General features: G+C 60.0%; 46 protein-coding genes and 1 riboswitch. Of the genes, 12 read left to right on the top strand and 34 right to left on the bottom strand.

Annotated features, from left to right (window positions below; translation table 11 throughout):
• The first annotated feature begins 157 nt into the window (after positions 1-157).
• The 3 genes from PHI30_RS07260 to metA all read left to right on the top strand — a co-directional run bounded on the left by PHI30_RS07260 (position 158) and on the right by metA (position 3,639).
• Complete coding sequence (locus PHI30_RS07260) at positions 158-604, top strand: hypothetical protein (protein ID WP_300025933.1); 447 nt, start codon at positions 158-160, stop codon at positions 602-604.
• Positions 605-1,407: 803 nt separating this feature from the next.
• Positions 1,408-2,691 (top strand): O-acetylhomoserine aminocarboxypropyltransferase/cysteine synthase family protein, encoded by a 1,284-nt coding sequence (locus tag PHI30_RS07255; RefSeq protein WP_300025931.1) that lies wholly within the window; start codon positions 1,408-1,410, stop codon positions 2,689-2,691.
• Positions 2,692-3,639, top strand: coding sequence for a homoserine O-succinyltransferase (metA, locus tag PHI30_RS07250; RefSeq protein WP_300025929.1), 948 nt, complete (start codon positions 2,692-2,694; stop codon positions 3,637-3,639).
• A gap of 51 nt (positions 3,640-3,690) precedes the next feature.
• Here metA and udp read toward each other — a convergent pair whose 3' ends face one another.
• The 13 genes from udp to PHI30_RS07185 all read right to left on the bottom strand — a co-directional run bounded on the left by udp (position 3,691) and on the right by PHI30_RS07185 (position 19,124).
• Complete coding sequence (gene udp / locus PHI30_RS07245; protein WP_300025927.1) at positions 3,691-4,464, bottom strand: uridine phosphorylase; 774 nt, start codon at positions 4,462-4,464, stop codon at positions 3,691-3,693.
• A gap of 135 nt (positions 4,465-4,599) precedes the next feature.
• Positions 4,600-6,987 (bottom strand): endonuclease MutS2, encoded by a 2,388-nt coding sequence (locus PHI30_RS07240; RefSeq protein ID WP_300025925.1) that lies wholly within the window; start codon positions 6,985-6,987, stop codon positions 4,600-4,602.
• A gap of 47 nt (positions 6,988-7,034) precedes the next feature.
• Entirely contained in the window at positions 7,035-7,817 is a 783-nt protein-coding gene (recO, locus tag PHI30_RS07235) for a DNA repair protein RecO (RefSeq protein ID WP_300025924.1), read from the bottom strand.
• A 221-nt stretch (positions 7,818-8,038) separates the two neighbouring features.
• A complete protein-coding gene (era, locus tag PHI30_RS07230; RefSeq protein ID WP_300025921.1) occupies positions 8,039-8,938 on the bottom strand; it encodes a GTPase Era in 900 nt (299 codons plus the stop codon).
• An 89-nt stretch (positions 8,939-9,027) separates the two neighbouring features.
• The gene (gene uvrA, locus PHI30_RS07225; RefSeq protein WP_300025919.1) at positions 9,028-11,856 is read right to left on the bottom strand and encodes an excinuclease ABC subunit UvrA; all 2,829 of its coding nucleotides are present in this window, start codon (positions 11,854-11,856) and stop codon (positions 9,028-9,030) included.
• A 62-nt stretch (positions 11,857-11,918) separates the two neighbouring features.
• On the bottom strand, positions 11,919-12,314 hold the full coding sequence (locus PHI30_RS07220) for a hypothetical protein (protein ID WP_300025917.1): 396 nt from the start codon (positions 12,312-12,314) through the stop codon (positions 11,919-11,921).
• Positions 12,315-12,318: 4 nt separating this feature from the next.
• Positions 12,319-12,822, bottom strand: coding sequence for an aminoacyl-tRNA deacylase (locus PHI30_RS07215; RefSeq protein ID WP_300025915.1), 504 nt, complete (start codon positions 12,820-12,822; stop codon positions 12,319-12,321).
• Between the two features lie 6 nt (positions 12,823-12,828).
• Complete coding sequence (locus tag PHI30_RS07210; protein ID WP_300025913.1) at positions 12,829-12,999, bottom strand: EamA family transporter; 171 nt, start codon at positions 12,997-12,999, stop codon at positions 12,829-12,831.
• Positions 13,000-13,004: 5 nt separating this feature from the next.
• Positions 13,005-14,195 (bottom strand): hypothetical protein, encoded by a 1,191-nt coding sequence (locus tag PHI30_RS07205; RefSeq protein ID WP_300025911.1) that lies wholly within the window; start codon positions 14,193-14,195, stop codon positions 13,005-13,007.
• A 15-nt stretch (positions 14,196-14,210) separates the two neighbouring features.
• Positions 14,211-15,623 (bottom strand): MBOAT family protein, encoded by a 1,413-nt coding sequence (locus PHI30_RS07200; RefSeq protein ID WP_300025909.1) that lies wholly within the window; start codon positions 15,621-15,623, stop codon positions 14,211-14,213.
• Between the two features lie 24 nt (positions 15,624-15,647).
• Positions 15,648-16,385 carry a hypothetical protein gene (locus PHI30_RS07195; RefSeq protein ID WP_300025906.1) on the bottom strand — a complete coding sequence of 246 codons (738 nt, stop codon included), beginning with the start codon at positions 16,383-16,385 and terminating at the stop codon, positions 15,648-15,650.
• Position 16,386: 1 nt separating this feature from the next.
• Entirely contained in the window at positions 16,387-18,357 is a 1,971-nt protein-coding gene (uvrB, locus tag PHI30_RS07190; protein ID WP_300025903.1) for an excinuclease ABC subunit UvrB, read from the bottom strand.
• A gap of 92 nt (positions 18,358-18,449) precedes the next feature.
• Positions 18,450-19,124: a RadC family protein gene (locus PHI30_RS07185; RefSeq protein WP_300025901.1), complete on the bottom strand. Its 675-nt coding sequence runs from the start codon at positions 19,122-19,124 to the stop codon at positions 18,450-18,452.
• 230 nt (positions 19,125-19,354) lie between these two features.
• Positions 19,355-19,517, top strand: a riboswitch (M-box (ykoK) riboswitch).
• A 113-nt stretch (positions 19,518-19,630) separates the two neighbouring features.
• On the opposite strand from PHI30_RS07185, the gene mgtE reads away from it, so the two are divergent.
• From mgtE to PHI30_RS07165, 4 genes are all read left to right on the top strand, one after another.
• Positions 19,631-21,007, top strand: a complete 1,377-nt coding sequence (mgtE, locus tag PHI30_RS07180; protein ID WP_300025899.1) for a magnesium transporter — start codon at positions 19,631-19,633, stop codon at positions 21,005-21,007.
• 167 nt (positions 21,008-21,174) lie between these two features.
• Positions 21,175-21,366, top strand: coding sequence for a DUF1540 domain-containing protein (locus PHI30_RS07175; protein ID WP_300025896.1), 192 nt, complete (start codon positions 21,175-21,177; stop codon positions 21,364-21,366).
• A gap of 67 nt (positions 21,367-21,433) precedes the next feature.
• Entirely contained in the window at positions 21,434-21,787 is a 354-nt protein-coding gene (locus PHI30_RS07170) for a TSUP family transporter (RefSeq protein ID WP_300025893.1), read from the top strand.
• Positions 21,784-22,155, top strand: coding sequence for a sulfite exporter TauE/SafE family protein (locus tag PHI30_RS07165; protein WP_300025890.1), 372 nt, complete (start codon positions 21,784-21,786; stop codon positions 22,153-22,155). The genes PHI30_RS07170 and PHI30_RS07165 overlap by 4 nt, the downstream gene beginning before the upstream one ends.
• A 41-nt stretch (positions 22,156-22,196) precedes the next feature.
• Here the strand turns inward: PHI30_RS07165 and PHI30_RS07160 are convergent, their stop codons facing one another.
• From PHI30_RS07160 to spoIID, 5 genes are all read right to left on the bottom strand, one after another.
• Positions 22,197-23,447, bottom strand: coding sequence for a trypsin-like peptidase domain-containing protein (locus PHI30_RS07160; RefSeq protein ID WP_300025887.1), 1,251 nt, complete (start codon positions 23,445-23,447; stop codon positions 22,197-22,199).
• Positions 23,448-23,453: 6 nt separating this feature from the next.
• Positions 23,454-24,908, bottom strand: coding sequence for a HAMP domain-containing sensor histidine kinase (locus PHI30_RS07155; protein ID WP_300025884.1), 1,455 nt, complete (start codon positions 24,906-24,908; stop codon positions 23,454-23,456).
• Positions 24,905-25,618 carry a response regulator transcription factor gene (locus PHI30_RS07150; protein WP_300025881.1) on the bottom strand — a complete coding sequence of 238 codons (714 nt, stop codon included), beginning with the start codon at positions 25,616-25,618 and terminating at the stop codon, positions 24,905-24,907. Before PHI30_RS07150 ends, PHI30_RS07155 begins: the two co-directional genes overlap by 4 nt.
• A gap of 81 nt (positions 25,619-25,699) precedes the next feature.
• On the bottom strand, positions 25,700-26,836 hold the full coding sequence (locus tag PHI30_RS07145) for a polysaccharide deacetylase family protein (protein WP_300025879.1): 1,137 nt from the start codon (positions 26,834-26,836) through the stop codon (positions 25,700-25,702).
• A gap of 70 nt (positions 26,837-26,906) precedes the next feature.
• The gene (gene spoIID, locus PHI30_RS07140; RefSeq protein ID WP_300025876.1) at positions 26,907-27,926 is read right to left on the bottom strand and encodes a stage II sporulation protein D; all 1,020 of its coding nucleotides are present in this window, start codon (positions 27,924-27,926) and stop codon (positions 26,907-26,909) included.
• A gap of 153 nt (positions 27,927-28,079) precedes the next feature.
• Here spoIID and PHI30_RS07135 point away from each other — a divergent pair, with 153 nt between their 5' ends.
• Positions 28,080-28,925: a hypothetical protein gene (locus PHI30_RS07135; protein ID WP_300025874.1), complete on the top strand. Its 846-nt coding sequence runs from the start codon at positions 28,080-28,082 to the stop codon at positions 28,923-28,925.
• 280 nt (positions 28,926-29,205) lie between these two features.
• Here PHI30_RS07135 and PHI30_RS07130 read toward each other — a convergent pair whose 3' ends face one another.
• From PHI30_RS07130 to PHI30_RS07060, 15 genes are all read right to left on the bottom strand, one after another.
• Positions 29,206-29,994: an MBL fold metallo-hydrolase gene (locus PHI30_RS07130; RefSeq protein WP_300025871.1), complete on the bottom strand. Its 789-nt coding sequence runs from the start codon at positions 29,992-29,994 to the stop codon at positions 29,206-29,208.
• A 19-nt stretch (positions 29,995-30,013) separates the two neighbouring features.
• Positions 30,014-30,688, bottom strand: coding sequence for a deoxyribose-phosphate aldolase (deoC, locus tag PHI30_RS07125; RefSeq protein WP_300025868.1), 675 nt, complete (start codon positions 30,686-30,688; stop codon positions 30,014-30,016).
• Positions 30,685-31,608, bottom strand: a complete 924-nt coding sequence (gene rbsK, locus PHI30_RS07120; RefSeq protein WP_300025865.1) for a ribokinase — start codon at positions 31,606-31,608, stop codon at positions 30,685-30,687. Before rbsK (PHI30_RS07120) ends, deoC begins: the two co-directional genes overlap by 4 nt.
• Position 31,609: 1 nt before the next feature.
• Positions 31,610-32,050 carry a cupin domain-containing protein gene (locus tag PHI30_RS07115; protein WP_300025863.1) on the bottom strand — a complete coding sequence of 147 codons (441 nt, stop codon included), beginning with the start codon at positions 32,048-32,050 and terminating at the stop codon, positions 31,610-31,612.
• Positions 32,051-32,094: 44 nt separating this feature from the next.
• Positions 32,095-32,601, bottom strand: coding sequence for a hypothetical protein (locus PHI30_RS07110; RefSeq protein ID WP_300025861.1), 507 nt, complete (start codon positions 32,599-32,601; stop codon positions 32,095-32,097).
• A 13-nt stretch (positions 32,602-32,614) separates the two neighbouring features.
• Positions 32,615-33,544: a ribokinase gene (gene rbsK, locus PHI30_RS07105; RefSeq protein WP_300025858.1), complete on the bottom strand. Its 930-nt coding sequence runs from the start codon at positions 33,542-33,544 to the stop codon at positions 32,615-32,617.
• The gene (locus PHI30_RS07100; RefSeq protein WP_300025856.1) at positions 33,541-34,644 is read right to left on the bottom strand and encodes an aldose 1-epimerase family protein; all 1,104 of its coding nucleotides are present in this window, start codon (positions 34,642-34,644) and stop codon (positions 33,541-33,543) included. Before PHI30_RS07100 ends, rbsK (PHI30_RS07105) begins: the two co-directional genes overlap by 4 nt.
• A 13-nt stretch (positions 34,645-34,657) precedes the next feature.
• Positions 34,658-35,701: an alcohol dehydrogenase catalytic domain-containing protein gene (locus PHI30_RS07095; RefSeq protein WP_300025855.1), complete on the bottom strand. Its 1,044-nt coding sequence runs from the start codon at positions 35,699-35,701 to the stop codon at positions 34,658-34,660.
• Between the two features lie 16 nt (positions 35,702-35,717).
• Entirely contained in the window at positions 35,718-36,506 is a 789-nt protein-coding gene (locus tag PHI30_RS07090) for an SDR family NAD(P)-dependent oxidoreductase (protein ID WP_300025853.1), read from the bottom strand.
• Between the two features lie 97 nt (positions 36,507-36,603).
• Positions 36,604-37,602: an ABC transporter permease gene (locus PHI30_RS07085; protein ID WP_300025851.1), complete on the bottom strand. Its 999-nt coding sequence runs from the start codon at positions 37,600-37,602 to the stop codon at positions 36,604-36,606.
• A gap of 21 nt (positions 37,603-37,623) precedes the next feature.
• On the bottom strand, positions 37,624-38,613 hold the full coding sequence (locus PHI30_RS07080) for an ABC transporter permease (protein ID WP_300025848.1): 990 nt from the start codon (positions 38,611-38,613) through the stop codon (positions 37,624-37,626).
• A 91-nt stretch (positions 38,614-38,704) separates the two neighbouring features.
• Positions 38,705-40,288, bottom strand: a complete 1,584-nt coding sequence (locus PHI30_RS07075; RefSeq protein WP_300025845.1) for a sugar ABC transporter ATP-binding protein — start codon at positions 40,286-40,288, stop codon at positions 38,705-38,707.
• A 119-nt stretch (positions 40,289-40,407) separates the two neighbouring features.
• Positions 40,408-41,493 carry a substrate-binding domain-containing protein gene (locus PHI30_RS07070; RefSeq protein WP_300025841.1) on the bottom strand — a complete coding sequence of 362 codons (1,086 nt, stop codon included), beginning with the start codon at positions 41,491-41,493 and terminating at the stop codon, positions 40,408-40,410.
• A gap of 318 nt (positions 41,494-41,811) precedes the next feature.
• The gene (locus tag PHI30_RS07065; protein ID WP_300025839.1) at positions 41,812-42,891 is read right to left on the bottom strand and encodes a LacI family DNA-binding transcriptional regulator; all 1,080 of its coding nucleotides are present in this window, start codon (positions 42,889-42,891) and stop codon (positions 41,812-41,814) included.
• A 535-nt stretch (positions 42,892-43,426) separates the two neighbouring features.
• Positions 43,427-43,891 (bottom strand): nucleoside deaminase, encoded by a 465-nt coding sequence (locus PHI30_RS07060; protein ID WP_300025836.1) that lies wholly within the window; start codon positions 43,889-43,891, stop codon positions 43,427-43,429.
• A 78-nt stretch (positions 43,892-43,969) separates the two neighbouring features.
• On the opposite strand from PHI30_RS07060, the gene PHI30_RS07055 reads away from it, so the two are divergent.
• Positions 43,970-44,236 (top strand): DUF2508 family protein, encoded by a 267-nt coding sequence (locus PHI30_RS07055; protein WP_300025834.1) that lies wholly within the window; start codon positions 43,970-43,972, stop codon positions 44,234-44,236.
• On the top strand, positions 44,227-44,490 hold the full coding sequence (locus PHI30_RS07050; RefSeq protein ID WP_300025832.1) for a pro-sigmaK processing inhibitor BofA family protein: 264 nt from the start codon (positions 44,227-44,229) through the stop codon (positions 44,488-44,490). Before PHI30_RS07055 ends, PHI30_RS07050 begins: the two co-directional genes overlap by 10 nt.
• Before the next feature lie 6 nt (positions 44,491-44,496).
• Here PHI30_RS07050 and PHI30_RS07045 read toward each other — a convergent pair whose 3' ends face one another.
• Positions 44,497-45,057 carry a hypothetical protein gene (locus PHI30_RS07045; protein WP_300025829.1) on the bottom strand — a complete coding sequence of 187 codons (561 nt, stop codon included), beginning with the start codon at positions 45,055-45,057 and terminating at the stop codon, positions 44,497-44,499.
• A 205-nt stretch (positions 45,058-45,262) separates the two neighbouring features.
• Between PHI30_RS07045 and rplM the strand changes: the two genes are divergently transcribed.
• A complete protein-coding gene (gene rplM / locus PHI30_RS07040) occupies positions 45,263-45,694 on the top strand; it encodes a 50S ribosomal protein L13 (protein WP_300025827.1) in 432 nt (143 codons plus the stop codon).
• A 15-nt stretch (positions 45,695-45,709) separates the two neighbouring features.
• Positions 45,710-46,077 (top strand): 30S ribosomal protein S9 (gene rpsI / locus PHI30_RS07035; protein WP_300025824.1); only part of this gene is annotated, 368 nt, incomplete at its 3' end.

The following is a 46,077-nucleotide window of genomic DNA, read 5'->3' as shown; positions in this document are numbered from 1 at the left end:
AGAAAAAGTTTACGCTGGCAACGGTTAAATCCGGCGTTTTATGTGGATATTTCCTGCTGGATATGGATTGGACGCAAGAGGATCGTAATCAATTTATTAACATTGTAAACAGTATTAACAAGCTTGACGATGGTCAAGAAGAAGGGAATTAATCAACATGGCTATCAATTTTTCTACTATCAATCTTGAAGTTCTGGATCTTAGCACCAATGTAATGCCTGATCTTTTCATTAACCAGAATGGCGTTACCTTTAGCAAGCGCATCCTGGAAGATATGAATTACCCTCAGAATGTGCAGTATTGCACTGACCCTGCACATCAGATTTTTGCCATTCGCGTTTGCAAAAGTAACGAGGCAAAATCTGTGCCGTTTTCCAAGACCAGGGGCGAACAGACCAGCACGTTGAGCTGTGGCAATAAAAATCTCCACGATGTGCTTGCAACCCTCATTCCTGCGTATCAGCCGAAAACGCGTTATAAAGTGGTTGGTGCGTACGATGCAGAGAATCGCGTGATGTATTTCGATCTGTCAACAGCTGAAATTTCGGAATTCCGTGCACCCAATGCTGCCGTGATCTCCGCAACGGAGTCTACGGAATATTGATCATGTCGCTGAATCAAAATGTGGTTCAAAGCCTTACATATATAATTAAGGTCTCGTCGCGTGTTATCCTAAATTGGACGCTTCTTCCCACCGTACTTTCCTGCAAAGATTTCTAACCGCATAAACCGGATGATGACGTCACACTGATTTTTCAAAAACGATCGATAGATTTCGACGCATTTTGCATTTTGGGGAAAATTATCCAGGCAAAACCAAATTCAGATTCATTGGTCAGGGATAAGAACAAGAAAAACCAGGGTGCATACGAATGAATATCTATTTGGCAAAACAGAATGTGCCCTCCACGCCAAGCTTGAGAGAAATGCAAAACAAAATCTATACCATTCTTTTGATTAGCTTAAAACAGGCATCAATATCTCCACAAAATAAAATAAAAGCCTCTAACCATTGGTACCAAAGCGATACCATGGGTTAAAGGCTTACTGTATGTTCTTTTTAGATATTGACAAACGGTTGCGCTCTTTTTATAATAAGCCAAAGCGATGATGGAGAGGGACGAGGACAGACGCCTTCAGAGAGCCGGCGGGTGGTGGAAGCCGGTGGCGGAAATTTTCAGGTCCTATGGCTCCTGAGCTGGACGTTCGAGGGCGGAAAGCCGGTAGGGCGTCCCGTGTGCGCTGCGTGAAGGCGACGGGGTTGTTGGACCCTATGAGTGGCGGACGGTCTTGGGACCGCCGCAATTTGAGTGGTACCGCGGAAGCTTTACGGCTTTCGTCTCAAAGAAACTTCTTTGGGACGAAAGCCGTTTTTTTCGTTCCAGACAATTGAAAGGAGCGCTTATCATGAGTAACTACCGTCCGGAAACCATTTGCGTGCAGGGGGGCTACACCCCCGGCAGCGGCGAGCCCCGTCAAATCCCCATCATCCAGTCCACCACCTTTAAATACGCCACCAGCGAGGAGATGGGCAAGCTCTTCGATCTGGAGGCGAGCGGGTACTTTTACACCCGGCTGCAAAACCCCACCAACGATTACGTGGCGGCAAAAATTGCCCAGCTGGAGGGCGGCACGGCGGGTATGCTGACCTCCTCCGGTCAGGCGGCCAACTTCTTTGCCCTGTTCAACATTGCCTCCTGCGGGGACCACATCGTAGCCTCCTCCAGCATTTACGGCGGCACCTTCAACCTGATTTCCGTCACCATGGCGAAGATGGGCGTGGCGTGCACCTTCGTCGGCCCCACCTGCACGGACGAGGAACTGGAGCGTGCCTTCCGTCCCAACACAAAGCTGGTGTTCGGCGAGACCATTGCAAACCCTGCCCTGACTGTGTTTGACATCGAGCGCTTTGCCAAGGCCGCCCACCGTCACGGCGTTCCCCTGATCGTGGACAACACCTTTGCCACCCCCGTGGGCTGCCGCCCCTTCCAGTGGGGCGCGGATATTGTGACCCACTCCACCACAAAATATATGGACGGACACGGCGCGGCCGTGGGCGGCGCCGTTGTGGACAGCGGCAAATTCGACTGGCTGGCCCACGCCGAGAAGTTCCCCGGTCTGTGCACCCCGGACGATAGCTACCACGGCGTCACCTACGCGGAGAAGTTCGGCAGAGAGGGCGCGTTCATCACGAAATGCACCGCCCAGCTAATGCGGGACTTCGGCTCCATTCAGGCCCCCCAGCACGCCTTTTTGTTGAATCTGGGACTGGAGAGTCTCCACGTCCGCATGGCCCGCCACTGCGAAAACGGGCAGGCCGTGGCGGAATTTCTATCCCGGCATCCCAAGGTGGAGACCGTCCATTACTGCGGTCTGCCCGGCGACCCCTATTACGCGCTGGGTCAAAAGTACCTGCCCCACGGCTCCTGCGGCGTGGTGTCCTTTGAGCTGAAAGGCGGCCGCGCCGCGGCGGAGGTTTTTATGAGCAATCTTAAGCTTGCCGCCATTGAGACCCACGTGGCAGACGCCCGCACCTGCTGCCTGAATCCCGCCACCTCCACCCACCGCCAGATGACCGATGCGCAGCTGCAAGAGGCCGGCATCCCCGCGGGGCTTGTCCGGATGTCCTGCGGACTGGAGCATCAGGACGATCTGATCGAGGACATTTCACAAGCACTGGAGGCTATTTAAATGCCCATCAAGATTCCCAATCAGCTGCCCGCCACCAGCACGCTCACCCAGGAGAACATCTTCGTCATGACGGAGACCCGGGCCATCACGCAGGATATCCGTCCGCTCCAGATCCTGCTGCTCAATCTGATGCCCACCAAGGTGGACACGGAGACGCAGCTGGCCCGCGTGCTGGGCAACACGCCCCTGCAAATCGAGCTGGAGCTGATTGCGCCCAGCGGTCACGTGTCCAAAAACACCTCCCAGGCCCACATGCTGGCCTTTTACAAGACCTTTGACGAGGTGCGCCAGCGCACCTTCGACGGCTTGGTCATCACCGGCGCGCCGGTGGAGCTGCTGGCGTTTGAAGAGGTGGATTACTGGCCGGAGCTGTGCGAGATCATGGAGTGGTCCAAGACCCACGTCCACTCCACCCTGCATATCTGCTGGGGCGCGCAGGCGGGGCTGTACTATCATTACGGCATTCCCAAGCGCCCTTTGCCGCAAAAGCTTTTCGGCGTGTTTGAGCACACCGTGGAGGACCCCAATTTCATCCTCTTCCGGGGCTTTGATGACACCTTCTGGGTCCCTCATTCCCGCAACACCACCGTGGACCGGGCGGACATCGAGGCCGTGCCGGAACTGAAGATCCTTGCCGCCTCGGAGGAGGCCGGGGTCTACGCGGTCAAGACGGCCCAATGCCGTCAGGTATTTTTGATGGGTCACGCGGAGTACGACCGGGACACCCTGCGCAAGGAATATATGCGGGACCTCAATGCCGGGGTGGATGTTCCGCTTCCCCAGCATTACTTCCCCCACGGGAATCCCAACGAAAAGCCGCTGGTCGCCTGGCGCTCCTGCGCCCACCTGCTGTATACCAACTGGCTGAACTACTGCGTCTACCAAACGTCTCCCTATCACATTCAGGACATTGAGCGGGGCGTTCGGACGGAAGAAACGGAAGCATAAAAAAGATTCCTGCCGCTTAAAGCGGCAGGAATCTTTTTTACGCTCCGGCCTTTATGTACCGGCCTTCCGGTCCTCTTCGATCAGCAGCTTCAGTCCCTCCACCGCCACGCGGACGGACGCGGAGGTATCCTCGCTCATCTTCTGGTCGAGGCCCGCCGCCTCTCGCTCCTGATTCCACACCACATGGAAGCAGGACCCGCAGCGACAGCCAAGGGCCGCCGCCACAACGAACAGCGCCGCAGACTCCATCTCGCTGGCCTTCACGCCCAGCCGCTTCCACGACTCCCATTTCTGCTTAAGCTCATAGTAGACCGGGGAAGCCTCCGGGCTGTGCTGGCCGTAAAAGCTGTCCTTGCACTGGACAATGCCGGTGTGCAGCGGCAGGCCAAGGGTCTTGGCGGCTTTGGCAAGGCAGGCCGCGATCTCAAAATCCGCCACCGCAGGAAATTCCAGCGGGGCGTACTCCCGGCTGGTGTGCTCAAAGCGGATGGCGCCGGTGGCCACCACGATATCCCCGGACTGGACATTCAAATCGATGCCGCCGCAGGTCCCGGTGCGGACAAAGGTATCCGCGCCGCACTTGTGCAGCTCCTCCATGGCGATGGCCGCAGAAGGCCCGCCGATGCCCGTGGAGCAGACAGTGACCTTCTCCCCCAGCAGCGTGCCGGTCCAGACGTTGAACTCCCGGTTATGAACAACCGGGTGCGCGTCCTCAAGCAGGGCGGCAATGGCGGCCACCCGCTCCGGGTCGCCGGGCAGAATACAGTAACGGCCCACGTCGCCGGGCACACAGTTGATGTGATATTGTCTGGAAAGCGCCTGCATACGCCTCACCTGATCCTTTCTTTTCTCCGGTATGGCAGGGAAAATCAGCCGTTGTAAAGGGACACCCAATGCCCCTGCGTCTCCTGCCGACTTGCCCTTTGGGATGGCGTTTTTCAGCGCGCCGCCCCTTTTTCCTTATTTCAGCGTCACCACGGTGACGCCGTTCTCCCCCTCGCCGTAGACGCCCAGGCGGAAGTCCTTTACAGCCTTGTTCCGCCGCAGGATCTCATGGACGGCCTTGCGCAAAGCGCCGGTGCCCTTGCCGTGAATGATGGTGACGGTCTCCAGTCGGCCCATCACGGCGGCGGAGAGGAAGTTTTCCACCACCGCCTCGGCTTCCAGTGTCTCCAGCCCCCGGATATCCAGCTCCCGGGCAGCGGACGCTCTCAGCTCACGGGGCGCACTTTGCCGACGGGCGGCGGCGGGCTTTCTGGCCGCCCTCTCATCCGCTTCGATGAGGCGGACCTCCTCGGCCCTTGCCTTCATTTTCAAAACGCCGGCCTTGAGCTGCAAGGCCCCGTCCTTTCCAACGGACGTGACCTCCGCCGGGGTGCGGACCCCGGGAATCTCCACCAGATCCCCCACCTGAATGGGGCGGCTGGGCTTCGGGATCGGCTCCTGCCGGGCGTCCTTTTGGGAAACGGCTCCCTCCGCCTCGTTCAGAGCGCGGAAGAGATTGGCCCGGGCCTCGTTGACATTTTGCGCCCGGTCGGCCTTCGCCTGCTGCTTTCGCATCTCCGAAAGCTCGGAAAACGCCTGCTCCGCCGCGGCCCGGGCGTCCCGCAAAATTCGTTTGGCCTCCGCCTCGCCCCGGCTGCGGGCGCTCTCCTTGGCCCGCTCCATCTGCTCCCGGAACTCCCGAGCCTTGCGGGCGTCCTCCTCCCGCTGGGCGTAAAGGCGGCTTGCTTCCATTTCCCGCTTTTCCAGCGCCTGCCGCTTGGTCTCCAGCTGGGCCAGTACGTCCTCAAAGCGGACGCTCTCCCCGTTCATCTGGACCTTGGCGGCTGCGATGACCTCCTCGGGAAGCCCCAGCCGCTTGGAGATGGCAAAGGCGTTGGACTTGCCGGGAATCCCGATCAAAAGCCGGTAGGTGGGGCTGAGGGTCTCCACGTCAAACTCGCAGGAAGCGTTTTCCACTCCGGCGGTGGTCATGGCAAAGGTTTTCAGCTCCGCATAGTGGGTGGTGGCCGCCGCCTTGGCGCCCACGCCCCGCACGTGCTGAATGACGGCAATGGCCAGCGCCGCGCCTTCCACCGGGTCCGTGCCCGCGCCCAGCTCGTCGAAAAGGACCAGACTGTGCCGGTCCGCCTCTTTCAAAATGTTCACGATATTGACCATATGGGCCGAAAAGGTGGACAGGTTTTGCTCGATGCTCTGCTCGTCGCCGATATCCGCCAAAACCCGCGCGTAAACGGACACCGCACTGCGCTCCGCCACGGGGATGTGCAGTCCGCACTGGGTCATCAGCGTCAAAAGGCCCAGCGTTTTGAGGCTCACCGTTTTGCCGCCGGTGTTGGGACCGGTGATGACCAGCGTGTCGAAGGTGTCCCCCAGCTCGATATCAATGGGCACCGCGCACTTGGGGTCCAGCAGGGGATGCCGGGCCCGGCGCAGGCGGATGGCCCCGTCCCGCCGGACCTCCGGCCGGACGCCGTTCATCTTGTAGGAGAGCGCCCCCCGGGCAAAGATCAGGTCCAGATGCACCAGCGCGTCGTAGTCCCACTGGATGTCCTCCCGATGGGCCGCCGCCTCGGCGGAAAGCTCCGCCAAAATCCGCTCAATCTCCTTTTGCTCCTTGGCCTCCAGCTCGATGAGCTCGTTGTTGGCCTGCACCACGCCCATAGGCTCCACAAACAGCGTCGCCCCGGAGGAGGAGATGTCGTGGACAAGACCCGGCAGGTCGCCCTTGTGCTCCGCCTTCACCGGCACCACAAAGCGGCCGTCCCGCTGGGTGATCAGATTCTCCTGCAAAACCTTCCCGTAGGTCGGCGAGGAGATGATCTTTTGCAGGATCTGGCGGCTTTTGGCCTGCGCCGCGCGCATATGGCGGCGGATGTCCCCCAGCTCCGTGGAGGCGGCGTCTGCAATGGTATCCTCGTCGGGAATGCACCGCTTGATCTTCTCCTCCAGAAACCGGTTTCCGTGGAGGGACAAAAAGAGGTGGTCGACGGCGGTCCGCTGCGCCATCGCGTCCCCCAGATATTCCCTGCCCCGGCGGGCGGCGGTGAGGAGGTCCGCAATGGTCAGCAGCTCCCGGGTGTTCAACACGCCGCTCCGGTCCGCCCGGTCCAGCGCCTCCCGCACCGGCTTCACGCCGGAGAAGGAGGGGCTGCCCCGCAGGCCGATCATCTCCCGGGCGGCGTCGGTCTGGTCCAGCAGACGCTCCACCTCCTCCGCCTCGGTCTCGGGGCGGACTGCCAGTGCCCGGGCCTTCGCCTCCCCACTGACGGCCTGCTCGCAAAGCAGGCCCAGCACCCGGGGCAGCTCCAGGGTGCGGATAGATTTGTCAAATAATTCGCTCATAACATTTCCTCTTCGTATCATTTCGCTTTAATTATACGAAACGTACTCTATTTCGACGGAATTTCCGGGGGCTGAAGGCTCTTATAAAAGTCCAGCGTGCGAAAGCTCCGCTCCAGCTGGGCGGCAAGAAACGCCTCCGCCGCCGCGGACAGGCGCGCCAAGGCCGGATTTCCCAGCGTGAAGCCATACAACCGTTTGGGGTCTCCATAGACGATATGCCGCAGCGCCGCCAAAGAGTCCGGGCACAGCGGCATGGAGAGCGCCCGCGCCCCGGCGGCGGCGCCGCAGCCGCGGCACCGCAAAACCCCCTGCACCACATCCAGCAGCGGCCCGTCCGGCTCCGGTGCGCCGCAGTAGGCGCAGCCGTCCACCAGCGGTTCATACCCCGCCAGAGCCAGCAGCCGCAGCTCAAACGCGGGTTTTACCAGCGCGGGCGGCTTTCGCAGCGTTCCAAGGGCGAACAGGCCGTTGAGCAGATGGCGCAGCAGCTCCGGCGCGGCTTCCCCCTCCGTGGTGACGGCCTCCGTCAGCTCGGCAAAGTAAAAGCCCAGCGCCATGGCGTCCAAATCCTGCCGCAGGCCGTCAAACAGCTCCAGCGAGGCGCCCTCGTTGGCATAGTACCACTCTCCCTTTTGGTAAAGTGTCCACTCCGACCAGACCAGAGACTGGGCGCAGGCGGCGTATTTGCTGTTTTTGCGCCGAGCGCCCCGGGCGATGACGGCGATCTTGCCCCGCTCCTGGGTCAAAAGGGTCAAAATCTTGTCCGACTCCTTCGTCTCGGTCTCCCGCAAAACGATGCCCCGCGTGACGATGTAGGGCGTTCCAGCCATAGAGGCCTCCTTCTACTTATGTACGGGGGCGCGCTCCCCCGACCATTACGCTTTTGGCCCGTCCTCTCCCGCCGCCGAACGGTACAGCACATAGGCCAGCGGGTCGCCGGTGAGGCAAAAGGACTCCCAATAAACCGCAGCATCCATCTTGCAGACCTCCTCTTTCAGGAATAGTCTGTGGAAAAATGTCGAATTTGATAACTGGAAAATTCAGCGTTTTTTCAATCGTCGTGATAACCGAAGGAGCGGACGTAGTTCACATTGTCCCGCCAGTTCTCCTTGACCTTCACCCACGTTTGGAGGTAGACCTTGGTGCCCATAAATTTTTCGATATCCTGCCGGGCCAGCGTGCTGATCCGCTTGAGCATCACGCCCTGCTTGCCGATGATGATGCCCTTGTGGCTGCTCTTTTCACAGTAGATGGTGGCGTCCACGTCGATCACGCCGGAATCCCGCTCGGAAAATTTCGTGATCTCCACCGCGGTGCCGTGGGGAATCTCCTTGTCAAGACACACCAGCAGCTTCTCCCGGACGATTTCCCCCACCACCTGCCGCTCCGGCTGATCGGAGGTCTGTCCGTCCGGAAACAGCTGGGGGCCTTCGGTGGCGTATTTTGCAAGCTCCGCCATCAAATCGTCCAGACCGCTGCGAGTGTGCGCGGAGATGGGGATGATGGCGTCAAAGCCGTCCCACGCCTCGTTGTAGGCCGCAATCACCGGCAGCAGCGCCGCCGGTTCCACGGTGTCGATCTTATTGATGCAGAGAATGGCGTGCAGGTGCTCTTCCCGGATGCGCTCGATCAGCGCCAGCTCCGGCGTGCCCACGTGGGCAATCGGCTCCACCAGCACCAGCGCGCAGTCCACGTCGGAGAGGCTGGAGGTGATCACCTTGACCATATAGTCCCCCAGAGCGGACTTGGGCTTGTGGAGACCCGGCGTGTCCAGCAGGATATACTGGGTGTCGTCCCGGTTCACCACGCCGTAGATCCGGTTTCTGGTGGTTTGCGCCTTGTTGGAGACGATGGCGACCTTTTCGCCCACCAACGCGTTGGTGAGACTGGATTTGCCCACATTGGGCCGTCCGCAGACGGTGACCATGGCGGTTTTTGTGATTTGATTCATAGGTAATCCTCAACTTTCTTTTTGAGCAATTTTATTGTTTGCCGCTGTCGCGGCGAAGCTCCTTTGGGATACGCGGTTCCCGCCGCGATTTATGGCGCCAGCATTTTCTTTAAATACTGGCCTGTATAGCTCTCGGGGCAGGCGGCCACCGTCTCCGGCGTGCCGGTGCAGACGATGGTTCCGCCGCCGTCGCCGCCCTCGGGGCCCAGGTCGATGAGATAGTCGGCGCATTTGATGACGTCCAGATTGTGCTCGATGACCACCACGGTGTTTCCGGTATCCACCAGCTGGTCCAGCACCTCCAGCAGCTTGCGCACATCGTCGGTATGAAGGCCGGTGGTGGGCTCGTCCAAAATATAGATGGTCTTGCCGGTGGCCTGCTTGGAAAGCTCCGTCGCCAGCTTCACCCGCTGGGCCTCGCCGCCGGAAAGCTCCGTGGAGGGCTGGCCCAGCTTCACATACCCCAGCCCCACATCCTGCAAGGTCTGGAGCTTATTGCGAATTTTCGGCAGCGCCGAGAAAAACTCCAGCGCCTCGTCCACGGTCATGTCCAGCACCTCGGCAATGTTTTTGCCCTTGTAATGGACCTCCAGCGTCTCCCGGTTATACCGTCTGCCCTTGCACACCTCGCAGGGTACGAAGATGTCCGGCAGGAAATGCATCTCGATTTTTAAAACGCCGTCGCCGGAGCAGGCCTCGCACCGTCCGCCCCGGACGTTGAAGCTGAACCGGCCCGGGCCGTAGCCCCGGCTTTTGGCCTCCTGCGTGGAGGAAAACAGGTCCCGGATGTCGTTGAACAGTCCCGTATAGGTGGCGGGGTTGGACCGGGGCGTCCGCCCGATGGGACTTTGGTCGATGTCCACCACCTTGTCCAGATGTTCGATGCCCTCGATGCCCTCGCACTTGCCGGGGTGGGTCTTCATGCGCATGAGGTCCGCGCCCAGCCGCTTGAAGAGCACCTCGTTCACAAGGGAGCTTTTGCCGCTGCCGGAGACGCCGGTGACCACGGTAAAGGTCCCCAGCGGAAATGCCGCGTCGATGTGGCGCAGGTTGTTCTCCGCCGCGCCGACGACCTTCAAAAGCTTTCCGTTTCCCGTGCGCCGGTGGGTGGGGACGGGAATTTTTATCTTTCCGGAGAGGTACTGCCCCGTCAGGGAGTTGGGGTTCGCCATGACCTCCTCCGGCGTGCCCGCCGCCACCACCTCGCCGCCGTGGACGCCGGCGCCGGGTCCGATGTCGATGAGATAGTCGGCGGCGCGCATGGTATCCTCGTCGTGCTCCACCACCAGCAGCGTATTGCCCAAATCCCGCAGATTCCGCAGCGTGGCCAGCAGCTTGTCGTTGTCCCGCTGGTGCAGACCGATGGAGGGCTCGTCCAGAATGTAGAGCACGCCCATCAGGGAAGAGCCGATCTGAGTGGCCAGCCGGATGCGCTGGCTCTCGCCGCCGGAGAGCGTTCCCGCCGCTCGGGAGAGCGTGAGGTACCCCAGCCCCACGGACTGCAAAAAGCCAAGGCGGGAGCGAATCTCCTTCAAGATCCGGTCCGCGATGAGGCGCTGCTGGTCCGTCAGGGTCAATCTGTCTGTCCACTTCAGCTCATCCACCACGGAAAGGCGGGTCAGCGCGTCGATATCCACGTCTCCCACCGTCACGGCCAGAGACTCCTTTTTCAGGCGGCGGCCCTTGCAGGTGGGGCAGGGACACTCCGCCATCAGCTCCTCCAGCTCCCGTTTGCTGGCGTCGCTCTGGGTCTCCTGATAGCGCCGCTCGATATTGTTGCAAATGCCCTCAAAGGGCTGGTACAACACGCCCTTGCCCCGGGGCTGGTCGTAGTGCAGCTCCAGCTTTTCCCCGCCGGTTCCGTAGAGGACGATTCCCTGTACCTCCTCCCCCAGCTCGTCCCAGGGTGTGGTCAGGGCAAAGTGGTACTTCTTGGAAAGCGCCTCAAAATACATGCGGGCAATGCCGTCGGAGCGGATGTTCCCCCAGCCGGAGGCCTGAATGGCCCCGTCCAGAATGGAGCGCCCCGGCTCCGGCACGATCAGCGTCGGGTCCACCTTCAGCTGACTGCCAAGGCCCGTGCAGGTGGGGCAGGCGCCAAAGGGATTGTTGAAGGAAAACATCCGGGGCGTCAGCTCCTCCATGGAGATGCCGCACTCCTCGCAGGCGTAGTTTTGGGAGAAGAGCAAATCCTTCTCCTCCCGCAAAAGGTTGATGACCGCAAGGCCCCCCGAGAGGGCGGAGGCGGTCTCCACGCTGTCCGTCAGCCGCTGCTGGATGTCGGGCCGGATGATGAGACGGTCGATGATGACCTCAATGGTGTGCTTCTTGTTTTTCTCCAGCGCAATGTCCTCATCCAGTTCGTAGAGGTTTCCGTCCACCCGGACCCGGACATAGCCGGAGCGCTTGGCGTCCTCAAAAACCTTGGTGTGCTCGCCCTTTTTTCCCCGAATGACAGGGGCCATCACCTGAATCCGGGTCCCCTCCGGCAACGAGAGCACCTGATCGATGATCTGGTCGATGGTCTGCTGCTTGATCTCTCTGCCGCATTTGGGGCAGTGGGGCGTGCCCACCCGCGCCCACAGCAGACGCAGATAGTCGTAAATCTCCGTCACGGTCCCCACGGTGGACCGGGGATTCTTACTGGTGGTCTTTTGATCGATGGAGATGGCGGGGCTGAGCCCCTCGATATAATCCACGTCCGGCTTGTCCATCTGGCCCAGGAACATCCGGGCATAGGAGGAAAGGCTCTCCACATACCGCCGCTGACCCTCCGCGTAAATGGTATCAAAGGCCAGGGAGGATTTTCCGGACCCGGACAGGCCCGTCACCACCACCAGCTTGTCCCGGGGGATGGTCACGTCGATATTTTTCAGGTTGTTGGCCCGGGCGCCCTTGACAACGATTTTATCCTGCATGTGCGTCTCTTATCTCCTTAAACTGATATCTCACAGGGCCGGTCTCCCGGCCGCTGTTCGCGTTACACGGATTCCATCAGCGTTTGAAAGCGATCGATGGCTTTTTCCGCCGTTTTTTGATGAATCAGTCCCTCTTTTGCCCAAGCAGTCACGCAGCACATCCCGTCGGTCATCACAATTTCCATGACCGCCGGATTGAGATTTGCAGCGCCGCTGCCCATCACCACCCGGATACACGCAGGGGCAGGCTCTTCCAGCAGCAGGACCGGGAGGTGATTCAGCGCCTCCAAAGCCGCCGCCAAAAATTTCTCCGGAGAGCCATCCTTCACAGGGAACGACCGGCTGACGACCTGCGCCTTCATTCTGCGGTACCCCCTGCGGGCCAACGCGTATGTCGATGTGGAAAATATCCCGTCAAAGCATTGATTGAGCACCTCGGCAGCTTCCGCGGCATCCATATTCTCACTCCTCCACGATGATATCCGCCGTTTTTCCGCCGGTCAGCGCCAGCAGCGCCCCCGGCGCGGCCTCTACCTGCGCGCCGATTCTTCCGGCGGAGATGTAAATGGTCTCGTACGCCAGCGCCGTGGCGTGGAAGATCACCGGAAACGCCTTTTTCATCCCCACCGGGGAGCAGCCGCCCCGCACGTATCCCGTGACGGCGTTGATCTGCGCCACTGCCAGCAGCTCCACGGATTTTTCTCCCGCCGCCCGGGCAGCCTTCTTCAAATCCAGTGTTTCCGCCACCGGCACTTCAAATACATAGATGCCGTCGGAAATTCCCCGGGCCACCAGCGTTTTAAAGCCCCGCTCCGTGTCCTGCCCCAGCGCCCTTAAAACGTGGACGCCGTATTCCCGGGTGCCCTCCGGCCCTTCGCTTTCCTCGTAAAAGTGGGCGGTATAGGGAATCCTCTTCTGCTCCAGAATCCGCATCACATTGGTTTTTTCTTCCTTGCTCTTCGCCATACTCTTTTACCTCAAAATCCAAACGCCTGCTAAAACGCACACGATCCCAACGATGGTCAAAGCGCCAAGCAGCTCTCCAAACGCCAGAATTCCCACCGCAGACGCCACCACCGGCTCAAAGCTCGCTAAAATGGACGCCCGCCGGGCGGCACGCCGGTTCGTTTTTTCCGTCTCCATGGGGCTTACTCCTCCCACACCGCGCCGTTTCCGGTGGTGGTGTAATAAAACGTGTCGTTTTGCACGCACAAAACGATATCCGGCTGGTAGTCGCTGATATAGTCCTTCAGGCTCTTTTCCGTGTAGTGCCGCAGGTCCAGAATCCGAGTTTCGTCAAAGGAAGCGTAGAGCAGCGTCTCCATGGCGTTGGTAAAGGAATCCCCGAAGATCAGTGCCTTGGGCAGCGTGGGACGGTTGGTTTTCAGCACCGTCTCTCCAAAATCGCCGCCCATATAGAGATTGTAGGTAGTGGGCAGGTCCGCCGTCTGTGGCAGCACGAACAGGGGCTTGTCGCTATTTTGCCCGTTATCGGTGCGGGTAAAGGCCACCGGCTGGCGCTGGACGCCGATCACTGCCCGCTCTTCATTGGGCCAGAGATTATAGAGCTTCCGGCTCCGGGAGCCGATATAGGGATTTGGCAGAATCTGAAACTCCAGATCGTCCTCTTCCAGCACGGGGAGGTCCCACCCGTCGGCGTTCAGGTCCGCCAAAATGGCGCGGTAGGCGGCATACGCGCCGTAGTAATTATAATGGTGGTCCACGGCAGAGTAAAAATTTGCAGGATGGCCCTGGGCGTCGTACACCGCGCCCATGTCCAAAAAGGGAATCCCCTGCGCCGTCAGGGCGTCCGCAAAGGCCTTGTCCGCCCCGGCAGCCTCTTTTTGATGGCTGCTCAGGTAGGACGGAAACAAGTCTTCAAAATAGACCCGCTGCTCCGGAAATCCCACAAAGTAAAAGCTGCCGCCGTTTGCCCGGATATGCGCGTCCAGCTTTTGATAATCCGCCGCGATGGTTTTCGCCGGGCCGGGATAGGACTCCGGCGCCCATTCCTCATACTCCATAAAAGGCAGCAGCACCGACTGCGTTGTGAGGATGCCGTTGACCACCGGGCGGCGAAGCACCTGCATCTGCACCGCCGTATCCGCCTTCAAAAGCGTGGTCCGGCCGGGGACATGGTCCGAATACCAGCTCTCAAACGCGGAGGCAAAGCTGCCGTCCCAAAGGCTCTCCCACGTAAGCGCGGGAAACTGGGCGAGGGCTCGATTTTCATAATAGGCGCTGGTCTCCTGATGGGACCACAGCGCAACACCCGCCGGCACCGCCAGCAGCACCGCCAGCAAACAGGAAAGGAATATCCTGTCGGTTTTTTTCGCCATGGAAAGGGTCTCCTCTCAAAACTGGAAATACAGGAAGGAACGGAAGGTGGAGCTGAGCAGCCGCACCACGGACCAGCCAAAAAGGCAAAAGGCCAGCGCCTGCGGTCCCACCGCCAGCGTCACCCCCGAAAGACGGCTCCTGCGCCCGGACAGCCATGCTTGCAGGGCGTTCTTCACGGGCAGGGCGGCAGGGATCGCCACCAGCAGTTCCCACCGGAATTGGCGGAGATAGTATGCCGTCTCGCCGCTCCACGCGCCGCCGGGGGCTGCGCCAAACAGGGCGGAGAGCATCTCCCCCACCTGCGCAAGACTTCCTGCCCGGAAAAACACCCATCCCACGATGATGAGCACCAGCGCATACCCGTGGCGCAGCGCAGCGGGCAGCTTCTCCAGCCCCCGGCCCCAGAGAAATTTTTCCCCGGCCAGCACCACCGCGTAGTAAAGGCCCCACAGCACAAAATTCCACGCGGAGCCGTGCCACAGTCCCGTCAGCATCCACACGATGAAAAGATTTACAAGCTGGCGTCCCTTGGCGCAGCGGTTGCCGCCCAAGGGGATATACACATAGTCCCGAAACCAGAAGGAGAGCGTCATGTGCCACCGACGCCAAAACTCCGAAGCGGATTTCGCGAGATAGGGGTAGTTGAAATTCTCCGGCAGGTGAAAGCCAAACACCCGCCCCAAGCCGATGGCCATATCCGTATAGCCGGAAAAATCAAAATATAATTGCAGCGTGTAGGCAATGGCGCCCAGCCACGCAAGGGACACGGTCAGCCGGTCCCCGGCGGCAAAGGCCCCGTCCGCGATCTGGCCCAGCGCGTCCGCCAGCAGGACCTTCTTGGCAAGACCGAAGCAAAACCGGGTGGCCCCCGCTTGGGCGTCGGCGGCGGTCTCCTGCCGGTCCGTCAGCGCCGGGGCAAACGCCCCGTACCGCAGGATGGGGCCTTGCAGCAGCTGGGGAAAGAAGGCCATGAACAGCGTGAAGCGGAAAAGACTCCGCTCCGGTGGGATGGTACCGCGGTACACATCCGTTAAATACGCGATGGCCTGAAAGGTGAAAAAGGAAATGCCCGCAGGCAGGACGATGGCGGGCGTCGCCACGGAAAGGCCCAGCGTTTGCAGGCTGCCCAGCAGAAACCCCGTGTACTTAAAGTACCCCAGCGCGGCAAGGTTTAGAAAAATTCCGGCAAGGAATACGCCTTTGCGCCATCTCCGCCCGGTCGACGCCAGCAGCGCCGCCGCCCAGTTGCCAACGCAGGAGGCCAGCAGCACCGGCAAAAGGCGCAAGCCGCCCCAGAGGTAAAACGCCAGACTGAACACCAGCAGCAGGAAATTCCGTCCGGTGCGAAGCCGACTGGGCGTCAGGAAATAAAACAGCAATACCGCCGGCAGGAAACCGAACAGGAAGGCCACGCTGCTAAAGGCCATGGAATCACATCTCTTTCGTAAAAGTTAGGGCAGCTGCAAAAGCGCCGCCGTATAGCCGGCAAACAGCAGAAATGGATATACCACCCAGCTCACCCGCTGCATGGAAAGATAAAAGTCCGACGGCTCCGGGTCCCGGACGTCGCAGCAGTGCTGCATGGTAAAAATCGTCATGGGAAACGCGGCGTCCAGCGCCACCAGCACAGAAAAAAGCGCCATCAAGAGGTACAGCGCCCAGCTGCCCCGGGCCGCCAATTCCGGTCCGGAGGCAAGGTAGGCCACCTGCCCCCGCGTCAACTCCCGGACCGCAGGCGCTTCGCCCGTCACGAACACAACGTCGATGTCCCACGTGCCGTCGGGCAGATACCAGCCGCTCAGGGTATCGGCGGGGTCGTAGCCCCCTTCAAAGAGCATCTGATCGTTCTTCCGAATGCGCACGCCGTCCACCATCTGCCCCCGCTCCGTTTGGATGGGCGGAAGGGGATACGCCATGGTATACGCGTCCCGGCTGCCGTCTCCCTTCTCGCAGATGACCTGCTTGGTGTTCTCCCCGGCGGAAGAGACCGCGATGCGGACGCGCTCCCCCCGCACCTTCCCGGTGTAAACCGTTTCACCGGCGGATTCCTCCACCCGCAAAAGCGTCTCCTCAAAGGCCACGCCCCGGAAAAGCAGGTGGGAGACAGCCATGAGGATGCCAAAGCCCACCAGCATCGCCGCGACGGCTATCAGCGTTATTTTTTGCAGCTTGGTGCGCGTCTCCTCCATCTCACTTCTCCCCTCGCAGCTCGATAATGCGGTCCCGCAAAACGGCGGCGTATTCGAATTCCAGCATTTTGCTGGCTTCCTTCATTTCCTTTTCCAGCTTGGCGATCTCCGCGGAGCGCTCCTGCTCGGAGAGCTTGCGCTTCTTCCTGCCCCGGATAGTATCCCCCTCCGCGGTCCTGGAAATCTCCAGCACCTCCCGCACGCCCTTGATGATGGTCCTTGGCACGATGCCGTGGGCCTGGTTGTACGCGTCCTGAATGGCGCGGCGGCGCTCCGTCTCGTCGATGGCGGCGCGCATGGAGGGCGTGATCTCGTCGGCATACATGACCACCAGTCCCTCCGCGTTTCTGGCGGCGCGGCCGATGGTTTGGATGAGGGAGGTCTCCGAGCGGAGGAAGCCCTCCTTGTCCGCGTCCAGAATTGCCACGAGAGTGACCTCCGGCAAGTCCAGACCCTCTCGCAAAAGGTTGATGCCCACCAGCACGTCGAATTCGCCCAGGCGCAGGTCCCGGATGATCTCCATGCGCTCGATGGTCTCCACGTCCGCATGCATATACCGCACGCGGATGCCCGCGTTCTTAAAGTATTCCGTCAGGTCCTCCGACATTTTCTTGGTCAGCGTGGTCACCAGCACCCGCTCGCGTCTCGCGGCGCGGGTCTGGATCTCCTCCATCAAATCGTCGATCTGGCCGGTGACGGGCCGGACCTCCACCCGGGGGTCCAGCAGTCCGGTGGGGCGGATCACCTGCTGGACGATGTTGTCCGCCCGCTCCCGCTCGTAAGGTCCGGGGGTGGCGGAGACGAACACCGCCTGAGCGATATGGGTTTCAAATTCCTCGAATTTCAGCGGGCGGTTATCGTAGGCGCAGGGCAGGCGGAAGCCGTACTGCACCAGAGAGTCCTTTCGCGCCCGGTCCCCGTTGTACATGGCCCGCACCTGCGGCAGCGTCACATGGCTCTCGTCCGCAAAGAGCAGGAAATCATCGGGGAAAAAGTCCAGCAGCGTCATGGGCGGGGAACCGGCGCTCCGGTTGGAGATGATGCGGGAATAGTTTTCGATGCCGGAGCAATATCCAAGCTCCGTCATCATCTCGATATCGTACTCCGTCCGCTGGCGAATCCGCTGGGCTTCCACCAGCTGGTTGTTGTCGGTAAAGCGCTGGACCTGCTCTTCCATCTCCCGCCGGATCTCCCCGATGGCCTTTTCCATTTTATCCTTGGTGGTGACATAATGGCTGGCGGGATAGATGGCGATATGGCCCAGCACCCGGTTCACCGCCCCGGTGAGGGGCGCAAAGTCGCTGATGCGCTCGATCTCATCCCCGAAAAACTCCACCCGGATGGCGTGGTCCTTATAATAGGCGGGATAAAGCTCCACCGTGTCGCCCCGGACACGGAACATATTCCGCTCAAAGGCGATGTCGTTGCGCTCGTACCGGATCTCCACCAGACGCCGCAACAGCTCGTCCCGGTCCCACCGGGCGCCGGTGCGCAAAGAGACCACCAGTTTGGCAAAGTCGTCCGGCTCGCCCAGTCCGTAAATACAGCTGACGGAGGACACCACGATCACATCCCGCCGCTCCAGCAGGGCGCAGGTGGCGGACAGGCGCAGCCGGTCGATCTCGTCGTTGGTGGAGGCGTCCTTTGCGATATAGGTATCCGTATGGGGAATATACGCCTCAGGCTGATAGTAGTCGTAATAGGAGACGAAATACTCCACGGCGTTATTGGGGAAAAACTCCTTGAATTCCGCGCACAGCTGGGCCGCCAGCGTCTTGTTGTGGGCCAGCACCAGCGTGGGCCGCTGCACTTTTTCGATCACCTTGGCCATGGTGAAGGTCTTGCCGGAACCGGTGACGCCCAGCAGCACCTGCTCCTTCAGGCCGTTCTCGATCCCCTCCGCCAGGGCGCGAATGGCCTGGGGCTGGTCGCCGGAGGGCTGGTATTCAGAAACAACTTCAAATTTCGGCATAACACGCTCCATGTAATCATCTGCCCGGCGGTTTTCGCCGGACGCCACAAGTCCCTCAGGGCAGCGCCACGCAAAGATTGGGCGGTGTTGCCCTAGGTGAGATAGCCGCTGTCCGCCATGGACACGAAATCCCCGTCGGCCACGATGATGTGGTCCGCCAGCTGAATACCGATGGTGGTCAGCGCGGCCTTGACGCGGGCGGTGGTGCTGTAATCCTCCGGCGAGGGCAGCGCCACGCCGCTGGGATGATTGTGGGACAAAATCACGGCGCTGGCTCCTGTCAGCAGGGCGTTTTCCACCAGTTTCCGGATATTCAGATTGGCGGAGGACACGCCGCCCTCTCCCAGCCGCTTGCAGGAAAGAAGCTTTCCCTTCCGGTCCAGGCACAGCTGGTAGATCACCTCGTTCTTCTCATCGGAAAAGCGCTCCAGCAGGTAGGCTCCCGCGCTCTCCGAAGAATTCAGCACCAGGTCCTGACTGACGTCGGCCAGACGCGCCTTCTTGCAAAGCTGCGGCACCAGATGCAGCAGCACCGCCGCCCGCTCTCCCACGCCCCTCACCCGCTCCAAATCCTCAACCGGTGCGGAGAGCACGGCTGACAAAGAGCCGTAGCGCTCCATCAGCTCGTGGGCGATGGGGTTGGTGTCCTGCCGGGGAATGGCGTAATACAACAGCAGCTCCAGCGCCTCATGGTCCGCAAAGGCATCCAGATTTCCCTGCTGAAACCGCTGGCGCATCTTTTCTCTGTGTCCGTCGTGGACCCCCATGGAGCAATTCCCCCTCCATCAGCATACCTACTTTTATTTAATATCGTATTATATCACATTTTTACAATACCTCACAAGGTATTTCTCTACCCTCCAGTCCAGTTTATCATACCACGCCGGCTTTATTCGTGCAACACATGTTCGATTTATTTTGATTTGCCGCGGGCGCAATTTGGTTCCATGGGTTGACACCGGTCGTTTTTTGGCATACTATAAACACAATAAAAGTGCATAACGTCCGGTAGGTAAGGCTACCACAGGGATATGGATCGCTGCCGCAAAATGATGGAGACATCATGCGATGGTTTGAACAGGCGATATCGAACAGGAAGGTATCATCTAATGCGATTTCACTGCCTTGTGAGGCTAAAGCTTGAACGGTTGGGAAAACTGTCCGCAGAGGCGGTTTTCCGGCAAGATGGAATTTCTCCAGTCGTACCGGGCGGAACGACTGGAGTTTTTATTTTCACAATCATTTGGAAGGGAGGAGACACGCCGTGTTTGATATGGAAAACAGACGCGCGGAATTACTGGATAAAATAGAGGAGCTGATCCTCCGAAAACAGTATGCGCAGCTGCGCAGTCTCCTTCTTCCCATGGAGGCGGCGGACATCGCCCAGCTGTGCGAGGAGCTGAGCGAGGAGCAGCTGCCTTTGGTGTTCCGGCTACTGCCCAAGGAGCTGGCGGCAGAGGTTTTTGTGGAGCTGGATTCCGATGAGCAGGAAATGCTGATTCGCGGTTTTTCCAACACCGAGCTCAAAGAGGTGCTGGACGAGCTGTATCTGGACGATACCGTGGATATCGTGGAAGAAATGCCCGCCAACGTGGTCAAGCGCATTCTCCGCCACTCCGACCCGGACACCCGCAAGAGCATCAATGAAATTCTGAAATATCCGGAGGATTCCACGGGGTCCATCATGACCACGGAGTATGTGGATCTGCAAAAGGACATGACGGTGGCAGCCGCCTTCAAGCGGATTCGCCGCACAGGCCCCGACAAGGAGACCATCAACATCTGCTATGTCATCGACAAGAACCGCCGTCTCATCGGGCTGGTGTCCATCCGGACGCTGCTGCTGGCGGACGAGGACGCGGTGATTGAGGACATCATGGAGACCAGCATCGTCTCCGTCTCCACGCTGGACGATCAGGAGCTGACCGCCCGGGCGCTGAGCAAGTACGACTTTCTGGCCCTGCCGGTGGTGGACACGGAAAATCGGCTGGTGGGCATTGTCACCGTGGACGACGCCATGGATGTTTTGCAGGACGAGGTCACGGAGGATATCCAGCTGATGGCGGCCATTCTGCCCTCCGACAAGCCCTATTTGAAAAACGGCATTTTTGAAATCTTCCGGGCCCGCATTCCGTGGCTGCTGCTGCTGATGATCTCCGCCACCTTTACCGGGCAGATCATCGCCAAATTTGAAACCGCGCTGGCGGCGTTTACCGTGCTCACCGCCTATATCCCCATGCTGATGGACACCGGCGGAAACTCCGGGTCTCAGGCATCGGTGACGGTGATTCGCGGCGTCTCTCTGGGGCAGATCAAATTTTCCGACCTTCCCCAGGTGGTGTGGAAGGAGACGCGGGTCTCCATCGTCTGCGGCGTGGTGCTCTCCGCCGCCAATTTCGTCAAGCTGATGCTGGTGGACCGGATGCTCTTTCACAACAGCGCCGTCACCGTTCCCGTGGCCGCAACCGTTTGCGCCACGCTGATCCTCACCGTGTTTTGCGCCAAGCTGGTGGGCTGTACACTGCCGCTGCTGGCAAAGAAGATCGGCTTTGACCCGGCGGTGATGGCCTCGCCGTTCATCACCACCATTGTGGACGCCATCTCTCTTTTGATTTATTTTCAGTTTGCCGCGCTGCTGCTGGGCATCTGAACCGGGCAAAGAAAAAGAGGAGCCGTAAGGCTTCTCTTTTTCTTTGCCCAAGGCGCAAACGCCGGGGCATTCAATTTTTTTAAAAAACAGAATACATAGTTTTCCCGGCACGGTACACACTACCTAACGGCGAAAAGCCAATATTCTTCATGCAGGAGGATCATTTTATGAACAAGGATTGCACCAACACCGGCTGCGAATGCACCCCCAACCAGAGCGTCAAGTGCTCCGTGAACAACTGCGCCCACCACTGCCAGGACACTCAGTACTGCGGTCTGACCGCCATTCAGGTGGGTACCCACGAGACCAACCCCACGCAGGTGGAATGCACCGACTGCCAGAGTTTCAAAATGAAGTAATCCTGCGGTCCGGGGGGAGAGCCTTCTTCCCCCGGACAAAGGGTACATGACGGGAGGAGGCGACGCCATGGGTCCGAAGTGGACGGCGCGCATCGCGGGCGGCGCCGCGGGACTTGCCAACGGGCTTTTCGGCGGCGGGGGCGGCATGGTGTTTCTGCCCATTTTATCCCGGTGGGGTGCGCTCCCCCAAAGAAAGCTCTACGCCACCTGCGTGGGGGTTATTTTTCCGGTGTGCGCCGTATCCGCCGCCGTCTATCTCTGGCGGGGCGGGGTCTCCCTTTTCACGGCCCTTCCCTATCTTGCAGGCGGCCTGATCGGCGGTACGCTGGGCGGCAGGCTTTACGGAAAGGTCCCCACGCAGTTTCTAAAGTGGCTGTTTGCCGCTTTTCTCTTTTATGCGGGGGTGAGGTATCTGCGATGACAGAGTGGCTGCTTCCTTTCCTTTGCGGTCTGGGCGCGGGCATCATCTCCGCATGGGGTGTGGGCGGCGGAACGCTTTTGCTGCTGGTGATGACGCTGTTTCTGGGCGTGGACCAGCGGACGGCGCAGGGCGTGAACCTGCTGTTCTTCCTGCCCACCGCCGCCGGCGCCCTCCTCTGCCACGCAAAAAGCGGGTTTCTGGACAAGCCCACGCTCTCCTCCGCCGTTCCTGCGGCGCTGGTGACGGCGCTGCTGGGCGCCTGGATCTCCACCGGCCTTGAGGTGGAGGTCCTGCGAAAACCCTTCGGCGTCTATCTGCTCCTCTCCGGCGTCAGTCTCATTCTGCCCCGAAAGCGCAAAAAAAAGTGACCGGACTTCCGGTCACTTTTTTATTTTGAAATGAGGGTTTTTCAGGAGACGCCCTGTTCCAGCTCCAGCGTGACGTTCAAAATTTCTCCATCGCGCCACAGCTCCACCGGCATTTCCTCGCCCAGATGATACTGCCGTCGGGCGCGCAACAAATCCTGACTGTCCCGCAGCTCGATGTCCCCGGCAGTGAGCAGATAGTCCCCCTGCTGAATCCCGGCCCTGCCCGCGGCGGAGTCCGGCGTCACTTCCAAAACCTCCACGCCCCAGAGGGTATCGCTGAGCAAACTCCCGTTTTGCAGCACCGTCACGCCCAAAAGCGGCTCCGGCAAAACCTCGCCGCACGAGAGCAGGTCGTTCACCATCCGCTCCATGGAAGCCGACGGAATGGCAAAGCCAAGCCCCTCCACATTGGAGTACCGGGAGCTCATTTTGATGACGTTGATGCCCACCACCTGACCGTACTGATTGATGAGCGGGCCGCCGGAGTTGCCGGAGTTCAGCGCCGCGTTGGTCTGGATCAGCGTCATGGTCCGCCCGTCCACCTGCACGTCCCGATTGATGGCGGAAACGATGCCGTCCGTCAGCGTGCCCCGCAGCTCCACGCCCAGCGGATTGCCGATGGCGTACACCGGGTCGCCCACCGTCAGCAGATCCGAATCGCCAAACGCTGCCGCAGGCAGGTTCACGCCGTCCATCTTCAAAATCGCCAGATCGTTCTTTTCATCTCCGGCTACATAGTTTGCCGCATACTTTCGTCCCGTGTCCAGCGCCACGGTGCAGTCCGTGCTGCCCGCCACCACATGGTAGTTGGTCAGAAGGTACCCGTCCGCGGTAAAGATCACGCCGGTGCCCACGGAGACGCCCGTTCCGTTTTCCAGCTGGGCCATGACCGTCACCACCGCGGGATTCACCTGCTGATAAATTTCCTGCACCGTCATGGGGTCCCCGTGGTCCCGGTCCAGCGGCAAGCGGACGCCCTGTCCCGTGGGATAGGAGGGGATGGTGACCTCGCCGGTACTCTCCGGCTGGGCCTGCTGATAATAGTCCTCGCTCTGCTGACTGTACAGGCGGCTCATCGTCCAGCTGATGCCGGCCAGCGCCGCCGCCACGACAAAGCAGCCGAGGAAGATCCACAGTCCCTTCCGCCCCCGCCTGCGCATCGGAAGCGCCGGTTTTTTCCTTCCCGGCAGCGGGCGGGTATAGACCTCCACCACCTCCCGGTATTCCCGTGGGCGGTACGTTTCCACGATTTCCTCCGGCGAATGCCGGTCCGTTCTGTTTTCTTCCTCCATGCCGCCTCATTCCGTGGCCAGAGAGAATGAAAACGTTGTCACGCCGTTTTCACTGGTCACATTGATTTTTTCACGGTGCTGCTCCAGAATCGTTTTCACGATATACAGCCCCAGCCCCACGCCGTCCTTGTCCTCAGAGCGGGACTTGTCGCTTTTATGGAACCGCTCGAACAGCAGCGGCAGCTCCTCCGCCGGGATCGTATCTCCCAGATTCTGCACGCTCACCCGGGCCCTGCCGTCGATGCTGGCCACGCCCAGATACAGCGTGGACCCCTCACGTGCAAATTTTGTGGCATTTTCCAGCAGATTGTAGATGACCTGGGTGATCATATCGTTGTCCCCCAGCGCCAGGATCGGCTCCTCCGGAATATCCGCGTCCACATCCAGCTGCCGGTCCGTGATCTTCTTTTCCATGGAGATCAGCACCCGGCGCATACTCTCGCAGATATCGAAGTGGCTGCCGCCGCGCAGAGGGTCGATGGCCTGCAGCTGGCTCACGTCCAGCATTCGCCGCACCATGCGGGAGAGGCGGCGGCTCTCGTCGGAAATGATTTGCAGATACTGCTGCTCATTTTCCGGTGGGATGGTGCCATCCAGAATGCCGTCTGTATAACCGGCGATGGTGGTCATGGGCGTTTTCAGCTCATGGGAGATGTTGGCCACAAATTCCCGCCGCTGCCGCTCCGTCTGCTGGAGCGACTCGGCCATATTGTTAAAGGAAGCCGCCAGTTCCCCGATCTCATCATCCCGCCCATAGTCGTTCATGCGGATGTCAAAGTTCCCCTCCGCATACTGCCGGGTGGCCTGCGCCATTTCCCGGATGGGCTGGATCTGGCGCATGGTGGTGACGGAGGAGGCCATGAAGGAAATCATCAGCACCACAAAGGCCGTCATGAAAAATAGTCCCACAAAGCCCTTCCACATGGCGTCCAGCGACGTGGTGGTGGAGATGGCAAACACCTCGCCCACCGTCTCCTGCCGAATGGGATTCACGGCGGTGACGCCCACCACGAACCGCTTCGTACTGTACAGTCCGTCCAAATCCCCGCGGCTGGCGGCGCTGCCCTCCTTCATAATCTGCGCTGTCATCTCCTCCGGCATGGTCACGCTCTTGCCGGAAAGGCCCGGGTCGGTGGAGAGCAAAACCCGCCCGCGGGTGTCGCAGATCATGAACTGCACGTCGGACACCGTGGCGGCAAAGGAGGCCAGCTGCTGGAAATCCGGGTCGCTTTGCAGCTCTTCGATGGTAAGAAAGCGGCCGTTTTCCAAATAGCTGACGGAAAGCTGGCTCATAACCTGCGCCTTGCTTTGGACCTCCTCGCTCTTCTGGCCCCGGGCATAGTTATAGCTCAGGGAAAAAAACGAGGCGCCCAGCAGAAAAAGCGTCAGCATGACCATACCGGCGGTCACCCAAAGCTGCCGCCAGTACAGACCCTGAAACCGTTTGGAAAACCGTTTCATCCCTCGCTCTTTTCCGCCGCCGACCGGGCGGGCGTCAGCTCAAACTTATAGCCCACGCCCCAAACCGTTTTCAGCGCCCACTGGCCGGAGATATTCTCCACCTTTTCCCGCAGGCGCTTGATATGCACGTCCACCGTGCGGCTGTCGCCAAAATAGTCGAAGCCCCACACCTCGTCCAGCAGCTGGTTGCGGGTATAGACCCGGTTGGGCGTGGCGGCCAGATGATACAAAAGCTCCAGTTCCTTGGGCGGCGTGTCAATTTTCTTTCCATCCACGATCAGCTCGTAGGAATCCAGATTGATGACCAGCTTATCAAAGGTCAAGCGCTTGCTGGTGTCGTTGGGAATCTCCGTGCGCCGCAGCACCGCGTTGATGCGGGCAATCAGCTCCTTCATCTCAAAGGGCTTGACGATATAGTCGTCCGCCCCCATTTCCAGCCCCTGAATGCGGTCGAACACCTCGCTTTTGGCGGTGAGCATGATGATGGGGACCTTGCTGGTCTCCCGGACCTTGGCGCACACGGCCCACCCGTCCATCACCGGCAGCATGATATCCAGCAGGATCAGGTCCGGGGCCTGCTTTTGAAATTCCTCGATGGCCTTCCCGCCGTCCCCGGCGATCCGCACGTCGAAGCCCTCTTTTACCAGATACATGTGAATGAGATCGGAGATGTTGCGATCGTCCTCCACCACCAAAATATTGCGGCCCATGGCGTTTCCTCCCGTACATTGCGTTTTACTCAATTATACCCGTTCCTGCCGGGCTATGTTGAATTTTTTGTAAATAGTGTCTCACGTAGTCTCGGTGAAGGGCAGGCACCGGTCTCCCGCCTCCCCGGCTGCCGCCACCAGCGCCCGCGCTCCCACAGCATTGAAGCGCTCCCCCAGCCAGAGCGTCACGTTCCCCCGGCGCTCGGACACCCGCTTTAAAAGGCTTTCCGCCTGAGAGACGCTGCGCAAGTCGTAGTCCGACCGGTCCAGATCCGGATGCAGGCACCGGAATCCAGCGTCCTCCGCCGTTTGCACCGCCGCGGCGTCCCCGTTTTTGATATAAACCAGCCGACTTTTCTGGAAGGTGGCGCGCCAGAGCGCCTCGTTGCCCGCGCGCAGCTGCTCTTCCACCGTTTCGCGTTTGTCGGCGGCGTCGATCACAAGGCCGATCATCTGGCCGGTGGCAGCCATGCGCCGCAGCAAATCCCCCTGCGTCTCCAAAAATTCCGGGGAGCAGAAAAACGCCGCCCGGGCCGCATAGCGGTCCAGCACATCCAGAAGCTCTCCGGTTTGACTGCCCGCCTCCATGCAGAGGTAAAGGCTCTTTCCCCCGGTGGTCACTTCCGGCGTTTCCGCCGGTTTTTCCACGGTTGGCGTCTGCGTACTGCCGGTCGGTTGGCGCGATTTGAGATACTGGGTGTAACACGTGGCCATGGGATAGGTTGCCGCGTCGGCAAAGTCCTCGTCGGAAAGGCCGTAGCCCGGCTGGCGCAGCCAGACCAGATACCCGTGCTCCACATTGGGGATCAGCGAGTACTGCAAACCGAAAAAGCTTGCCACCAGCGAAACCGGCACAAATACATTCCCGTTTCGCCGCACGGCCCCCGGATAGTAGGTGTTGCCGTCGGTATCCTGGGCATACGTTTTGGAAAGGTCAAACATCAAGGGCCGGTCTTCCTCGTTGTAAAGGATCAGCGGCTGCTTTGCGTTGGCGGGCACATGGGAAATGCCCAGCGAATTCCACACCATCCCGGTAAACATGCTGCTGGAAACATAGAGGTAGCCGCCGGACCAGAAGGGCATGGTGGCGTCCGTCATGGGCAAAACATTGCTGCCCACCGCCACAAAATAGACGCTGGACGCGGCCCTTGCCGGCGGGGCCGCTAACTGCACGATCACAAGCAGGCACAAAAGCAGCGCCGCAGCTCTTTTTTTCATGCGCCGTCCCCTCCCTTTTTCCCGTGGTATTGCCTGTATTTTACCACAGTCCTCCAAGACTTGTAAAGCGTCAGCCCTGCCGGTAGGGTCCCACCGTCACGCCGGTATAGTAGTGTGTCAAAATTTCCAGATAATCCGCGCCCTCCGCCGCCATCTCATTGGCGCCGTACTGGCTCATGCCAACGCCGTGGCCATATCCGGTGACGTAAAACACCAGCTTTCCGTCCTGCACCTCCCATTCAAAGCAGGCTGAGCGCAGACCCAGAATGGAGCGCAGCGTCCCGCCCTTGACGGTGACGCCGCCCACCGTGACCTTTTCAACGCTCCCCGCCGAATCGGTGACCGCGTCCTTGAGCCACCCCGCCACGCCGCCGGAGAGATCTGCTCCCTCGCAGGCGGCGAGGACCTTGGTTTTGAATTCCTCCGCCGTGAACTCCACGCGGCTGAAATAATTTGGGATGCTGTCCTCCGGCTCCGGCGACGTGACCGCCTGCAAATAGGGCAGGTCGTTGACCCACACCTCTCCCGCCGCCCGGGTCAGTCCCGCCGAGCAGGAGTGGAACACCGCCAAAATGGGCGCGCCGGCGTACAATATCGCCTGCCCGTCGGTCTCCTTCACCGCCGTCTCGATCTTTTCCTCGTTCTTCCGGCCGCTCTTTCCCCAGTTTTCCAGCGCCCGGTCCTCCGCGAGATACGCCTGACAGCAGGTGGAATCCGTGCAGATATCGGCGGAGTCCCCGTGGTTGCCGCCGGAGCGCATTTTATAGAGCGTATAGGTCCGCGCCGCCACCGCCTGGGCCTTGAGCGCCTCTATTTCAAAGGAGGCCGGCATTTCCGCCCGGACCACCCCCACAAGGTAGGCGCCAAGGTCCATCTCCTCCACCGTGTCTCCGTTTAAAACCTTCAAGTGCGTCTGGGCATCCAGATCCCCGCTGACAAACGGAGCGCCCTCCGTTTCATCCACCGGCGTTTCCAGACCGAACAGCGCGGACCGAAAGGGCGCGATCACCGCCAGAGGCAGCAGGAACAGCGCCAAGAGCAGTGCCGCGGACACCACTACGCTTTGTCGAATGGAGCGTTTTTTCATCATGAGTCTCCTCCTCTTCCGTATGGGGATAGCCTGTCCCTCTACTCTATGCCGCGACCCTGCGGAAAATGTGGCCCGGCATGGACAAACCACGGTGGCTATGCTATACTAGCATCTGTATTTTTGCCAATCTTTCCTCCGAAAGGGGCTTTTCAGATGAAAAAGCAGTATTTGCTCCCTTTGTCCGCCGTGGCGGGGGGCATTGTGGCCCTGTTCCTGCGGGCAGCGCAAAACCGCACCGGCTTTGAAACGGAAACCGGCCTGCCTATTCCCGGCAGTCTCCCGGGGATTGCCCTGCCGGTGCTGCTGGCGGCACTGGCGCTTCTCTTTTTTCTGCTTTCCCGCCGGCTCCCCAGCGAAGGGGCGCCAGGTCCCGCCCTTCCGGCGGATTTTTCCACCAGAGATGCGCGGCTGCTGGCGCTGCCGGTGGCCGGTTCCTTCCTCATCGCCCTCTCCGGCACGCTGGACCTGCTTTCCGGTTTCGGCCTGCTGGGCGGGATCTCCGCCGCGTCCGCAGACACGCTGACAACGGGCTTTTCCCCCCGGTCGCATCTTTTGATGGGCCTTTTTTCCCTCGCGGCGGCGGCAGGACTCTTCCTATCCGCCGCAGCCTGCCGCCGGCAGGGCCGCAGAGAAAACGCTCCCGTCCTTGCAGGCACATGGCTTTTGGTCCCCGTGGCGGCCCTTGTCGTCCGGCTGGTGCTGACTTACCGGGCATGCTCCGTGAATCCGTCTTTAGAGGCGTATTATGTGGAGCTGCTGGCCCTTGTATTTTTGACGCTGTCGTTCTACCGGCTCTCTTCCTTCGCTTTTCAGGCAGGGCAGACCCGCCGGTTTGCCCTGTACGTCTGCGCCGCTGTGGTTTTGTGCATCGCCGCAGTGGCGGATACCGCAAAGCAGCCCGGCTCTCTTCTGGCATACCTCGGCAGCGGCGCGACGTTGCTGGGATTTTTGCTGCTGCGACTGAGCGCCCCGCCGTCCTTTGAAAAAGACGTGGAGTAGTATAGCACCTTTTCCTCTTTGATTCTACCGTTTTCGCCCGCCGGCAGCGCTGTCGGTGGGCGAAAATCAAAATAGGAAACGGGTCAGCTTGTGGCTGACCCGTTTCCTATTTTGGAAGATTGGATGAAAAGAAGTTTTGTCTCTTGCAAGTATTAAGATACCGGAAAGTTGTTAAGCAAACCAGCGCCAATTATTACGAAAGTTTTAAATCTCCGCATCCTTTTTTCTCTTTACAAATTGTTCACATTATTTTGCCGCAAGTCTTTGCGCGGCAATGGTTTCAAGGGGCCTCCCCGCCGACGAGGCAGCCCTCGCCCTGACACAGCATTTGCACGCGGCACCTTGGCGCCAGCGCGCCGATGCTCTCGATGATCTGCTGAGGATCGCCGTGATGGAGGGGGAAGGTCCAGAAGTGGCACGGGATGCAGACCCTGCACCCCAGCAGTCCCGCATAGCGGGCGGCCTCCACGCCGTTCAAATTGCCAAAGGCCCCGTTGATGGGCAGAATGGCCACCTCGGGACGCATTGCCAGAGGGACCGCGAGGCGGCTGAGCGTCAGCGCGGTATCGCCCGCGTAATAGAGCCTGCCAAAGCCGAAATCCAGCAGAAAGCCCAGCGCCTCCGGGGCCAGCTCCCCATGGTCGCAGTCCACCGGGAGCAGGGTGCACTCCCCCAGAGCTTCCGCCTGCCCCTTGTGCAGCACGTGTATTTGGTCAGCGGCAAAGCCCATCTCCTCCATTTGGGCCGCCACCACGCAGTTGGTATAAACCTGCGTCTTTTCCCGCACCAGATCGCCGATGGCGTCCACGTCGAAGTGGTCGTTGTGCTCGTGGGAGATGAGCAGGACGTCCAAATCCAGTTCTTTCGCTTCGCACGGCGGCGGCATCAGCCGCTTAAATCCGTCCCCCTCCTCGGGGATGAGACGCTGCACGCAGTTGGAGAGATACGGGTCGATGGCAATTTTCCTGCCGCCCGCCGTCTTGATGAGAAACCCTGCCTGACCCAGCCAGAAAACAGCGGCCTGACCGGGCTTTACCGCCTGCCCTTCCACCGCTTCCGGAAAGTTCATTTGCCCGTCTCCTTCCCGCTTACTCGCCAAGCGCCGCCGCTTCGCCCTTGCAGATTCCCGGCGTGGAGCCAAAGCCCACGCCCAGACGGTGAACGCCCATGTCCACGTATTTTTTCGCGGTCTCATAGTCCCGGATGCCGCCGGAGGGCTTCACCTTGATACGGCCCTGCGCGGCTTCCAGCATGGCCGCGACAGCCTCCACGCTGGCCCCGGAGGCGGCAAAGCCGGTGGAGGTTTTCACGAAGTCCGCCCCGGCATGGATGCAAAGCTCGGTGGCCTTTTTGATCTCCTCCACCGTCAGGCAGCAGCTTTCAAAAATGACCTTCACGCCCACGCCGTGGGCCTTGGCGGCGCGCACCACACCGGCGATCCCCGCCTCCACCTCGTCCCACTTCCCGGAGCGGGCATACCCGAAGTTCATCACCATATCGATCTCCGCCACGCCCTTGGCGGCGTACTGCTCCGCAAGCGCGGCCTTGCCCTCGGCGGTGCTGTCGCCGTGGGGAAAGTCCAGCACGCAGCTGACGCGGGTGTTGGTGCCCTTACACATAGAGACGGCCAGATCGATGTCGCAGGGGCGCACACACACGGAATAGACGTCATAGTCGATGCCCAGCTGGATGGCGTCTCGCACCTCCTGCTCGGTCATATTGGGTTTCAGCACCGCATGGTCAAAATAGCGGCTGATTTTCATGTTGCATTCCTCCTCATAAATGTTTCCAGTGTCTCCCGGTCCGGCATGGACGGCAGCGAACCGTGGCGGGACGCCGTCAGCGCGCCTGCGGCGTTGGCCCGGCGCAGCGCCTGGGCAAGGGAGTCTCCCCCGGCCAGAGACACGCACAGCGCGGCGTTAAAAGAGTCCCCCGCCGCCGTGGTATCCACCGCCTCCACGGGATAGGGCGGGCAGAGCAGCTCGTCTTCCTCCCCGGCGTACAGGCACCCCCGCTCCCCCAGCGTCACGATCAGGTTGCGCACGCCCTTTTTCCGGAAGGCGTCCACCACCGCGCGCCGCCACGAAGCATTCTCCATTTCGGATTGATAGTACCCTGTGAAGAACTCCGCCTCCGTCTCATTGGGGGTGAAGAAGTCCACGGTTTTAAAATACGCGCCCGGTACATTTCTGGCGGGAGCCGGATTTAAAACCGTCCGTACCCCTGCCCCGTGGGCAATGCGCAGCGCCTCGGTGACGGCCTCCTCGTTGACTTGCAGCTGCATGAGCAGCACATCGGAGTGCTCAATGAGCGACTGCGCCCGGCGGACCTCCTCCACCGTAAGCTTTTCGTTTGCCAGGGGAGCTACGATGATGGCGTTGTGCCCGGCGTGGTCCACGTGCACGCAGCAGGTGCCGGTTTCGCCCTCTTGGCTTACAAACTCCGCGTGGATGCCCTCCCGCCGGAGATTTTCCAGCAGAAACGCGCCCCGCTCGTCCCGGCCCACCTTGCCGATCATGTGGACCTCGGCTCCCAGACGCGCCGCCTGCACCGCCTGATTGCCGCCCTTGCCCCCGGCATAGAAGCCGTTGCGGTCCCCGGTCACCGTCTCGCCGACCCTCGGAAGACGGTCCGCCCAGATAAAGCAGTCGTACAGCAGATCGCCCAGAACCGTGATCCGCATCTTACTGCTCCCGTCTCTTTTGGAGATAGTCCGGGTCCAGATATTTGAAAGCGGTGCCCCAGGCCTTCTTCCGGGTAAAATACACGTCGTTTTGCTCCTGCTTGGGCCAGAGGGTAAAGAGCTTGAATTCCTTTTCGTTCATGGTGTTGTCGATCCAGTGGAACACGTGGGGCGGGATGATGATGATATCGCCGGGTTTCACGGGGACACTGTCCTCATCCAGCCAGAGGATGCCGCTTCCCTCCACGATGTAATAAATCTCCGCCTCCTCGTGAGCGCCGCCGCCGGTGCGGCAGCCGCCCTTCAAGGTGCCCTCGTTGATGTTGATGACGGGAAAGCCCGCCATCTCGTCGCCGGTGAGCTGCTTGGAAGAATATGTCTCATCGCACACAAACGGCGCGACGTTTTCCGCGTTGACAAGCGTCCATTTTTTCTTTTCCATAGCATTGTTCCTCCGATATTTAAAATTGAGCCGGTTTCTCCGGGTCAGGGATAAAGCTTCAGTTCGCTGGTCTCGGTCCACGGAATGGGCGTGCCGAAGTTTTCCAGCAGGTCCATGCGCAGGTACTTGGCCTCCACCGGCTGTTCCAGCAAAATTTCCTGCCAGCCCTCTGCCTTTTCCAGCTCCACGTGGGCAAGGAAGGTCCACGGGACGTCCTCGATGCGGTCCTCCTTCCGGCGCAGCTTTCTGGGCTCGTCGGTATTGCTGATGTAAAGGTCCACGGCTTTTGCCAGCTCCTCCAGCACGCTGATATCCAGTCCCACGTTGCGGAAGATACGGATTTTGCCGATCTTCTGGCTCTCTCCGAAAAAGCTCACCACCACCGAGGCAGGCCCCTTGGTGTTGGCGCCCCAGGTGCCGCCGTTTCGCTCTGTGTCGTCCCGAATCAGATTCGCCACCCAGAAGGTGGGGTCCGACTCCGTATGGCTTGCCCACTCGATGCGGGTATAGTAGGAGCCGTCTCTTCTCACGCCCAGCGGATACAGTTCCATTGTTTTCCTCCTGTCAGCCATAAACTTTTTGATACAGCGTCTCGATCTCCGCCCGGCGGGGCATGGCGGGGGCCGTTCCCAAACGGGTCACGGACAGCGCGCCGGTCACGTTGCCCCAGCGCAGCGCGGTGAAGAGGTCCGCCCCCTCCGAGAGCGCCGTGACGAAGCCGCCGTTAAAGGCGTCCCCCGCGCCGGTGGTATCCACGGCCTCCACCTCCAGCCGGGGCAGCAGCTCGCTTCTTTCCCGGTCCATGGCAAACGCCCCCATGGACCCCAGCGTGATGACCACCTGTTTGACCCCCTTGGAAAGAAACACCTCCGCGGCCCGGCGGGCGTCCGCCTCCGTTTTGACCTCCACGCCGGTGAGCAGCTGCGCTTCCGTCTCGTTTGGCGTCACAACGTCGATCATGCGGAGAATCTCGTCCGGCAGTTCCTTTGCCGGAGCGGGATTGAGCACAATGGGCACGCCCGCCTCATGAGCAATTTTGATGACGCGGAACAGCGCGTCAAAGTTTACCTCCAGCTGCACCAGCAGCAGCCCCGCCCCTTCGATGAGGGCGCGGCACTTCTCCACGTCTCCCTCCGTCAGGCAGCCGCAAGCGCCGCTGATGACCACGATCTCGTTTTGCGCGGAGTGTTCATCCACCGTGATGAGGGCGCAGCCGGTCTCGTGGTGTGCATCCTTCAGCACATAGCGGGTATCCATCCGCTCCCGTTCGTAAAAGTCCGTGGCGACGGCGCCGAACACGTCCTGTCCCACCTTAGTGACAAGGGTTACGTCCGCCCCCGCCCGATGGGCCGCCACCGCCTGATTGGACCCCTTGCCTCCGGGCCCCATGGAAAAGGCGCTGCCCAAAACCGTCTCCCCCGGCATGGGAAGCCGGGGGCTTCTGGCGGTCAGATCCACCACGAAGCTGCCAAAGACCACAATTTTTTTCTTCATTCTCCGATTCCTCCCCTGCGGATCTCCGCAATTTCCCGCTCCAGCGCCGCGATTTCCTCAGCGCCGTCCAACATGCCGATCTCCAGGTCCACGCATCGGCTCTCCATGGACGCGAGCACCGTGAGCGTTCCCTGCTCCCGCTGCTCCCGCCGGCTTTTGGGGTGGCAGATTCCCGGTTCAAACGCAAAGACATACTCCCCCGGACGCTCCACCTTCCACTGGGCAAGGCAGGGCAGCTGCGCCCGCGTATAGCGCAGGTACAGCCCCAGCGCAAGGTCGTCGTTGACCAGCGCCATCACGGTCTTTCCCGCCCCGTCGGTTTTCGGTTCGTGAAAAAACTGCTGCTCTAGCGCGCCGGGGCGGGGACCGCCGCAACGGTCGTACCCCTCCATCCCGGCCTTGGAGACTTCCGTCTCGGCCCAGACGCGCCCCACGGGCAACAGCAGCCGGGACCCGTCATCCAAAATAGGGTGACCGATATTGATGTGATAGAAAAACAGCAGCGGGCTTGGTGCGGCGCTCTCGTTGGTGAACACGTCCCGCAAAAAGAAGCGCTTTTCGCCAAGGCGGGCCGTCACCGTTCTGCGAAGGGTCAGGTGCTCCCCGTGGAGCCGTCCCTCGCTCATGCGGCCGGTCACCTCCATGGTGTAGCCCCCCGCCGTCCACGCCTCCCGCGTGCCCACGTTGTCAGCCCCGGTGTTGGAGATGTCGCCGTGGAGTCCGTAGGGCACCGGCCCCAGAACGGGGTGCTCGTCTACGCAGGCCGGTCCCACATTGGAAAGGCCGCAGGTGGTCACCATGCCCGCAAAAAAGCTCTGGAGCCACTGGCTTTCCCGGGGGTCATGATACCCGGGGGCCGTGACGCCTGCCTTGGAGAGGTAGGAAACCGGCACGCCCCGGTACCGGCAGTCCACAATGTCCATGCCCCGGCCGGGGAGGACGGTGAATTCCAGCCCGCCCCCGGTGCGCACGTCCACCGCCTCCACGCCCCGGGCCTTTCCGTCGCTGAGCGTGCAGCGGCGCAAAGATGCCGCCTGCGCCATATTGCCGTAGTACGCGATGCAGGACGGTCGGTCCTGCATGGGGTTCCACTGCTTCATAGCCGCTTACCGCTCAGAAATCCACCATGATCTTGATGCGGCTGTCGTTGCGTTCCTTTACCGCCGCAAAGGCCTCCCGCGCCTTTTCAAAGGGATAGCGGTCGGTGATCATGGGCTTGAGGGAAACATGCCCGTTGGAGAGTAGATCCAGAATGGGGCGGCCCATATTGGGCGTGCCCGCCGCGCCCACCAGCGTGCAGTTTTTGGCGATCAGCCGGTCCAGATTGGCGGAGGGAATTTCCTGCTCATAGAACCCGGGGATGACCAGCGTTCCGCTGGGGCGCAGCATTTCCAGCATGTCGTTGAACAGCTCCGCGGAGCCGGTGGTATCCAAAATCACGTCCATGCCCCGGCCGCCCGTCTCCCGCATCACCACATCAAAAAGATTTTCCCGGGTGGTGTTCACCAGCACGTCCGCGCCCATGGTCTTGCCCACGGCCAGCTTTTTGTCCTTCCGCCCAGCCAGAATCACCTTTCCTGCGCCCATTCCCTTGGCGCAGGCCATACCGCCAAGGCCGATGGGCCCGGTGCCCACCACCAGCAGATTTTGCCCCGGTCCCATCTGGGAGCGGGTCAGGCCGTAGAGGCCGATGCTGGAAGGCTCCACCAGCGCCGCCTCGTCCAGCGGCACGTTGTCCGGGACCCTGTAGGTTAGCCGCTCGGGCATGAGCATGTACTCCGCGAACGCACCGGGCCAGCACGCGCCGGTGGTGCCGATGGCGCGGCCGTTGACGCAGCTTTGATAGTCGCCCCGCAAACAGTACTCGCACTCGCCGCAGGAATAGCCGGTGTCGCTGATGATCCGGTCGCCCACCTTCAGCCGCCACGCTTCGCTGCCGGTTTCCACGATGACGCCGGACCACTCGTGCCCGATGCGCACGGGATAGATGGGGTCCATGCCCGCACCCAGCTTCAGCGTCCCCGCCGCAATAGCCACATCCGTGGCGCAGATGCCGCAGTGGGCGACCTTTGCGAGAATTTCCCGGGGGCCGGGCACCGGGCGGTCCATTTCCACCATCCGCAGCTCGCCGGGCTGATACGCTACCAATACTTTCATAGCGCGTTCTCTCCTTTTAAAAGTCTCGGGTGTAGCCGCAAATCCACCCGCCGTCCACCACGTTGACGGTCCCCGTCATATAGGCGGAGTCGTCCGAAGCCAAAAAGCACGCCATGCCCGCGATATCCTCCGGCTCGCCGGGGCGGTGCATGGGGATGTGGGACATCATGGCCTCCGCCTTTTGCGCGTCCGCGTAGAAAAGCTTTTTGGTCCCCTCGAACATGATGGACCCCGGCGCGATGCCGTTGACCCGGATGTTGAGCGGGGCCAGCTCCAGCGCCATGGCCTTCGTCAGATTGAACACGCCCGCCTTGGCGGCGGTGAAGGCGCACTGGAGCCGCAGCGGCGCAAGGCCCACGATGGAGCCGATGTTAATGATACTGCCGCCGTGGCCCTGCTTTTCCATCTGCAAAATGGCGGGCTTGGAGCAGTAATACACGCCGTTGAGGTCCACGTTGATGATCTTTTCCCAAAGCTCGTCGGAGTACTGGTGGATGGGCTTGCGCTCTTCCGGTCCGCCGTTGATGCCGGCGTTATTCACCAGCACGTCCAGAGCGCCGAAGAGACCCACGGTCTCCTCGATCATTGCCCGGGCGCTCTCCTTGTTGCCAACATCGGCAATCACCGCAGCGGCGGCGCCGCCCGCGGCCGTAATTTCATCCACCGTGGCTTGCAGTGTGGCAAGCGTCCGCCCCGCCACCGCCACCTTTGCCCCGTTGCGGGCAAAGGCCTTTGCCATGGCGCCGCCGATGGCGCCGCCGGCTCCCGTCACAAGAACGACCTTATCTTTTAAATCTACCTGCATGATTTTCGCTCCTCACATCAAAATTGGGTGGTACGCTTTCACCCGTCGGTCTTTTTTCCATACGCAAGCAGGGCCACTCCGTCCCGCTTTGGGATTTTTACGCCGCGACCTTCCTCTTTTGCCGGTACAGGTCGCACAAAACAGCGGCTGCCATCAAAAGGCCCTGCACCGCCACCTTCATGGTGGCAGGACACCCCAGGAAAATGATGGCGTTTTCCGCCACGAACACCAGCGAAATGCCGATCAGCACGCCCAGCGGAGACCCCTTGCCGCCAGCTAAGCTGACGCCGCCCACCACGCACCCGGCAATGGCGCGGAACTCCCAGCCGTCTCCGGTCTCCGGCAGACCCACGCCCACGTCCAGCGTCAGCAGCAGCCCTGCCACCGCGGAGAGCGCGGCGGAGATGATATACGCCTGCACGCGCATCTTATCCGCGTGGATGCCGGAGAGGATGGCCACCTCCCGGTTGTCGCCCACCGCCAGAAGTCTGCGGCCCCACAGCGTTTTTTTGATGATCACAAACACGATGGCGAAGATGGCCACCATGATCCATACGTAGATCGGCATGCCAAAATAGCGCCCGTCAAAAACATCCACCAGCTTGTGGCTTTCCTGGGTGGCGAGGGAAAACTGATACCCCTTAACGAAAAGATACCGTGCGCCGCCCACCATATAGAGCGTTCCCATGGTGGCCACAAAGTCCGGGATTTTCCAGTAAACCACCAGCACGCCGTTGAGAACGCCCACCGCAAGGCAGGCCGCCATGGCGATCACGATGGCGGGAAACATGTCCATGCCATGGTCCACCACCAGCGAGGACATGATGATCCCCGCAAAGCCCGCCACCTTGCCGGTGGAAATATCCACCTGTCCCACCATCAGGGGGAAGCTGGCGCCCAGCGCCGTCAGCGCGATGAAGGTCAGCTGCGTGAACATGGAAGAGAAGTTGCCCACGGATAAAAAGGCGGGACGGAGCACCGTCGTCACCGCAACGATGATAATCAGCGGGATCAGCACGCCGAATTCGTCTGTCCGCGTCAGACGCCGCAGCGCCCCGGTCTGTGTTTTTTGAATCGTCTGCTCGTTCATTGTCATTCATCCTCCTTCCAGCCCGGGTCAGACAAGCTTGCGTGCTTCCAGCCGCTTGCGCTGAATGTCCATAATGACGGACAGCACCAGAATCAGGCCGATGAGCACCAGCTGCAGGTTTGTATTGACGTCCAGAATCCGCAGGCAGTACCAGAGCGTGTGGAACAGCAGCACGCCCAGCGCAATGCCAAAGGCGGAGCCCGCGCCGCCGGTCATGGAAATGCCGCCGATGGCGCAGCAGATGATGGCCCGGAACTCTCTGCCGCTTCCAAATGCCGCGTTGGCAGCGCCGGCGTTCAGCGTATCAAAGAGTCCGCCCACCGCCGCAAACGTACCGGCAAGGATAAAGGCAATGAGCTTGATGCGTCTTGCGTTCAGCCCTGCCATCACCGAGGCCTCCTGATTGCCGCCCACGGAGCGCAGCGAGTACCCGTACCGGGTCCGCCGGATCAGCACATCCAGCAAAACGATCAGCAGCACAAAGACGAAGAACAGCCAGCTCAGCCCCAAGGGCTTGGCTCTTGTGACGGAGGACAATCCAAGCGACGCGATGGACTGCGGCTCTCCCTGGGAGATGGTCACCGCAAGGCCCTGACAGATAAACTGCGTGGCCAGCGTGGTGATCCAGCTGCTCAGGCCCAGATAGCAGACGCAAACGCCGTTGAGCGCCCCCACCACCGCGCCGGTGAGCAGGCAGATCAGCACGCAGGGGACCAACCCCAGCCCCCACTGGCTGGCGGCAATGCCGCACATGACGCCCGCCAGGCACCCGTTCATGCCCACGGACAGGTCGATCTCGCCTGCCATGATCACCAGCGATTCTCCCATGGTGGCGGCTCCGATGAAAACGCTGCCCACCAGAATGGAAGAGATGTATTTCCATGTGAGGAAGTTGGGTTTCAAAATGGTTGTGATGACGCATACGATTAAAATCGGGATCAAAATTCCGAATTCCGGCGTCAGCAGCAGCTTCAGCCCGAGTCCCGAACGCTCGTTTCTTTCTTTTAGTCTCATCATATGACTGCACCTTTCCGCTGCCCGGCAGGCCCGAAGCGCAAACGACGGCGCGCCCTTCCCGCAGCATCATTCGATTTTCGGAGGCATGCGCTCAAACCGCCGCCTGCTGTTCCCGTTTTTCCTCATTCCGGAAGGTCTTGGTCGCCAGCTGCATGATCCGGATCTCCTTGGCCTCGTCCTTTTGTAGCTCGCCGGCCACCCGCCCCTCCGCCATAATTACCATTCGGTCGCTCATGGCGATCAGCTCGGGAAGGTCGGAGGAGATGATGATGATGGCGGCTCCGGTGGCGCTGAGCTGATTGATCAGCTGATAGATTTCGTTCTTCGACCCCACGTCGATGCCCTTGGTGGGCTCGTCGAGGATGATGACCTTCGGCTCCGTGTTCAGCGCCCGGGCGATGACCACCTTTTGCTGGTTTCCGCCGGAAAGCGTGGCGACCCGGGTATTGAGGCTGGGCGCTTTGATGCGCAGGTCCTGAAAATAAGGCTCCGCGCGCCCCCTGATCTTCTGCCGGAGCACAAAGCAGGCGTGGCTCACCGCCTTCAAATTGGAAATGACGATGTTCTTCTGGATGTCCCAGCTGAAGTTCAAGCCGTAGCGCTTGCGGTCCTCGCTGACCATGCTGATGCCGTGGCGTACGGCGTCCTCCGTGGTACGGATGTGGATTTCCTTTTGATCGAGAAAGATTTTGCCGGACTTCAGGGGCATCATGCCGTAAATGGCCGAGCACACCTCGGACCGGCCCGCGCCCACCAGCCCGCCAAGGCCCAGCACCTCGCCGGAGTGGACGGAGAAGGAGACCTCGTGGATCAAATCCCGGTTTGCGATGTAGGGATGCTCCACCGTGAGGCCCTCCACCCGGAAGATTTCCTCCCCGACGGGGTTGTCTCGCGTGGGATACAGGTCGGACATCTGGCGGCCGATCATATCGGCGATGATCCGCATGGTGTCGTACTCCGCCTTTTTATAGGTACTGATATTCCTGCCGTCCCGCAAAATGGTGACCCGGTCGGTCAGCTCCAGAATCTCCTCCAGCTTGTGGGTCACGAAAATGATGCTGGTGCCGTGCTCTTTTAAGTTTCGCACCACCTCGAACAGGCTCTCCACATCGCTGGCGGAAAGGGAGGTGGTAGGCTCATCCAAAATGAGGACCTTCGGCTTGGTCGCCAGCGCCCGGGCGATCATCAGCATCTGCTGCTGACCGACGGACAGCTTCCGCACGTCCGCCTTCGGGTCCAAATCGATTTTATTGTCTTTGAGCAGCTCCGTGCAGGCCTGATATAGTTTTCCAAAATCCACAAACGGGTTTTTGGAATGACGGCCCTGGACCTGCAACGATTCCAGACGGAGATTCGACATATAGATATTTTCCGCCACGCTGAAGTTTTTCAGCACGTTCGTCTCCTGCGGCACGTAGCCGATTCCCTGACGGATGGCGTCCAGCGGGCTGGACGGCTTAATCTCCGTCCCCTCCAAAACCAACGATCCCTCATAAGAACCGCTGGGGTATATCCCATTTAACATTTTGAGCAGCGTGGACTTTCCGGCGCCGTTTTCGCCGATCAGACCCAGTACTTCGCCGTATTTGACGTTCAGGCAAACCGCGTCGTTTGCCAGCACGCCGGGAAACCGCTTTGTGATATTTACGGCTTCCAGCACATAGTTCGTCTCCATAACTTCCCCTTCCCCGGTCCGTGTGCTTCCGTTCACCTTGCAACGCGCTTTGTGAATGCTGAGAGGGTGTTACCGGGAGAGCCCTTGTAACACCCTCTCGGGAGATTCAACCGCGTTTCTTATTTAAAGAATTCCTGCACCTGCTTGGCGATCTCGCGATGGAACTCCATGCCGTTTTTGCCCTCGCCGTCTGCCGTCACAACGGGCGCTTCCAGATCCGTCCACTCCGGAACGGTGCCGCCGCGGAAAATGGTATCCAGATATTCCATGGTCTTGTAAGCCTCGTCATAGAGGGGCTGGGCCACGATGGCCTGCACCTTGCCGGCCTCCAGATAATCGAGGTTGGCCTCGGTGGAGTCCATGCCGACGATGAAGATCTCGCCGTCTGCCTTACCGGCCTTGGTGGCGGCGTCCGCCCAGGTGATGGGGGAGTTGCCGGTGGTGCCGAAGGCGCCGATGATATCGGAATGCGCCTGAATGATGGCGAGGTTGGTCGCTGTGGCGGCATCCACCACGCCGCCTTCCAGCTGCACATCCAGCACGGTGATTTTGCCGAGATCATAAGTACCGTTCAGGGAGTCCCAGGTCTTGCGAAAGGAATCGGTGGCGGCGTTTTCCGTCACGTTCTTGGTGTTTTGCGTCAGCGCCACGCTGCCGGACTTGCCGTCCAGATTCTTGGCCATCAGCTCGGCGACCTGCTTGCCGTAGAGCGTGGGGTCACAGGCCATGTTGAAGGCCAGACCCTCGGGGTACTTGCCGTCCGCCTGCTTGTGGTTGAAGTGGGGGATACCCACGACCACGCCCTGACTTGCGCAGCTGGCAATGGTCTCATAGCCGCTGGAGTCGCCGGACCAGAGCAGCAGACCGTTGCCGCCTTCCGCCGCAAAGGCCTCCGCCGCCGCAAACGCCTCGCTGGTGTCGCCGCCCTCGGTACCGATGACCTTCGCATTGGTATAGCCCAGCGCCTCGGCGGCCTTCAAAAAGCCCAGCTGGACAATGCGGTGGACGGGGTGGTTCATGTTGTCCATGCAGATGGCAACGTAGTAGTCCTCGGGGTTGAAGTCCTTCGCCGGCTCCGCCGTGCCCTCCTGCTTTTCAGGATTGGCGGCAGGGGCTTCCTCCTTGGACCCACAGCCCGCCAGGGACATCGTCATGACCAGTGCCAGTGCCAGTGCCAACGCTTTCAAGCTTTTTTTCATTTTCATGACCATACCTTTCCGCTGCCCGGCGCTTCCTCTCTTGGGGTCCTCCGCGCAGCATATCCAAGTTTGTTCGTCCAGGGTTCATGCAAGAGCTTTTTCAAAACACGAAGAGAGATGTGGGGGGTATCTTTTGCCTGCTTGAAACTGATGTACGCTGTGGCCGCTTTGGAGTCTATCAAGACAATTCGGCGGCGCCCTCTGCCGCCCTTTGCGGTTCCCATTATGCGGGACAGTCCCGCCCACCTTTCGTATTTTGGGTGCAACCCCTCCTTCCTTTCATCAATCTTCCCCGCATTCTCCGGTATTTTCCAGGTTGTGGTCTCAGATCAAAATGTCCTCGTTCATGGCGCCGCGCAGCTTTTTCTCATACAGCTCAAGATTGCTTTTCAAAACGATCTGCGGGTCCAGCAGAATCTCCGTCCCTTCAAATTTTCTGCCCTCCGTCAGATACTCAAACAGATATTTGGTGGCAAGCCTGCCCTGCGTATAGGGATTTTGAAAGATGGTGGCAAGGACCAGTCCGGATTTCAAAAAGTCGATCATCTGCGGAAACACGTCGGAAGCCACGATTTTCAGCTTTCCGCCGTAGCCCATTTCCACCAGATGGTTGCAAAATGCCACCGAGTTGGCGGTTGCCATGTAGATGCCGTCCAGATCCGGGTGCTCTTTCATCAGCTTTTCCGCCAGCGTGTAGGCCCGCTGGGGCATGTCGTGGTGCTCGTAAATCCCCGCAAAGGAGAAGCCCTGGCGTTCCACCTCCGCGAGAAAGCCCTCGGCGGTCCGAATATGGACCTGAGACGTCAGCTGGCCGGTGACCAGCGCCACCTTTTTCCCCCGCCCCAGCACCATTCCCAGCAGCTCGCCCGCCATGCGCCCGGCCACGAGGCCGTTGCTCTGGACGGTAAAAAGGCGGCCGTCCTTATCCAGATCCGTGGTCATGGTGACCACGGCCATCTTCCCAAGATTCAGCTGGCGAATCCGCTCCGAGAGAATTTTTTCCCCCTCCGGCGGAACCAGCAGCACGCCGTCGTACCCGAGATAGGCCATCTCCTGCAGCCGCTCGGCAAAGGCTGCCGGCTCGCTGGGGATCGTCAGCATCTCCATGCTCACGTGATAGTCCTGCAAATCCACCAGCGCTTTCTGGATGCCTCTGCGGACCTCCTTGTCGTAATCGTGGATCAAATCCGGAAACAGCGCCGCAAACCGTTTTTCCTTCCGAGAGAGGCTGGCAGCTGTTTTGCTGGCTTTATAGCCCATTTCCTCCGCTGCTTCCAAAATCTTTTTTCTGGTATCCTCGCTGACATCCTCTTTCCCGTTCAGCGCGCGGCTGACGGTGGCAATGGAAATTTGCAGCTCCTGTGCGATATCATAGATGGTCAGCTTCGTCTCTTTCGTTTTCATTTCGACACCTCTCGCCATTATTCGTAAGCGCTTACGAAACTAAGGGAAAAAAGAGAGCGGCAACGAGCGTCCGCTTGCAGCGGGACACAACCGCCTTCAAAAAACTTTCTTCGACTTTCTTTCACCGGTTTCAGCGCATTTCGTAAGCGCTTACGAAACTGGTAAAAAACAGAGGCAAACAACAAACCTGCCATTGGGGAATGTCTCTTGTTTGCCATCTTCGTCCGGCGCACCTTTTTGCTTTGTCCCCACTTGTCCCTGTACTGTGGGGTCTTGGCCCGCGCCATCGCTTTTGTTAAGTACACGATAGCACAGATATGGTCAATGTGCAATATTTTTTTGACCTCTCCTTGTCACATTTGTTAAATATAAACAGTTTCCTTCTTTGCTTTTTACCGGCGAACCAAAAATTCGGGGGAATATTTTTTTATTTCCGGAAATATTGTCAAATAATAGACGATCTTTCGCCAAAACGATCCCGCGCAGCGCGGGATCGCCCGGTCCCTGCCGGTAAAATTTTTGCAGCGCACAGACATTATGACGACTCTCTGCTCTTTCTCAGCGCCGCGAAGAACGACGCCAAAACCGCCCGGCAGGACTCCGCCAAAATGCCGCCCACCAGCGCCGGCGGGTTTGGAAAGGACTCCAGAAAGAGGTTCGTCACGCCGCCGCAGGCCCCCATGGCTTCGTCCCGCGCTCCGTACCACACCCGCGAGATGCGGGCGTTCAAAATTGCTCCGGCGCACATCGGGCACGGCTCCAGCGTCACATACAGCTCGCACCCGTCCAGCCGCCATTGCCCCAGGGCCGCATTGGCCTGCGCAATGGCTTCCATCTCGGCATGGGAGGCGGCGGCCTGTTTTTCCTCCCGCCGGTTGCGGCCCCGGCCCACCACCTGCCCGTCCCGGACGATGACGCAGCCCACCGGCACTTCCCCTGCCGCAGCCGCCTCCCGGGCCAGCTCCAGCGCCTGGGCCATATAGCGTTCCTGTTCTTCCATGGTTTCTTTTCTCCTCCGTATGAAAACTGGCATATTTGTCCAAACTCTCCATAAACGTAGGGTAGGAGGGACGCTGCCATGAAATCGCTTTTCTTTTCCTCAAAAACCGTGCCAGATCCCGAGCTGATTGCTTTGAAGGCGGAGCTGCTGGAGGCGCAAAGGGAATTGTCTTTCGCCTATCGCCAGTTCAATCAGGCTTTGGACCCGGAGCTGGTGGAATCCTGTGTCTATCAGATCAGTGCTGTGAAAGCACGATGCAACTATCTCATTCGCGTCATCAAGGAGCGGAGCCCCGAGACCGCCGCGGCTGCCGCCCGTCTGGAGGAGGACAGCGCATGGACCTGAGTCAAAAAATCATTGCGGGCCTGCTGGCAGGCTTTTTTCTCATTGCCCTGCTGCGGGTCTTTCGCGCGCCGCTGCGCCTTGCGCTGCGTCTTTTGGGCAACACCCTTCTTGGTTTTCTGGCTCTCTGGGTCGTGAATGCAACGGCGGGCGTCACGGGGATCGCTCTGGGGCTGAATGTCTGGAACGCTCTGGTCATCGGCGTCCTCGGTTTGCCGGGTTTCGTGCTTTTGCTGCTGACGCAGTGGATTCTTTAGTACATATTATACTTCATTCCCCTGGGCGTCCCGAAATTCATGGCTTGCGTGGAATCCTCCGTACCCGGCCTGAAATTCCAGAATGGTCAAAGACGGATTCTCCTTGATGGGCAGCGTCATTTCCGGCTGCTCATCAAAGCGCAGCCAGAGTGTTTCCACCTTCGGATTCTCGCTCCAGCCCACAAAATAAACGCTCCGGTCATCGTCCCAGCCGGTGAGAAACTCCGTGTAGATCCGGCTGCCCGGACGCGCGCAGTACATGCTGTATGGACGGCGTGAGCTGTACGCCTCATACTTCCCGCCTTCATTTTGCCGGAACCGGACGATCCACACATCGTCCGGTTTTTTCTGCTGGCGGCGGAAGAGCACGAAGCGGTCCTCGCCCCGATCCTCCACCGCCAGCAGCTCCACATGGTCCCCCAGCCGCTCCCCGGCCGTTTCCATGATATACCGCTCAATGGACGCCGGGTCGTTTCCATAGATCGTTGGCCGATAACCCGCCGCAAACAGCAGCACCACAATACTGAAAAGCAGGAAACGCAGCCGCTCCACGGTCTCTCGTTTCATCGTCCACCTCCAAAATCCAAAAACAGGGTGGGAGCATTTGAGAGCATTTTAAAGAAAATCGAAGAAAGCAAAAGAATTCATATTGTTAAATGAATTTACAGTTGACAGAAGTTGTCCACCGTGATATAAATAACCTTGCTCCGATTTTAACCCGGAGCTCTTAATTTGTAAAGCAAATACAAATATATCTATCGGAGGAAACACCATGTCCACTTTTATGGCAAGCAAGGCCAACATTGAGCGCAAGTGGTACATCCTGGACGCCGCCGGCAAGCCCCTCGGCAAGACCGCTGTCCGGGCTGCCGACCTGCTGCGCGGCAAGACCAAGCCCACTTTCACCCCCAACGCCGACTGCGGCGACAACGTGATCATCATCAACGCCGGCAAGGCAGTGCTCACCGGCAACAAGGGCACCCAGAAGATCTACCGCACCCACTCCGGTTGGGTGGGCGGCCTGAAGGAAACTCCCTACCGCATTCTGATGCAGGAGAAGCCCGACGTTGCTATGCGCGTAGCAATTCGCGGCATGATGCCGAAGAACACCGTCGCCAAGGATTCTCTGAAGCGCCTGCACATCTACGCTGACGCCAACTACGAGCAGCAGGCCCAGCAGCCCGTCGCTCTGGACGTCGAATAAGGAGGAGTAAAGAGAATGTATCAGTCTAAGAAGCCTTATCTGTATGGTACCGGCCGCCGGAAGTCCTCCGTGGCCCGCGTCCATCTGTTCCCCAACGGCACCGGCTCCATCACCGTCAATGGCCGTGACATCGAAGAGTACTTCGGTCTGGACACGCTGAAGATGGTCGTCCGTCAGCCCCTGGAGTCTACCGGCAACACCGGCAAGATGGATATCGTTGCCACCGTCACCGGCGGCGGCGTGTCCGGCCAGGCCGGCGCTCTGCGCCACGGCATCTCCCGCGCCCTGCTGCTGGCCAGCGAGGACAACCGTCCCATCCTGAAGAAGGCCGGTTTCCTGACCCGCGATCCCCGTATGAAGGAGCGCAAGAAGTACGGCCTCAA

Source organism: Oscillibacter sp. (assembly GCF_028693505.1).
Lineage (GTDB): Bacteria > Bacillota > Clostridia > Oscillospirales > Oscillospiraceae > Oscillibacter.
The sequence above is the reverse complement of the archived record's forward strand: the minus strand, read 5'-3'. Positions and strand labels throughout refer to the sequence as shown.

What these genes read in the sequence shown, in the direction of transcription:
- PHI30_RS07185 (WP_300025901.1), bottom strand. Translation starts at nt 19,124, where the DNA reads ATGGGGGTCCACGACGGACACAGAGAAAAGATGCGCCAGCGGTTTCAG.
- rplM (WP_300025827.1), top strand. Translation starts at nt 45,263, where the DNA reads ATGTCCACTTTTATGGCAAGCAAGGCCAACATTGAGCGCAAGTGGTAC.
- PHI30_RS07095 (WP_300025855.1), bottom strand. Translation starts at nt 35,701, where the DNA reads ATGAAAGTATTGGTAGCGTATCAGCCCGGCGAGCTGCGGATGGTGGAA.
- PHI30_RS07160 (WP_300025887.1), bottom strand. Translation starts at nt 23,447, where the DNA reads ATGGAGGAAGAAAACAGAACGGACCGGCATTCGCCGGAGGAAATCGTG.
- PHI30_RS07165 (WP_300025890.1), top strand. Translation starts at nt 21,784, where the DNA reads ATGACAGAGTGGCTGCTTCCTTTCCTTTGCGGTCTGGGCGCGGGCATC.
- PHI30_RS07115 (WP_300025863.1), bottom strand. Translation starts at nt 32,050, where the DNA reads ATGGAAAAGAAAAAATGGACGCTTGTCAACGCGGAAAACGTCGCGCCG.
- PHI30_RS07080 (WP_300025848.1), bottom strand. Translation starts at nt 38,613, where the DNA reads ATGATGAGACTAAAAGAAAGAAACGAGCGTTCGGGACTCGGGCTGAAG.
- PHI30_RS07255 (WP_300025931.1), top strand. Translation starts at nt 1,408, where the DNA reads ATGAGTAACTACCGTCCGGAAACCATTTGCGTGCAGGGGGGCTACACC.
- mgtE (WP_300025899.1), top strand. Translation starts at nt 19,631, where the DNA reads ATGGAAAACAGACGCGCGGAATTACTGGATAAAATAGAGGAGCTGATC.
- uvrB (WP_300025903.1), bottom strand. Translation starts at nt 18,357, where the DNA reads ATGCCGAAATTTGAAGTTGTTTCTGAATACCAGCCCTCCGGCGACCAG.
- PHI30_RS07210 (WP_300025913.1), bottom strand. Translation starts at nt 12,999, where the DNA reads ATGGAGACGGAAAAAACGAACCGGCGTGCCGCCCGGCGGGCGTCCATT.
- PHI30_RS07055 (WP_300025834.1), top strand. Translation starts at nt 43,970, where the DNA reads ATGAAATCGCTTTTCTTTTCCTCAAAAACCGTGCCAGATCCCGAGCTG.
- PHI30_RS07130 (WP_300025871.1), bottom strand. Translation starts at nt 29,994, where the DNA reads ATGAACTTTCCGGAAGCGGTGGAAGGGCAGGCGGTAAAGCCCGGTCAG.
- PHI30_RS07220 (WP_300025917.1), bottom strand. Translation starts at nt 12,314, where the DNA reads ATGGATGCCGCGGAAGCTGCCGAGGTGCTCAATCAATGCTTTGACGGG.
- PHI30_RS07205 (WP_300025911.1), bottom strand. Translation starts at nt 14,195, where the DNA reads ATGGCGAAAAAAACCGACAGGATATTCCTTTCCTGTTTGCTGGCGGTG.
- PHI30_RS07215 (WP_300025915.1), bottom strand. Translation starts at nt 12,822, where the DNA reads ATGGCGAAGAGCAAGGAAGAAAAAACCAATGTGATGCGGATTCTGGAG.
- PHI30_RS07045 (WP_300025829.1), bottom strand. Translation starts at nt 45,057, where the DNA reads ATGAAACGAGAGACCGTGGAGCGGCTGCGTTTCCTGCTTTTCAGTATT.
- era (WP_300025921.1), bottom strand. Translation starts at nt 8,938, where the DNA reads ATGAATCAAATCACAAAAACCGCCATGGTCACCGTCTGCGGACGGCCC.
- PHI30_RS07195 (WP_300025906.1), bottom strand. Translation starts at nt 16,385, where the DNA reads ATGGAGGAGACGCGCACCAAGCTGCAAAAAATAACGCTGATAGCCGTC.
- PHI30_RS07060 (WP_300025836.1), bottom strand. Translation starts at nt 43,891, where the DNA reads ATGGAAGAACAGGAACGCTATATGGCCCAGGCGCTGGAGCTGGCCCGG.
- PHI30_RS07065 (WP_300025839.1), bottom strand. Translation starts at nt 42,891, where the DNA reads ATGAAAACGAAAGAGACGAAGCTGACCATCTATGATATCGCACAGGAG.
- PHI30_RS07085 (WP_300025851.1), bottom strand. Translation starts at nt 37,602, where the DNA reads ATGACAATGAACGAGCAGACGATTCAAAAAACACAGACCGGGGCGCTG.
- uvrA (WP_300025919.1), bottom strand. Translation starts at nt 11,856, where the DNA reads ATGCAGGATAAAATCGTTGTCAAGGGCGCCCGGGCCAACAACCTGAAA.
- PHI30_RS07240 (WP_300025925.1), bottom strand. Translation starts at nt 6,987, where the DNA reads ATGAGCGAATTATTTGACAAATCTATCCGCACCCTGGAGCTGCCCCGG.
- PHI30_RS07145 (WP_300025879.1), bottom strand. Translation starts at nt 26,836, where the DNA reads ATGAAAAAAAGAGCTGCGGCGCTGCTTTTGTGCCTGCTTGTGATCGTG.
- PHI30_RS07150 (WP_300025881.1), bottom strand. Translation starts at nt 25,618, where the DNA reads ATGGGCCGCAATATTTTGGTGGTGGAGGACGATCGCAACATCTCCGAT.
- PHI30_RS07090 (WP_300025853.1), bottom strand. Translation starts at nt 36,506, where the DNA reads ATGCAGGTAGATTTAAAAGATAAGGTCGTTCTTGTGACGGGAGCCGGC.
- rbsK (WP_300025858.1), bottom strand. Translation starts at nt 33,544, where the DNA reads ATGAAGAAAAAAATTGTGGTCTTTGGCAGCTTCGTGGTGGATCTGACC.
- spoIID (WP_300025876.1), bottom strand. Translation starts at nt 27,926, where the DNA reads ATGATGAAAAAACGCTCCATTCGACAAAGCGTAGTGGTGTCCGCGGCA.
- PHI30_RS07260 (WP_300025933.1), top strand. Translation starts at nt 158, where the DNA reads ATGGCTATCAATTTTTCTACTATCAATCTTGAAGTTCTGGATCTTAGC.
- recO (WP_300025924.1), bottom strand. Translation starts at nt 7,817, where the DNA reads ATGGCTGGAACGCCCTACATCGTCACGCGGGGCATCGTTTTGCGGGAG.
- metA (WP_300025929.1), top strand. Translation starts at nt 2,692, where the DNA reads ATGCCCATCAAGATTCCCAATCAGCTGCCCGCCACCAGCACGCTCACC.
- PHI30_RS07175 (WP_300025896.1), top strand. Translation starts at nt 21,175, where the DNA reads ATGAACAAGGATTGCACCAACACCGGCTGCGAATGCACCCCCAACCAG.
- rbsK (WP_300025865.1), bottom strand. Translation starts at nt 31,608, where the DNA reads ATGCGGATCACGGTTCTGGGCGATCTGCTGTACGACTGCTTTATCTGG.
- PHI30_RS07070 (WP_300025841.1), bottom strand. Translation starts at nt 41,493, where the DNA reads ATGAAAATGAAAAAAAGCTTGAAAGCGTTGGCACTGGCACTGGCACTG.
- PHI30_RS07200 (WP_300025909.1), bottom strand. Translation starts at nt 15,623, where the DNA reads ATGGCCTTTAGCAGCGTGGCCTTCCTGTTCGGTTTCCTGCCGGCGGTA.
- PHI30_RS07075 (WP_300025845.1), bottom strand. Translation starts at nt 40,288, where the DNA reads ATGGAGACGAACTATGTGCTGGAAGCCGTAAATATCACAAAGCGGTTT.
- udp (WP_300025927.1), bottom strand. Translation starts at nt 4,464, where the DNA reads ATGCAGGCGCTTTCCAGACAATATCACATCAACTGTGTGCCCGGCGAC.
- PHI30_RS07155 (WP_300025884.1), bottom strand. Translation starts at nt 24,908, where the DNA reads ATGAAACGGTTTTCCAAACGGTTTCAGGGTCTGTACTGGCGGCAGCTT.
- PHI30_RS07170 (WP_300025893.1), top strand. Translation starts at nt 21,434, where the DNA reads ATGGGTCCGAAGTGGACGGCGCGCATCGCGGGCGGCGCCGCGGGACTT.
- deoC (WP_300025868.1), bottom strand. Translation starts at nt 30,688, where the DNA reads ATGAAAATCAGCCGCTATTTTGACCATGCGGTGCTGAAACCCAATATG.
- PHI30_RS07050 (WP_300025832.1), top strand. Translation starts at nt 44,227, where the DNA reads ATGGACCTGAGTCAAAAAATCATTGCGGGCCTGCTGGCAGGCTTTTTT.
- PHI30_RS07100 (WP_300025856.1), bottom strand. Translation starts at nt 34,644, where the DNA reads ATGAAGCAGTGGAACCCCATGCAGGACCGACCGTCCTGCATCGCGTAC.
- PHI30_RS07135 (WP_300025874.1), top strand. Translation starts at nt 28,080, where the DNA reads ATGAAAAAGCAGTATTTGCTCCCTTTGTCCGCCGTGGCGGGGGGCATT.
- PHI30_RS07110 (WP_300025861.1), bottom strand. Translation starts at nt 32,601, where the DNA reads ATGGAACTGTATCCGCTGGGCGTGAGAAGAGACGGCTCCTACTATACC.